Annotated in this window: 44 protein-coding genes and 2 tRNA genes; all 46 read left to right on the top strand. The window is 38.2% G+C overall.

All coding sequences use genetic code 11. The annotated features are described in order from the left end of the window. Positions 1-207 (top strand): hypothetical protein (locus NC818_06230; protein MCM8784348.1); only part of this gene is annotated, 207 nt, incomplete at its 5' end. 632 nt (positions 208-839) lie between these two features. Then, on the top strand, positions 840-1,112 hold the full coding sequence (locus tag NC818_06225) for a hypothetical protein (GenBank protein ID MCM8784347.1): 273 nt from the start codon (positions 840-842) through the stop codon (positions 1,110-1,112). Positions 1,113-1,154: 42 nt separating this feature from the next. Further along, on the top strand, positions 1,155-1,568 hold the full coding sequence (locus NC818_06220; GenBank protein MCM8784346.1) for a hypothetical protein: 414 nt from the start codon (positions 1,155-1,157) through the stop codon (positions 1,566-1,568). A gap of 298 nt (positions 1,569-1,866) precedes the next feature. Next, positions 1,867-2,583 (top strand): YggS family pyridoxal phosphate-dependent enzyme, encoded by a 717-nt coding sequence (locus NC818_06215; GenBank protein ID MCM8784345.1) that lies wholly within the window; start codon positions 1,867-1,869, stop codon positions 2,581-2,583. After that, complete coding sequence (locus NC818_06210; GenBank protein MCM8784344.1) at positions 2,580-3,404, top strand: pyrroline-5-carboxylate reductase; 825 nt, start codon at positions 2,580-2,582, stop codon at positions 3,402-3,404. The genes NC818_06215 and NC818_06210 overlap by 4 nt, the downstream gene beginning before the upstream one ends. Before the next feature lie 46 nt (positions 3,405-3,450). Continuing rightward, entirely contained in the window at positions 3,451-4,317 is an 867-nt protein-coding gene (gene mtnP, locus NC818_06205; protein MCM8784343.1) for an S-methyl-5'-thioadenosine phosphorylase, read from the top strand. After that, positions 4,307-7,135, top strand: a complete 2,829-nt coding sequence (gene ileS, locus NC818_06200; GenBank protein ID MCM8784342.1) for an isoleucine--tRNA ligase — start codon at positions 4,307-4,309, stop codon at positions 7,133-7,135. Before mtnP ends, ileS begins: the two co-directional genes overlap by 11 nt. A gap of 31 nt (positions 7,136-7,166) precedes the next feature. Continuing rightward, positions 7,167-7,559, top strand: coding sequence for a TraR/DksA family transcriptional regulator (locus NC818_06195; GenBank protein ID MCM8784341.1), 393 nt, complete (start codon positions 7,167-7,169; stop codon positions 7,557-7,559). Then, positions 7,529-8,005, top strand: coding sequence for a signal peptidase II (lspA, locus tag NC818_06190; GenBank protein ID MCM8784340.1), 477 nt, complete (start codon positions 7,529-7,531; stop codon positions 8,003-8,005). Before NC818_06195 ends, lspA begins: the two co-directional genes overlap by 31 nt. A gap of 38 nt (positions 8,006-8,043) precedes the next feature. Beyond that, a complete protein-coding gene (gene lgt, locus NC818_06185; GenBank protein MCM8784339.1) occupies positions 8,044-8,802 on the top strand; it encodes a prolipoprotein diacylglyceryl transferase in 759 nt (252 codons plus the stop codon). Continuing rightward, positions 8,783-9,715, top strand: a complete 933-nt coding sequence (locus NC818_06180) for an RluA family pseudouridine synthase (protein ID MCM8784338.1) — start codon at positions 8,783-8,785, stop codon at positions 9,713-9,715. Before lgt ends, NC818_06180 begins: the two co-directional genes overlap by 20 nt. Next, positions 9,693-10,481: a hypothetical protein gene (locus NC818_06175; protein ID MCM8784337.1), complete on the top strand. Its 789-nt coding sequence runs from the start codon at positions 9,693-9,695 to the stop codon at positions 10,479-10,481. Before NC818_06180 ends, NC818_06175 begins: the two co-directional genes overlap by 23 nt. Positions 10,482-10,485: 4 nt before the next feature. Beyond that, entirely contained in the window at positions 10,486-11,772 is a 1,287-nt protein-coding gene (gene aroA / locus NC818_06170) for a 3-phosphoshikimate 1-carboxyvinyltransferase (GenBank protein ID MCM8784336.1), read from the top strand. After that, positions 11,769-13,274, top strand: coding sequence for an anthranilate synthase component I family protein (locus tag NC818_06165; GenBank protein MCM8784335.1), 1,506 nt, complete (start codon positions 11,769-11,771; stop codon positions 13,272-13,274). The genes aroA and NC818_06165 overlap by 4 nt, the downstream gene beginning before the upstream one ends. Continuing rightward, on the top strand, positions 13,243-14,019 hold the full coding sequence (locus tag NC818_06160) for an aminotransferase class IV (GenBank protein MCM8784334.1): 777 nt from the start codon (positions 13,243-13,245) through the stop codon (positions 14,017-14,019). The genes NC818_06165 and NC818_06160 overlap by 32 nt, the downstream gene beginning before the upstream one ends. Next, positions 14,012-15,592: a bifunctional phosphoribosylaminoimidazolecarboxamide formyltransferase/IMP cyclohydrolase gene (purH, locus tag NC818_06155; protein MCM8784333.1), complete on the top strand. Its 1,581-nt coding sequence runs from the start codon at positions 14,012-14,014 to the stop codon at positions 15,590-15,592. The genes NC818_06160 and purH overlap by 8 nt, the downstream gene beginning before the upstream one ends. A 112-nt stretch (positions 15,593-15,704) precedes the next feature. Beyond that, a complete protein-coding gene (locus NC818_06150) occupies positions 15,705-17,045 on the top strand; it encodes a bifunctional folylpolyglutamate synthase/dihydrofolate synthase (protein MCM8784332.1) in 1,341 nt (446 codons plus the stop codon). Further along, positions 17,038-18,477: a tRNA uridine-5-carboxymethylaminomethyl(34) synthesis GTPase MnmE gene (gene mnmE / locus NC818_06145; protein MCM8784331.1), complete on the top strand. Its 1,440-nt coding sequence runs from the start codon at positions 17,038-17,040 to the stop codon at positions 18,475-18,477. Before NC818_06150 ends, mnmE begins: the two co-directional genes overlap by 8 nt. A 47-nt stretch (positions 18,478-18,524) precedes the next feature. Continuing rightward, positions 18,525-19,076 carry a 5-formyltetrahydrofolate cyclo-ligase gene (locus tag NC818_06140; GenBank protein ID MCM8784330.1) on the top strand — a complete coding sequence of 184 codons (552 nt, stop codon included), beginning with the start codon at positions 18,525-18,527 and terminating at the stop codon, positions 19,074-19,076. Between the two features lie 54 nt (positions 19,077-19,130). Further along, on the top strand, positions 19,131-20,705 hold the full coding sequence (gene rny, locus NC818_06135; protein ID MCM8784329.1) for a ribonuclease Y: 1,575 nt from the start codon (positions 19,131-19,133) through the stop codon (positions 20,703-20,705). A gap of 73 nt (positions 20,706-20,778) precedes the next feature. Next, the gene (locus NC818_06130; protein MCM8784328.1) at positions 20,779-21,582 is read left to right on the top strand and encodes a TIGR00282 family metallophosphoesterase; all 804 of its coding nucleotides are present in this window, start codon (positions 20,779-20,781) and stop codon (positions 21,580-21,582) included. 8 nt (positions 21,583-21,590) lie between these two features. After that, the gene (dxs, locus tag NC818_06125; protein ID MCM8784327.1) at positions 21,591-23,510 is read left to right on the top strand and encodes a 1-deoxy-D-xylulose-5-phosphate synthase; all 1,920 of its coding nucleotides are present in this window, start codon (positions 21,591-21,593) and stop codon (positions 23,508-23,510) included. Next, positions 23,479-23,694, top strand: a complete 216-nt coding sequence (locus NC818_06120) for a 4Fe-4S dicluster domain-containing protein (GenBank protein MCM8784326.1) — start codon at positions 23,479-23,481, stop codon at positions 23,692-23,694. The genes dxs and NC818_06120 overlap by 32 nt, the downstream gene beginning before the upstream one ends. A 95-nt stretch (positions 23,695-23,789) precedes the next feature. Further along, positions 23,790-24,854, top strand: coding sequence for a 3-methyl-2-oxobutanoate dehydrogenase subunit VorB (locus tag NC818_06115; GenBank protein ID MCM8784325.1), 1,065 nt, complete (start codon positions 23,790-23,792; stop codon positions 24,852-24,854). Between the two features lie 18 nt (positions 24,855-24,872). Beyond that, positions 24,873-25,658 (top strand): thiamine pyrophosphate-dependent enzyme, encoded by a 786-nt coding sequence (locus tag NC818_06110; protein MCM8784324.1) that lies wholly within the window; start codon positions 24,873-24,875, stop codon positions 25,656-25,658. Positions 25,659-25,667: 9 nt separating this feature from the next. Beyond that, positions 25,668-26,189 (top strand): 2-oxoacid:acceptor oxidoreductase family protein, encoded by a 522-nt coding sequence (locus NC818_06105; protein MCM8784323.1) that lies wholly within the window; start codon positions 25,668-25,670, stop codon positions 26,187-26,189. A gap of 1 nt (position 26,190) precedes the next feature. Beyond that, positions 26,191-27,486, top strand: coding sequence for a glutamate--tRNA ligase (gltX, locus tag NC818_06100; protein MCM8784322.1), 1,296 nt, complete (start codon positions 26,191-26,193; stop codon positions 27,484-27,486). A gap of 98 nt (positions 27,487-27,584) precedes the next feature. Next, positions 27,585-27,761, top strand: coding sequence for a hypothetical protein (locus NC818_06095; protein ID MCM8784321.1), 177 nt, complete (start codon positions 27,585-27,587; stop codon positions 27,759-27,761). A 19-nt stretch (positions 27,762-27,780) separates the two neighbouring features. Next, complete coding sequence (locus NC818_06090) at positions 27,781-29,379, top strand: sodium:solute symporter family protein (protein ID MCM8784320.1); 1,599 nt, start codon at positions 27,781-27,783, stop codon at positions 29,377-29,379. A 52-nt stretch (positions 29,380-29,431) separates the two neighbouring features. Then, positions 29,432-30,811, top strand: coding sequence for an alginate export family protein (locus NC818_06085; protein ID MCM8784319.1), 1,380 nt, complete (start codon positions 29,432-29,434; stop codon positions 30,809-30,811). A gap of 63 nt (positions 30,812-30,874) precedes the next feature. Next, the gene (gene iorA, locus NC818_06080; GenBank protein ID MCM8784318.1) at positions 30,875-32,599 is read left to right on the top strand and encodes an indolepyruvate ferredoxin oxidoreductase subunit alpha; all 1,725 of its coding nucleotides are present in this window, start codon (positions 30,875-30,877) and stop codon (positions 32,597-32,599) included. Beyond that, positions 32,596-33,093, top strand: a complete 498-nt coding sequence (locus NC818_06075; protein ID MCM8784317.1) for an indolepyruvate oxidoreductase subunit beta — start codon at positions 32,596-32,598, stop codon at positions 33,091-33,093. Before iorA ends, NC818_06075 begins: the two co-directional genes overlap by 4 nt. Next, complete coding sequence (locus NC818_06070) at positions 33,090-34,391, top strand: phenylacetate--CoA ligase (GenBank protein ID MCM8784316.1); 1,302 nt, start codon at positions 33,090-33,092, stop codon at positions 34,389-34,391. Before NC818_06075 ends, NC818_06070 begins: the two co-directional genes overlap by 4 nt. A gap of 14 nt (positions 34,392-34,405) precedes the next feature. Next, entirely contained in the window at positions 34,406-34,837 is a 432-nt protein-coding gene (locus NC818_06065; protein ID MCM8784315.1) for an ACT domain-containing protein, read from the top strand. 20 nt (positions 34,838-34,857) lie between these two features. Then, entirely contained in the window at positions 34,858-36,168 is a 1,311-nt protein-coding gene (locus NC818_06060) for a phenylacetate--CoA ligase (GenBank protein MCM8784314.1), read from the top strand. A gap of 9 nt (positions 36,169-36,177) precedes the next feature. Then, positions 36,178-36,606, top strand: a complete 429-nt coding sequence (locus NC818_06055; GenBank protein ID MCM8784313.1) for an ACT domain-containing protein — start codon at positions 36,178-36,180, stop codon at positions 36,604-36,606. Next, on the top strand, positions 36,607-37,392 hold the full coding sequence (locus tag NC818_06050) for an amidohydrolase family protein (protein MCM8784312.1): 786 nt from the start codon (positions 36,607-36,609) through the stop codon (positions 37,390-37,392). A 5-nt stretch (positions 37,393-37,397) separates the two neighbouring features. Continuing rightward, positions 37,398-40,529 carry a UvrD-helicase domain-containing protein gene (locus NC818_06045; protein ID MCM8784311.1) on the top strand — a complete coding sequence of 1,044 codons (3,132 nt, stop codon included), beginning with the start codon at positions 37,398-37,400 and terminating at the stop codon, positions 40,527-40,529. A 5-nt stretch (positions 40,530-40,534) separates the two neighbouring features. Further along, positions 40,535-43,378, top strand: a complete 2,844-nt coding sequence (locus NC818_06040; GenBank protein MCM8784310.1) for a PD-(D/E)XK nuclease family protein — start codon at positions 40,535-40,537, stop codon at positions 43,376-43,378. A 143-nt stretch (positions 43,379-43,521) separates the two neighbouring features. Continuing rightward, positions 43,522-44,628, top strand: a complete 1,107-nt coding sequence (locus tag NC818_06035) for a 50S ribosomal protein L11 methyltransferase (protein MCM8784309.1) — start codon at positions 43,522-43,524, stop codon at positions 44,626-44,628. Positions 44,629-44,724: 96 nt separating this feature from the next. Further along, positions 44,725-45,837 carry a hypothetical protein gene (locus NC818_06030; GenBank protein ID MCM8784308.1) on the top strand — a complete coding sequence of 371 codons (1,113 nt, stop codon included), beginning with the start codon at positions 44,725-44,727 and terminating at the stop codon, positions 45,835-45,837. Positions 45,838-45,901: 64 nt separating this feature from the next. Continuing rightward, positions 45,902-46,666 (top strand): GNAT family N-acetyltransferase, encoded by a 765-nt coding sequence (locus NC818_06025; GenBank protein ID MCM8784307.1) that lies wholly within the window; start codon positions 45,902-45,904, stop codon positions 46,664-46,666. A 104-nt stretch (positions 46,667-46,770) separates the two neighbouring features. Beyond that, positions 46,771-46,842: transfer RNA gene (locus NC818_06020), tRNA-His, on the top strand. Positions 46,843-46,975: 133 nt separating this feature from the next. Then, a complete protein-coding gene (locus tag NC818_06015) occupies positions 46,976-48,076 on the top strand; it encodes a 50S ribosomal protein L11 methyltransferase (protein ID MCM8784306.1) in 1,101 nt (366 codons plus the stop codon). Positions 48,077-48,101: 25 nt separating this feature from the next. After that, positions 48,102-48,296 (top strand): hypothetical protein, encoded by a 195-nt coding sequence (locus tag NC818_06010; GenBank protein MCM8784305.1) that lies wholly within the window; start codon positions 48,102-48,104, stop codon positions 48,294-48,296. Positions 48,297-48,398: 102 nt separating this feature from the next. Then, positions 48,399-48,473, top strand: a tRNA-Gln gene (locus NC818_06005). The last annotated feature ends 318 nt before the right edge of the window (positions 48,474-48,791 follow it).

Below are 48,791 nucleotides of genomic sequence, written 5' to 3'. Positions count from 1 at the left end.
TGGCAGTTGGTAACCCGAGAAGTTGATAAGGAAACTGCTAAGAGAAAATTGTTAGATTTAATTAAAAATGAATCAAAATTAGAACAGATAGACATTGCTCTTGATTTATTTACCCAATATTATGCCTTGCCTAAAGCAGAAATTATTCCTTCAGAACCTTTCTTATATCAAGCCGGAGATAGTGTATTCTTAGATTGGCTCAAATAACCCTCACTACCTCGTAGGTGGCCTTTTCCCATGCGAGAGCGTAAGGATAGCGTACCCAAACAACCAAATACTAGAGCATTAGGTTATCAGCATCCCAAAGTAGTGGTCCCGGAATATGAGAATAAAAGAGTTAGAACAGGAATTGGATAAGAATTTAGGGAGAATGAAATACTGGGCAAATTACCTGAGCGGCTTACAGCAGAAAAAATAATCCACCGTTTTTGATAAAGAATTAGTTTTCTTCTACCAAAAACTACTCTTAAATTTACTTAAAGCAATCTTCCTTTTTATTCTTGACTGTAAACTGTTAAAGGAATATTATATCTCTGGAAGGTCGAAGGATTGGCTCCCAGAGAAATTAGCGAAAAGAAAATAAGAGGAAAAGCAAAATCCTTCATCCTCAGCGAAGGGTAAGAGGTTAAAGAATAAGATACTCTTTTGTTTAAGGAAAAAGAGGAAATTAAGCGATTAATGAGTAAAAATTCCACAATAAATTTCTTATGAAAACAAATATTTTTAGGGAATTTGTGCCTACAATATTTAACGTCTTCCTTACTCTGGGATAGATAGTACCCTTTTTTATCCTCTATAGTTTAAGATACCCTTTTTGTAAATACCGGACATCCTACAGCGTGTTTTTGATAGCCTTTATCATTAGCCCTGTGGTAAGCGCGTTGTTTAGTTTACCGGGCGTGCGTTATGCTTTATGGATTAAACTGGAATATTGGAAGAAATACTTGCTTCTGGGATTAATTTACGCGGTGAATATTATTACCATCCTTACGGTAACATTATTTTTAGACGCAAAGGGCAAGTTAGATTATTTTGGAGCAGATGCGGAGGGAAGTTTTGGAATGTTGTATATTCCTTCAGCAGGGGTATATTTTTTGTTGGTTTTTTGGTAGGGATTGTGAAAAAGTTATGTTCCTTCAAAGAAAGGAGATAATATGCAGAGAGGCGAGAGGATAGGAATTATTGCCGGAGCAATGGGCTCTTCCTTAGGAACGATGTTGTGGTTAGTGATTCTCGGAGTTTTGATAAAGTCGGTTGTTTTGATAATTTTACCTCTCATAGTTGTCTTGGTTTCTGTTACTGGTGTGGCTAAGCTTTATAGTATGAACCCCGAGAGAAAACTTTCAATTATCGGGATTTTGATTACTTGGCTTATTTTCTGGAACGTTATCTTGCTTAACTATTACTATGATAAAATACCCCAGAGTATCGGCAATATAACTACGGCAAAGAGCAATATACCGCTGGCAGAGATTAATTGTATGCTTGCGCTGTTTTTTATTATCGGATGCGTGTTTATGGTGAAGGATATTGTATCCCTCACGGATAGAAGCTCTTCTTTGAAATAATTCCCTTCTTTCCTCTAAATTAAAGAAGGTGTTTTTCAGGAATCTTTTTTATCCCAAAAAAATCTGTAATTAGCTTTTAATTGCTAAACGATTATTAGCTTAGGGCATTGTCCCCCAATCCTTCCGTGACAAAGCGTATTTTTATCTGGTTACAGATATTTTCCTGCCAGTCCATTTTTTGTGTTATTGGTTAGTGTTATTACCCAGATTATTAAGAGATAAAATTTAGGGGCTACTCCCATTTTATTACCTCTAATTTATTTGACATTTGGAGAGTTATTGTGTTAAATTATTCAGAATGCTTGAAGAAAATTTAAGAGAGATTTTTACCAAAATTGAAGCATCTTGCAAAAGAGTAAAACGCGATTCTAAAGAAATAACTCTTGTGTGTGTAACCAAGGGAATAGGATTAGAAAAGATTAGAGAGGTAGTTAAATTAGGAATGTCGGATATTGGAGAGAATCGTGTTCAAGATGCACTTAAGAAATTTAATGAATTATATTCTGCAGATGATAGGTCACAGGTAAACATTCGTTGGCACATGGTAGGGCATCTTCAAAGAAACAAGGCCAAATACGCGGTGCGCATCTTTGATTTGATTCATTCTGTAGATAGCTTTAAACTGGCAGAAGAAATAAATAAAGAGGCGGAGAAAATCAATAAGATTCAGAATATCCTTATTCAGGTAAATACCTCAGGAGAGAAAACTAAATTTGGGGTAAATCCCGAAGATTTATTTTCTTTGGCAAAAGAAATACTTAAGTTCAAGCATTTAAATTTAAAAGGATTAATGACCATCGCTCCTGAGGTGGAAAATCCCGAAGACACACGCCCCTATTTTAGAAAACTAAGGGAACTTTTTGATGAATTTAACCATTTAACTAATTACCAATTAACCATCCTTTCCATGGGAATGTCTCAAGATTTTGGAATTGCTATTGAAGAGGGGGCAAATGTGTTGAGAATTGGAAGAGCAATATTTAAAGGTGAACCCCCGGATTTAGAGTTTATATGAAAAAGGTGGGAATCATTGGTTATGGGAATATGGGAGAGGCGATTGCCGAAGGGTTAAAGAAAAGATTTAACTTAATAATATTTGATAGGGATTTAAATAAAACCCAAAAATTAAAAAGAATTTCTGTGGCGGAGAATGTTCAAGCTTTGGTGAGAGAGTGTGAGGTGATTATTTTAGCGGTAAAGCCACAGGATTTTCCAGAATTACTGGAGAACATAAAGAATTTTTCGCAAGGCAAATTGTTTCTTTCTATCGCCGCTGGAATATCTACAGAATATATAGAGAAAAAATTACCTGGTGTACGAGTAGTTAGAGTAATGCCCAATTTAGGAATAAAAATAAGAAAATCAGTTACCTCTGTTTCTAAGGGTAAAAGTGGTCAAGATAAAGATTTGGATTTTGCGAAGAAGTTGTTCTCTTATTTAGGGGTAGTAAAAGAAATTGATGAAAGTCTAATGAATAAAGTAACTGCAGTTTCTGGAAGTGGGCCAGGGTTTATTTTTTATTTTCTGGAGAACAGAGCAAATTTTCCGCTCAAGTTTAAAAGAAGTGTAAAAGTATTTTTTATAAAGGAATTGAAAAAAGGAGCGGAGAAAGTTGGTTTTAACAGGGAGGAGGCAAAATTTTTAGCAGAAGAAACTGTTGATTCAAGTTTCTTACTTTTGAAAAAGACAAAGATCCTTCCCCGTGACTTGAGAATAAAAGTAGCTTCCAAGGGAGGTACCACAGAAGCAGGTCTTAAAGTAATGTATGATGGCGGAACCTTTGAAGAGGCAATAAAAGCGGCGGTAAAAAGAGCAGAAGAATTGGCAATGAAATGAACTCAAATAGCAAATTCATTTTAGAGTTTAGAATTTTATTTCTGCGATGAGAGTAGGAATAATTGGAGGAAGTGGTTTGTATCGGATTGAAGGGCTAAAGGAGAAGGAACGTGTTTCCTTGGATACTCCTTTTGGTAAGCCTTCGGATAACTTTGTCCTTGGGGAGTTAGAAGGAAAAGAGATTGTTTTCTTGCCTCGTCATGGCATAGGACATCGTATCCCTCCCAGTGAAATAAATTATCGGGCAAATATCTATGGAATGAAGAAGTTGGGAGTGGAAAGGATTATCTCCGTTACTGCTTGCGGAAGTTTGAAAGAAAATATAAAGCCTTTGGATTTTGTGGTTGTGGACCAGTTTGTTGACCGCACACTACATGCAAGAGAGATGACTTTCTTTGACCAATTTGTGGTGCATGTGGGTCTGGCTCAACCGGTATGCAAGGAATTGTTTGCTTTGTTGTTTGCAGTGGGGAAGGAAGTTTTGGATAAAGAAGGCAGAAAGATTCATCAAGGCGGAACTTATATCAATATGGAAGGGCCTGCTTTTTCTACCCTTGCCGAATCAAAACTTTATCGGAGTTGGGGAATGGATGTCATTGGGATGACCAATATGGCAGAAGCACGTTTGGCAAGAGAAGCAGAGATCTGTTATGCTACCTTGGCAGCGGTAACCGACTTTGATTGCTGGCATCCTGAATACGAAACGATTACCATTGAAATGGTCTTAAGTAATCTGCAGAAAAACATCGAAAATGCCAAAAAAATTATCTCTTTATTAATTAAGCACATTCCCGAAGAAAGAAATTGTCCCTGTAAACATGCCTTGAAAGATGCGATTGTAACGGACAAGAGACTTATTCCTGAAAATGTAAAAAAAGATTTGGAAATTATTATCGGAAAATATGTCAAATAAAATTGATTACAAACAGACTCTAAATCTTCCCCAGACCGAGTTCCCCATGAAGGCGAGTCTTCCGCAGAAGGAACCGCAGATTCTGAAATTCTGGGAAGAGATTAACCTTTATGAAAAGTTAAGGGAGTTGAGGAAAGCCAATCCCCGATACATTCTTCACGACGGTCCTCCCTATGCCAACGGCGATATTCACTTAGGGCATGCTTTGAATAAAACTCTGAAGGATATAGTGGTGAGATTTTATACCATGAAGGGTTTTGATGTTCCCTTTATCCCGGGATGGGATTGTCATGGGCTCCCCGTTGAGCATCAGTTATTTAAAGAATTGGGAATTACCAAACACGAAATCTCTCAGGTGGAATTTCGAAAAAAGGCGCACCAGTACGCATTGCGGTATGTAAATATTCAGAAAGAAGAATTTAAACGTTTAGGGATTTTGGCAGACTTTTTCCATCCCTATCTTACTTTAGAACCATGCTACGAGGCAGCGATTATCCGGAGTTTTGCAAAATTGGTGGAAAAGGGGTTTATCTATAAAGGAGTGAAACCGGTTAACTGGTGTATAAATTGTGAAACCGCTTTGGCCGAGGCGGAGGTAGAATACGAAAATCATACCTCTCCCTCAATCTATGTAAAGTTTGAAGTAGGTTCTAAAGAACCAATTACCAATTACGGATTACCGGATACAAAATTCTCTTTTCTTGTTTGGACAACCACTCCCTGGACACTTGTTTCTAATGTTGCGGTAGCCTTAAATCCTGAGTTTGTTTATTGTTTAGTAGATACCGAAAAAGGGATTCTTTTAATGGCAAAAAATAGGATTAATTTTCTTCGCGAAAAGATTGGTTTTGAAAAATTTGAAGTCCTTACTGAACTAAAAGGTTCCTCATTAGAAAGATTGTCTTTGAAACATCCGTTCTTTGAGAGAAACGCGGAGGTTATTTTAGCAGATTTTGTTTCTCATGAGGAGGGGACAGGTTGTGTGCATATTGCACCGGGGCATGGGGAAGAGGATTATCAGGTAGGTAAAATTTATAATTTTCCGGTAATTATGCCTTTAGATGAACACGGCGTTTTTACGAAAGAAGGGGGTAAGTTCTGTGGTTTAGATGTTTACTCTGCTAATCGCAAGATTATTGAAGAATTGAAGGAAAGTGGTAAATTAGTCTGGGAAGAAAAGATTGAACACTCTTATCCTCATTGCTGGCGCTGTAAGAAACCAGTGATTTTCCGTGCCACAAATCAATGGTTTATGAAGGTTGACCATACGTCTTTAAGAAATCGGGCTATTGAAAAGGTAAAGACTGTGCGTTGGGTTCCGGCGATGGGAGAGAATAGAATTGTTGGTATGCTACAGACAAGGCCTGACTGGTGTCTTTCTCGTCAGAGGTATTGGGGAGTTCCGATTACCGTTTTTTATTGTGGAGATTGCGGAGAGGCACTTTTAGAATATGCAGTAATTATGCGCATCGCCGATTTGTTTGAGAAAGAGGGTGCCGATGTCTGGTTTAGAAAGGAAGTAAAAGAGCTTTTGCCTCCTCAAGCAAAATGCCCAAAATGTAAAGGAGAGAGTTTCAGGAAGGAAACGGATATTTTAGATGTGTGGTTTGAATCGGGGGTTAGCCATCAGGCAGTTTTAAAAAGTGAGAGGGGATTGTCTTTTCCTGCAGATTTGTATCTGGAAGGGTCTGACCAGCATCGGGGATGGTTTCAAACTTCGCTTCTTACCTCAATGGGCATTGCTGAAACTTTTCCTTTTAAAGCAGTGCTTACCCATGGGTTTGTGGTTGATGGCGAAGGGAGAAAAATGTCTAAGTCCTTAGGCAATGTTATTTCTCCCCAAGAGGTTATCGATAAGTTTGGAGCAGATATTCTAAGGCTCTGGGCAATTTCTTCTGATTTTACCGAGGATATGAAGATATCAGAAGAGATTGTAGAGCGTGTTTCGGGGGTTTATCGCAAATGGCGCAATACGGCAAAATTCATTTTAGGAAATCTTTTTGACTTTGACCCTGATAGAGATAAATTAGATTACAATCTCCTGCTTCCCATTGATAAGTGGGCTTTGGCGAAGGTGGAGGAGTTACTAAAAGATGTTTTGTCCGCATATCGGGATTTTGATTTTCACAGAGTATATAGATTGATTTATCAATTCTGTGTAATGGAAATGTCAAGCATCTATCTGGATATAGTCAAAGACCGTCTTTATACTTTTTATAAAGATTCTCGAGAACGACGTTCTGCCCAGACGGTTATATACGAAATTCTCAATATCTTACTGAGAATCTGGGCTCCGCTTATGCCTTTTACTGCTGAAGAAATTTGGAAGTATTTTCCGCGTGAAAATAAATTAAAGGATTTTGTTTCTGTACATATGCTATCAATGTCTGAAGTGAATAACCTTTGGCTCGATGATTCTCTGTTGGAAAGTTGGGGTCCAATTTGGAAGATGCGTGATGTAGTTATGCGGGCGATAGAGAAAGAAAGGATGGAGAAAATTATTGGCGATTCTCTGGAGGCAAGTCTTGTATTCTATGTAGCGGAAGAAAAAATGTATCGTTATTTAAAAAATAAAGAACTTGCAGAATTAATGGAGATTTTTTTGGTTTCTGAAGTAAAGATAAACAGGGTAGATAAGATTCCTCCAGAGAGCTTTAGGGATGAAGAATTGTTGCCAAATTTTGGAGTAGAGGTGAGAGAGGCAAGTGGGAGTAAATGTCAGAGATGCTGGAATTATAGAATAGATGTGGGCAATAATCCTGAATATCCTGATATCTGCGTTCGCTGTGTAAGAGCTATGGAAATGAATAAAAGATGAAAACTATATTCTAAAGAAGGAGGTTAACAGCATGGCTAAGAGCAAGGTTTTAACTCAGAAAGAGTTGAAAGATTATACTCGGGTATTACTTAAGTTGAGAGAAAAAATTTTGGGTGACATGCGCACGCTTACGAAAGATACTTTAGATAAATCCCAGAAAGATGCGGCGGGAGATTTATCTGGATATTCCTACCATATGGCGGATGTGGCTTCCGATACCTTTGAACGTGAATTCTCCTTAGGGCTGGCGGCTAATGAACAGAAACTGCTCTATCAGATTGAAGAAGCCTTGAAACGTATCGAATCCCGTGAATATGGATTCTGTTTGATGTGCGGGGAGAAGATTACCAAACAGAGGCTGAAGGCAATACCCTATGCCCAGTATTGCATAAAATGTCAGAGCAAAAAGGAGAAAGAAAGGTAACTCCTCAATTGGTCTTTTATTTTTTGTTATTTCTAGGGGTTTTTTTTGTCGACCAATTGCTTAAAAAAAGTGTTTCTTCATTTTTCTTGCCCGGAGAAGGGTTTCCGGTAATTAAAAACATATTCCATATTACTCTCGTTTTTAATAAAGGCATTGCTTTCGGAATGTTCCAGAACATTCCTTTGTTTTTTCTCATTATTCTTATATTAATATCCATATTTTCCTTTTTAAAATACAGGCCCTATACAAGGGGAAAGAAATTGGCAATTTCTTTGATTAGTGCAGGCACGTTAAGTAATCTTTTAGACCGCATAAGATTTGGTTATGTTGTTGATTATCTTGATTTCCGTATCTGGCCAGTATTTAATCTTGCAGACGCCTCAATCACTTTGGGAATAGTTTTGTTCATTTGGAAAATATTTAATAAGGAACAAGAGATAATATAAAGCAGAATGGCTGTTCTGTTTCGTTGGTTATCTTTATTATGTACCCTATAATTTTCCATATTGGTCCTTTAAGCATATATTCCTATGGCTTAATGCTTGCCCTCGCTTTTATCATCTCCACCTCACTTGCCAAAAAAAAGGCGAGGGAAGAAGGCTTTAGCCCCGATTTAATTATTAGCCTTTCTGGTTATCTCCTCCTTGGGGGGCTTATTGGTGCGCGGATTGCTTATGTATTGCTTAATTTAGAAGAGTATAAAAATTATCCCCTACAGGTTTTTATGCTCCAGAGAGGTGGATTATGTTACTATGGTGCTCTTTTAGGTGGGTTGGTTGGAGGAATAATTTTTCTAAAAAAATATAAGATTTCTTTCTCAAGAATTTCTGATTTTATTAGTCCTTATATCTCACTCGGACAAGCAGTGGGAAGAATAGGTTGTTTTTTACGGGGCTGTTGCTATGGGAAAGAGACCTCTTTTTTTATCCGCATCAGATTTCCTGAAGAATTGATTTATCGACATCCTACCGAACTCTATGCTGCGTTGTTAAACTTTCTAATTTTTCTTGTTTTAAGTAAGCGCTATAAAAAGAGGAAATTCAGAGGAGAGATTTTTTTACTTTATCTTATGCTCTATTCTGCAAAGAGATTCTTTCTTGACTTTTTAAGAGGGGACCTTCCACCTCTATATTTTGGCCTTACCATATTTCAAAGTATAAGTATCTTTGTTTTTGTTCTGACGATTATCCTTTATTTTAAAGGAAGAATGCGATTCCAGAAAGATGATGGGAAAGGATTTTAGACCAGAGCCGGCAGAGGAAGGGATGCGGATAGATATTTATCTCCATAAGAAAATTATTCCACAGGTTTCGCGACAGAAAATTCAAATGATGGTTAGAGAAAAAATGGTTTTAGTAAATAAAATTCCCGTGAAGTGCCATTATAGGATAAAAAAGGGAGATTTAATTCATATAGAACTTCCAGAGTTTAAAGAACCGGACATTGAAGCCGAGGATATTGTTTTAGATATTGTTTTTGAAGACGGACATCTTCTGGTCGTTAATAAACCTGCGGGAATGCTTGTGCACCCTGCGGGAGGAGTATTTTCGGGGACTTTGGTTAATGCTTTACTTTATCATGCGAAAAATCTTTCTCGTTTGGGAGGGAAATTTAAACCCGGCATAGTCCATCGTTTAGATAAGGATACTTCCGGTCTTCTTGTGGTAGCAAAATCTGATTCCATTCATTTGGGGCTTGCTCAACAGTTCAAGGAACACTCCATCTATCGTCGTTATATCGCTATTGTAAGAGGAGTTGTTGAGTTAGACGAAGGAGAAATCGATGTTCCTGTGGGAAGGCATCCACGGAATAGGCAACTCATGGCAGTAGATTTTGGTAATGGCAGAGAAGCAAAAACTATCTATCGTGTGTTAAGACGATATACTGATTATACTTTGCTTGAAGTTTATCCTCTTACCGGCAGAACCCATCAGATAAGGGTGCATCTGAGTTATTTAGGTTATCCTGTATTGGGTGACGCGGTGTATGGCAAGAACTCAAAGTTAATTACCCGACAGGCACTTCATGCCAAGGAAATTGGGTTTAAACACCCCTATACAAAAGAAAATCTTAGATTTTCTTCTTCTTTACCCACAGATATGCAGAAACTTGTTCCCAATTATAATATAAAAAATGGCGAAGATAGGATTATTTAGAAAAGTTAATATTTCGAGTATCTTTATTATTGCAGTACTCCTTACCACGCTTGTATACTTTATTTCTCTAAAGGAAAAAGAAAGAAAATTGAGAATCGGCCTTCAGGAAAAACTCAATAACATTTCCAGCGAAAAGATAGTCAAGGAAGAAGAATTGAACAAATTGAATGCGGAAAAGATGGCCTTAGAAGAGAACGTGAGTAGTTTAAAGGAGAAAATTGAGAATTTGACAAGCGAATTGAGTAAAGAAAAAGATGCCGGGCTTGAGCTTTCAGAGAAACTTAGAGAAAGGGAGAAGGAGGCAGAAAGGCTCAAAGCAGAGCTCAATAGTTTAAGGAAGGAAAAAGAGTTGATGGAGATAAAAATTAAGGATGCAGAAGAGAAGATAAAAGGGTTGGAAGTTTCGCTTGTCCAATTACAGACAATTAAATCTGAACTTGAACGGAAACTGGATAATATTATGAGTAAACGGTTGGAGGTAGAGTTAGAGAAAGTGGTAGTAAAAAAGCCGGCCTCTCTGGGTGTGGGAAGAATTCTGGCAGTAAATAATCCTTATGAATTTGTAGTAATCAGTCTAGGGAAGGAACAAGGGATGGAGGTAGGAATGATTTTGGGGATTTATCGCGGGAAAGAGCTCATTGCCAGAGTAAGAATAGAGAAAGTTTACGAGAATATGTCGGTAGCGGATATTGTTTTTGAAACTGCAAAGGGGATTATTCGGGAAGAGGATGTTGTAAAATTTATTTCTTCCGAGAATAAAGAGTAAAGTCATGTTTGAGATTATGCCTATAGAACATCTTGAAGGAGAACTGATTATGCCGGGAGACAAGTCCATTTCTCATCGCTTAATAATTTTATCTTCCCTTGCCGATGGCGATGCTTTGGCAGACAATTTCCTTATCAGCGATGATTCCCTACGCACGATGGAAGCTTTCAGAAGAATGGGGATAGAGATAAATATAGGAGGAAGGAATATCAAAATTACAGGGAAGGGATTGAGAGGTTTAAAAGCTCCTCAAGAGGCACTCTATATGGGAGGTTCAGGGACATCTTTGCGGCTTATTTTGGGGGTACTGGCAGGGCAAAAATTTAAAACTACTTTATTGGGAAATGATTCTCTTTCCAAAAGACCAATGAAAAGGGTGACTTTTCCTTTGAGAGCGATGGGAGCAAAAATAGAAGGTCCGGAGGATGCCGATTTTCTTCCTTTGACTATCGAAGGAGGAGATTTAAAACCCATTGTTTACAAAATGCCCATTGCCAGCGCACAGGTTAAATCCGCCATTCTTTTAGCGGGACTCTATGCCAAAGGAGAGACAAAAGTGATTGAACCTTTTATTTCTCGTGACCATACCGAACGCATTCTTAAATTGTTTGGTGCAGAGTTTAAAAAAGAGGGCTTAGTGAATACTATTTCTGGTTGGCCAAAACTTAAGGGAATGAAATTTTACATTCCGGGAGACATTTCCAGTGCAGCCAATTTTATTGTTTTAGCTACATTAGTTAAAAAAGCTCATCTCCTCATTACCTCAGTAGGATTGAATCCTACGCGCACCGGAATAATTGATGTGCTGAGAAAAATGGGAGCGAGGATAGAGTTGAGGATAAAAGAAGAAAGTTTAGCTTATGAACCTTTTGGTGATATAGAAGTAAGGAATTCTTCTTTGAAAGGAGTAAGAGTTACTAAAGAAGAGATTCCTCTTCTTATCGATGAAATACCCCTTTTAATGGTGGCAGGATGCTTTGCTGAAGGGATAACCTATATTGAAGGAGCACAGGAGTTAAGGGTAAAAGAAACTGATAGAATAAATTCGATGGTTACAAACTTGAAAAATATGGGAGCCAATATAGAAATGGAGGGAGATACGATTATTATTAAAGGCGGATCTCCCTTAAAAGGCGCCCAAGTGAGTAGTTATGGAGATCACCGTACTGCGATGAGTATGGTAGTGGCAGGTGCGCTTATCCCCGGAAAAACCGTTCTAAATGAAACAAATTGCATTAACAAATCCTTTCCCGAATTCTTTGAACTACTGAAGCAAATAGTTAAAAGATGATGAATATTCCCGGTTTTCTGCATTTTAGAAGACTAATTCAACAATTTCCGATTATTCCTGTGGCAAAAATTATTCCGTTAGAGATTTCTCCTCTACAAATATGTGAGGCAATTGCGGGAGAAGATTTTTCTTTTTTTCTGGATAGTGCGCGTTTTCATCATCGGACGGGAAGATTTTCTTTTCTTGGTTTTAGCCCTTTTATGGTCTTTAAGAGCAAAGGGGAGAGTATCGAGTTTTTTAAAGGAAGCGATAAGGAAATCATTACCCATGACCCTTTGCATAGACTACGTGAGATTTTTTCTTCATTCAATTCGCCTAAATTTGATGATTTCCCCCCATTTACAGGTGGAGCCGTAGGTTATATTGCTTATGATGCGGGAAGGCTTTTTGAGCGCTTGCCCAATTTGGCAATTGATGATTTAGAATTACCGGAAGTGTATTTAGGTTTTTACGATACGATAATTGCTTTAGACCATTTAGAAAGTAAAATTTTTCTCATTGCTAACGCTTTTGCACAGAAAGATATTGGTAAGGCATACGAAGATGCACAGGAGAGGATTGAGAAATTGCACCAGAAAATACAGAGTATGCATTCGAAATCATCAGAGATTATACTGGATATTGTTTATGGAGGAGAAAATGCTTTAAAGATAGAATCAAATTTTAGCAAAGAGGGATTTGTAGAAATAGTTAAAAGGGCTAAAGAATATATAAAAAAAGGAGATATTTACCAAGCGAACTTATCCCAGCGATTTTCCGTAGAGACAAATGTTGAACCATTTTTTCTCTATAGGATATTGAGAGAAATAAATCCCTCTCCTTTTGCTTCTTATCTAAATTTTCCTGAAGTAAAGATTATTTCTTCCTCTCCCGAAAGGTTATTGAAGGTCGAAGATTGTTTTGTGGAAACACGACCTATTGCTGGAACCCGTCCGCGCGGAAAAGATTATTGGAATAACCTTGAGTTAAGAGCAGAGCTTATTTTGAATGAAAAAGAACGGGCAGAACATCTTATGCTTGTGGATTTGGAGAGGAACGACTTGGGGAGGGTTTGTAAATATGGTTCGGTAAAAGTGGATGAATTTATGGCTTTGGAAGAGTATTCCCATGTGATGCACATCGTCTCTAATGTCTGTGGGAGGCTTAATGAGGGTAGAGATAGATTTGACCTTATTCGCTCTGCTTTTCCCGGCGGGACGATTACCGGGTGCCCTAAAATACGCTGTATGGAGATTATTGAAGAGCTTGAGCCCGTAAGAAGAGGTATCTATTGTGGTTCTCTGGGTTATATTGGTTTCAATGGAAACATGGACCTTAATATTGTTATTCGCACCCTTGTGCTTACGAAAGGCAAGGCGTATATTCAGGCTGGGGCAGGAATAGTTGCTGATTCTGACCCTTTGCGGGAATATTATGAGACCCTTTACAAAGCAGAAGCATTGCTGAAGGCAATTAAGATTGCTGAAAAAAATGCAAGTTACAGATTACAATTTACAAAATAATATACTCCTTGATTTTGGATACAATGTTTTTGAGAGTATGCGAGTTTATGAGGGAAAGATTTTTTGTTTAAAAGAACATTTCAAGCGTCTTGAGGAATCGGCTAAAACATTAAAAATTGATTTACCTTATTCAAAAAAAGAATTAAAAACAATAGTTTTAAGAGAATTTAAGAAAAGCGGAATAGAAAACGCATATGTTCGTATAAGTATTGATTCTAAGCATAAGCTTAATGTCATTGTAAAACCTGCTAAGAGTTATTCACCGAAGCTATATCAAAAAGGAGTTGAGATAGTTACAATAACGATGAAAAAAGATTTGGTTTCTGCTCTCTTTTCTGAAGCAAAAACGGGGAATTTTTTAAATGGAATTTTAGCAAGAATGGAAGCAGGAAATTTCTTTGAGGCAATACTTATAAATCGCGAAGGTTTTATCACTGAAGGAACGGTAAGTAATATTTTTATGATAAAGAATAATGTTTTATTTACTCCACCTATATTTTTAGGAATTTTACCTGGAATTACGCGTAAAGTTGTTATGGAGTTAGCTAAAGATGTAGGTTTAGGATTAAAGGAAGCTATCTTTACAAGGCACGAGCTTTATAATGCGGATGAAGTTTTTTTAACCAATACTTCGATAGAAATTATGCCGGTGAGATATGTGGATAAAAGGAAAATCGGTAGTGGGCTTTTTAGAAATACAAATAATTTAAGAAAAAGATTTATAGAGAGGAGGCGAAATGATTAATATGAGAAGGGCGTTGATAAGTGTTTCGGATAAGAGAGGTATTGTGGAGTTTGCCAGAGGATTGGAAGAATTGGGAATTGAGATTCTCTCTACCGGAGGAACTGCAAAACTTTTGAAAGAAAAGGGGATAAAAGTCAAGGAAGTTTCAGAGTATACAGGCTTTCCTGAAATGTTAGATGGGAGAGTCAAGACTTTGCATCCCAAAATTCACGGCGGGATTTTGGCAATTAGGGACAATAAGAAGCATATGGAAGAGATAAAGAAGCAAGGATTTGAAACGATTGATTTGGTGGTGATAAATCTTTATCCTTTTGAAAAAGTCATTGCTCAGGAAGAAGTTGTTTTAGAGGAGGCCATTGAGAATATCGATATTGGCGGACCATCGATGTTGCGTTCTGCAGCGAAGAATCATAAATATGTGGGGGTAATATGCAATCCTGAAAGATATACTGAGATTTTGGCAGAGTTAAGAAAAAATGGAGGGAATCTTTGTGAAGAAACAAAATTTAAACTTGCGGTAGAGGTTTTTCAAAGGACTGCTGAGTATGATAAAACGATTGCCATGTTTTTAAACTCGCGTTTACCGAAAACCGTTGAGCAAGAAGCGGGCGTTTTTCCGCAAATCTTGGAGATGCAGTTTGAAAAAACGCAAGATTTGCGTTATGGGGAGAACCCCCATCAAAAAGCAGCGTTATATAAAATCCGAAATCCAGAATCTGCGATCCGAAACATTGCAGAAGCAAAGCAGTTGCATGGGAAAGAATTGTCTTTTAATAATATAATGGATTTGGAATCTGCATGGAATTTGGTAACGGAGTTTTCTCCCCCTGCGGTTTGCATCATAAAACATAATAATCCGTGCGGAGTTGCTGAGAGCGGGACCCTATTTCAGGCTTATTTAGATGCTTTAGCATCTGACCCCGTGTCTGCTTTTGGAGGGATTGTTGGGTTAAATAAAACTGTAGATAGAAAGACTGCGGAAGAAATCTATAATTTTGGATTTACAGAATGTATTATTGCTCCAGGTTACGAAGAAGAAGCATTGGAGATACTTAAGAGAAAGAAGAACTTAAGGATTATCGAATTACCAGCTAACATTCGCCAGTTGCCAGTTGGCGATTTTGATTTTAAAAAAATTTCCGGAGGAATTTTAGTACAGGAAAGGGATATTTTAAACGTTACTGAAAAAGAACTCAAGGTAGTGACTAAAAATAAACCCACGCCCCAAGAGATTGAATCTCTCCTCTTTGCAGATAGAGTGGCTAAACATGTAAAATCTAATGCCATTGTGTTAGCCCAGGGAACAAAGACTGTAGGAATAGGGATGGGGCAGACGAGCAGAGTAGATGCAGTAGTAATTGCTTTGAGAAAGGCAGGGGAAAGAGCCAAAGGAGCTTGTCTTGCTTCAGATGCTTTTTTTCCAAAACCTGATGGGGTAGAAGAGGCGGTTAAAGGAGGGATAGTGGCCATAATTCAACCCGGAGGTTCAATTTCTGATGCAGAAGTAATTGAAGTAGCAGATAGAAAAGGCCTGAGCATGGTTTTCACCGGCATAAGGCACTTCAAACATTAAAGATTTTTTTGCTTTACTGGTTACATTGGTTTGTTATAACGAAGTTAACGAACCGAACGAGTTTAACAAGTCAAACAATTATAATATGACTTATCAAGAGGCAATTAATTATTTGGAATCGTTTATTAACTATGAGCGAATTTCTACGTATTCATACCGCTCTGTTTTTAGACTTGAGAGGATGATTAGTATACTTTCCCTCTTTGGCTCTCCCCAAGAAAAGTTCAATTCCATCCATATTACAGGAACTAAAGGCAAAGGTTCAACTTCAGCCATGGTTTTTTCTATTTTGAATGAAGCGGGGTTTTCCGTAGGGCTTTATACTTCGCCACATCTTGTTGATTTTCGGGAAAGAATAAGAATCGCTCGGGATAAATCCTGGAGATTTATCTCTGAAGCAGAGGTTGTAGATTTAGTAGAGGAATTAAGGCCAAAAGTTGATGCCCTAAAAGATAAACCTTCATTTTTTGAGTTGTATACGATTTTAGCTTTCTTATTTTTTGCAAAGAATAATTTAGATTTTGCGGTTGTAGAGGTAGGCTTGGGAGGGAGGTTAGACGCAACTAATGTTTTAACTCCCCTTGTATGCGGAATTACATCGATAAGTTTTGAGCATACAGATAAATTGGGGTATACCCTTAAGTCAATTGCGCAAGAAAAGTGTGGAATTATCAAAGAGGGTAAAACAGTGGTTACCGCTCCTCAAGAAAAAGAGGTTAAAGAGGTGATTTATCAAACCTGTCGGAGAAAGAATGCGCCTTTATACGAAGTGGGTAAAAATATACTCTTTGAAGAGATTGCGTTTGATAGTAAAAGGGAGATTTTTCGGATAAGAGGAATTTTTGAAGAATATTCGCATTTAGAGATGCCTCTTTTAGGACAGCACCAATTAATCAACGCCAGTGTTGCTTTGGGGATTATTGAGTCTTTGCGAAGATACGAAATTTATACTCCTCTGGAGGCAGTCCGCGATGGCTTTAAACATGTTTTTTGGCCGGGGAGGATGGAGATGGTAGGAGATAAACCGTTAATAGTTCTGGATGGAGCGCAGAATAGAGCAAGCGCTTATGCTTTGAAAAAGGCAATTAGGAAATATTTTTTCTATAAAAGGCTAATTTTGGTTATAGGGGTGTCAAAGGATAAGGATATAAAAGGAATCTTTGAAGAGTTAACCGAAATTGCCGATGAAATTGTGCTTACTAAAGCAAATAATCCGCGGGCAGAAGAGCCGGAGAACATAAAATCAAAAATTCCGCTACAAGAATTATCGACCTTGCAAAATAGCACGGCAAGCCGAGATTTAAGGCCTGAAGTTTATTTGACAAACAATGTAATAGAGGCAGTTGATTTAGCAAAAGAAAAAGCAAGTAGCGAAGATTTGGTTTTAGTTACAGGTTCATTGTTTGTAGTAGGAGAAGCAAGAAAGATTATTTGTTCTTATCAATATGTATAGATATAATCTTGAAGATACGATTGCCGCCATTTCCACGCCTCTGGGAGAAAGTGGAATTGGCATTGTGCGTATCAGCGGTAAGAGGGCTTTAGAGATTGCGGATAGCATTTTTCTTTCTAAAAACGGAAGCAAGCCATCCAAATATCGTTCGTTCACGCTTCATTATGGACATATCGTAAAAAATACGCAATACGCAATACGCCATACAAAGCCCAAAATTCAAGACTCAAAATTCAAGAAGAATATAATTGATGAGGTATTATTGACAGTAATGCGGGCGCCCCGTACCTATACGCGCGAGGACATTGTAGAAATCAATTGCCACGGAGGGATTGTTCCGCTGAGAAAAGTTTTAGAGTTAGTTTTAAGACAAGGAGCACGGCTTGCTCAACCCGGTGAATTTACGCTGAGGGCATTCTTAAAAGGGAGAATTGACCTTGCGCAAGCTGAAGCAGTTTTGGATATAATTAAAGCAAAAACAGAAAAATCCTTAGAGATTGCTTGCCAACAACTGGAAGGTAAATTTTCTGATAAAATCAGGGCATTAAAGGATAAAATCTTAAATATCTATGCAGAGATAGAAGCAAGTATTGACTTTCCCGAAGAAGACTTGGATTTACATAGTAGGATTTTTTTGTTAACAAAGCTTAAGAAGGTTAAAGGAGATATTGTAGATTTATTAAAAGATGCTGATAAAGGTATAATTTTCAGAGAAGGGATTTCTGTGGTTATCTGCGGAAAACCGAATGTGGGGAAATCAAGTTTAATGAATCTCTTACTTAAAAGAAAACGTTGTCTGGTGAGTCCTTTCCCGGGGACGACTCGCGATATTATTGAAGAATGGGTAAACATAGAAGGGATTCCTTTAAGATTGATAGATACTGCAGGAATAACTGAAACAAATAATGTAGTTGATGAAGAGGCGATAAAAATAAGCCAGGATTGTTTTAGAATTGCGGAATTAGTTTTATTTATGCTTGATGGGAGTAGAAAAATTACCAAAGAAGACAAAGCCGTTTTTCAGATGATAAGAGATAATCCCAAAATAATTTTAATCAATAAGATCGACTTGCCTCAAAAATTTAATTTGGCGGATGTAAGGAAAGTATTTCCCGGTAAGATTATAAAGATTTCCTGTGTTAGCGGAGAAGGTTTGGATAAGTTGTACGAGGAAATTAAAGATTCTGTTTTAGAAGGCGAGGTTGTCAAACCAGAAGGTTATTTAGTAACCAACCTTCGCCACAAAGAAGCAATTTTAAAGGCAAAAGATTTTCTGGAAAGAGCTTGTAGGGGTTTAGAACAGGGAATTTCTCCCGAATTGGTTGCTTTGGATTTAAAAGATGTTTTAGTTAATTTTCAAATAGTTCTGGGCGAGGTTTTCTCTTCCGATGTTCTGGAAAAGATATTCTCTCAATTCTGTATTGGAAAATAAAAACTTGACGCAAGGATAAAGTTATAATATAATCTTAAAAAGATTTGATGGAAAAGACAGGAATACGCAAGATAATGTTAGAAAAGTTAAGAAATCAAACTAAAGAAGAAAGAAGGAGGAAAAGCCTGATTATAAAAGAAAAGCTCTTTAGTCTGGAAGAATTCAAAAGATCAAAAAATTTAATGTCGTATATTAACCTTGATTACGAAGTAGATACAGAAAACATAATCAAAGAAGCACTGAGGATGGGTAAAGTGGTGGCAGTGCCAGTTACTGTTAAGAAAGATAAGACAATTCTACCTTCAAAGATTCTAAATTTTGAAGAAGAATTAGTTCCTGCAAATTTTGGGATACGCGAGCCGAAGAAAGAATTTGTGCGTATAATCCCTAAGGAATCTCTGGAATTAGTTTTGGTTCCGGGGATAGCTTTTGATAAGAAGGGAAAAAGGATTGGTCACGGTGCCGGTTATTATGACCGTTTTTTAAGCACACTTCCCGAGCATACCGTAACCATCGGACTGGCATTCGATTTTCAGATTGTTGATAACCTTCCACTTCTGCCCCATGATGTTCCCGTCTCAAAGGTGCTCTCTGCATAGAAAAAAAGCATAAAATCTATTCAATCTTTTTAGTTAAAGGGGGTGACTTCTTATATGAATATCTTCTCACTTAAGTTAGAGGCGATACTTGTGGTTATTTTGGCTATGGGATTGTCATTTTATTTGGGTTATTTAATCCGTAAATTTATGGCGGAGAGAAAGGTTAAGAAAGCGGAGGAGATAGCGCATAATATTGTTGAAGAGGCCAAAAAACAGATAGAAGCAAAACGGAAAGAATCAGAAGTTGAAGCCAAAGAATTGCTTCATAAAATGCGTCAGGAGTTTGAGCGTGAGACCCGTGAGCGCCGACAAGAATTGCAGAATTTAGAAAAGAGAATGCTTCAGAGAGAAGAGAATCTTGATAAAAAAGTAGACCTTCTTGACCGGAAAGAGAAAGAACTTAGTCAGAAAGAACAGGCAGTTGCTCAGAAAGAGGCGCGTCTGAAAGAAAAAGATGAAGAGTTGGAACGTTTGATTGCTCAAGAGAAAGAGCAGTTACAGAGAATTTCCAACCTTACACCTGAACAGGCCAAAGAACTCCTTTTACAGCGCATAGAACAGGAAGTGAGAAAAGAAGCTTCACTTATGATTAAAAAGATTGAGGATGAAGCGCGTGAAGAAGCGGAGAAGAAAGCAAAAGAAATTATCACTATGGCTATCCAACGTTGCGCTGCGGAACATACCGTGGAGACTACGATTTCTGTCGTGAGTCTTCCTTCCGACGAGATGAAGGGAAGGATTATTGGAAGGGAAGGAAGGAATATTCATGCTTTTGAAACTGCCACGGGAGTGGATGTAATTATTGACGACACTCCGGAAGCGGTTACCCTTTCCGGATTTGACCCCGTTAGGAGAGAGATAGCCCGTGTAACGTTGGAGAGACTTATTGAAGATGGACGAATTCATCCGGCAAGAATTGAGGAGGTAGTAGCGAAAGTTAGGAAGGAGATGGAGGAATCTATTCAAGAAGAAGGTAAAAATGTTGCCATGGATTTAGGAATTCATAACCTTCATCCCGAATTGGTTAAACTGCTGGGTAGGTTGAAGTATCGCTCCAGTTATGGGCAAAATGTTTTACAACATTCCAAAGAAGTAGCTTATCTAATGGGAGTAATGGCATCGCAACTCGGCCTTGATTTTCATCTTGCAAGGCGTATTGGGCTTCTGCACGACATTGGGAAAGCAGTAGACCATGAAGTGGAAGGAACTCATCCCCAAATTGGAATGGATTTGGCAAAGAAATACGGGGAACAGGATGTGGTAGTGCAGGCTATTGGTGCGCATCATGAAGATATAGAACAGAGGAGTATTTATGCCGTTCTTGCTCAGGCGGCGGATGCAGTGAGCAGTTCTCGGCCGGGAGCAAGAAGAGAAACTTTGGAGGCTTATATAAAGCGTTTAGATAAATTAGAAGCAATTGCCGATTCTTTCCCAGGAGTAGAGAAAGCTTTTGCTATTCAGGCGGGTAGAGAGATACGGGTGATGGTTTATCCAGACAAGATATCGGATTCGGAGACGATTGCTCTTGCACGGGAGATTAAAAAGAAGATAGAGGAAAGCTTAGATTATCCCGGGCAGATAAAAATAGTGATTATTCGTGAAACACGAGCAGTTGAATATGCAAAATAATTTAGTAGCTAAGTAGGTAGAGAAAAATTTTCTAAAAAAGTTAATACCTAACTACTACTTGCTACATGCGGAGATGAAGATATTATTTCTTGGTGACATTGTGGGAAGACCGGGTAGAGAGGCAATTAGGCAGTTGCTACCTCGGATAAAAGAAGAAGAGGATATTGATTTTAGCATTGCTAATGCCGAGAATTCTGCAGGTGGTTCGGGAGTAACCGAAGAGATTATAAATCAGCTTCTTGGTACGGGTTTAGACTGTCTTACCTCAGGCGACCATATCTGGAGGAAGAAGGAGGTCTATAAAGTAATCAATAACCAACCGCGTTTACTTAAACCTGCTAATTACCCCGAGATAACCCCTGGTAAAGGAAGCGGTATTTTTCTCAGTGAGAGCGGTATTAAAATTGGTGTGCTTAATCTCCAAGGAAGGGTTTTTATGGAAGCTTTGGATTGTCCTTTTCGTTCGGCTATGCGAGAGATAGAAAAACTGCTTAAAGAAACACCACTTATTGTTGTAGATTTTCATGCCGAGGCAACTTCGGAAAAGGAAGCAATGGGATGGTACCTTGATGGAACAGTTTCAGCAGTGATTGGTACCCACACCCATGTTCCTACAGCGGACGATAAAATCTTACCAAAAGGAACTGCCTATATTTCCGATGTGGGGATGGTTGGTCCAAGGTATTCTATTTTAGGAAGGAACCCTGCACAGATTATAGAGAGGTTCATTACCCAGATGCCTACACGTTTTGATATTGCAGATGGGGAGGTAGAATTGCAGGGGGTTGTGGTTGATATAGATGAACATAACGGTAAAGCCAATTCCATAAAAAGGATAAGCCGAAGTATAAATTTTTTAGATTTAGAAAAGAGGTAGAGCAAGAAGTGGGTTTTCTTCAGAACATTAAAAATCCTCAAGACCTTAAGAAACTTTCCTTCAAAGAATTGGTAATTCTTGCTCAAGAAATAAGAGAGAAAATTATAGAGGTTGTTTCGCTCAGAGGGGGGCATCTTTCTTCAAGTTTAGGAACAGTGGAATTGATTATTACCCTCCATTATATTCTGAATACTCCGGAAGATAAAATTGTTTGGGATGTAGGACACCAAGCCTATGCGCACAAACTTATTACTGGACGCCTCTTTTCTTTTGACACCCTAAGGAAATTTGGAGGATTGAGTGGTTTTCCTAACGTTGAGGAAAGTTCCTACGATATGTTTACGGTAGGACACGGTTCTACCGCCATTTCTCAAGCGCTCGGCATGGTTTGTGCCAGAGATTTGCGCGGAACCAATGAGAAAATTGTTGCGGTAATAGGTGATGGCTCGCTCCAGGGAGGGATGGCTTTTGAAGCATTAAATCAAGCAGGACATCTTCAAAAAGACATTCTGGTAATTCTTAACGATAATGAATGGTTTATTTCCCCGGGTATTGGAGCGATGAGCAAGTATCTCAATCGTATTTTAACCAACCCTATTTACAATCGTATTCATAAAGATGTAGAGAATTTAATGAGAAAGGTTCCCCGTTTTGGTTTCCGTGCTTATTTATCGGCAAGAAAATTAGAGAAGAGTTTAAAAAATCTTCTTGTCCCAGGAATCATCTTTGAAGAATTAGGATTTCGTTATTTTGGGCCTCTGGATGGGCATAACTTTCAGGCACTCATTCCTACCTTAAAGAGTATTCTGGAAATGAAAGGTCCGCGTATTGTCCATGTGGTAACAAAAAAAGGTAAGGGATTTAGGTACGCTGAAGAAAATCCTGCTTATTTTCATAGTGCTCCTCCTTTTGATGTCAAGACAGGAGTGGCCCTCATTGAGAAAGAAAAAAACTTTACCACGACTTTTGGAGAGAAAATATTAGAATTGGCAGAAAAGAATCCCAGAGTGGTAGCAATTACTGCTGCCATGACTGATGGAACCGGTTTAAGCGGTTTTGCGCAAAGATTTCCTTCAAGATTTTTTGATGTAGGAATGGCAGAGCAACATGCGGTAACTTTTGCGGGAGGGTTAGCAAAAGGAGGATTTATTCCGGTAGTTGCGATTTATTCAACCTTTCTTCAGCGTGCTTATGACCAGATAATTCACGACGTTTGTCTACAGAAACTTCCCGTGGTTTTTTGTCTTGACCGCGCAGGTATAGTAGGAGAAGATGGACCTACTCACCACGGTGTATTTGATCTTTCCTATTTGCTGCACATACCCAATATGGTGGTCATGGCGCCCAAGGATTTTAAAGAACTTTCTGAGATGCTAGAACTTGCTGTGGGGAGTAAGAGAACGATGGCAATTAGATATCCCAAAGGAGGAATAATTTTTTCTCGGGAGCACTTAGCGGGTAACCAGGAAATAACGCTGGGCAAGGCAGAAATTTTGAAAGAAGGAAGAGATTTGGCGATTCTTGCTGTTGGCAGCATGGTTTATCCTGCTTGGGAAGCAGCAAGGATGCTTTTAGAAGAAGGGGTGGAGGCAGAAGTGGTTAATATGCGTTTTATCAAGCCGTTGGATAAAGATTTGTTAAGGAGTTTAACCAAAAAAATCAATCATTTTGTGACGGTGGAGGAAAATTCTTTGGTAGGAGGTTTTGGGGCGCAAGTTTTATCCTTTTTTGAAGAGATAGGTATTTCGGGCAATAAGACTCTTACCCTTGGTTTGCCCGACAGATTTATTACCCACGGGAGGCGAGAAGAAATTTTAGAAATTTATGGGCTTTCTCCAAAGAGGATTAAGGAAACAGTTCTTTCCTGGCTAAGAGGAATTAATCGTTTATATATAAATGAGAAAAATGGCATATATCAGGATAAATAAAGAAAGATGTAAAGGTTGTTTGCTTTGTTCATTTAATTGTCCTAAAAAGTTGATTGTTCAGGATAAGGATTTGAATTTACGTGGGGTGCGGGTAGTGAGTTTTAGAGATAAGAATAAAGAATGCAGGGGATGCGCTTTTTGTGCCCTTGTTTGTCCGGATGTCTGTATTGAAGTATACAAATAAAATCTGAATTAAAAGCACGAGATTCAAAAAATCTGATAACAAAATAGCCAACCCAATGCGAATTTGGTTAAGGTTGTGATATTGAGAGTCTTTCTATGGACAATAAAGATAAAATTCTGATGTGCGGGAATGAGGCAATTGGAGAAGGTGCAGTCCAGGCGGGTTGTCAGTTTTATGCTGGGTATCCCATTACGCCTCAAAATGAGTTGACTGCTTATATGGCTAAGCGAATGTATGAAGAGAAAAGAATATTTATTCAGTCTGAAAGTGAACTCTCAGCCATAAATATGGTTTTTGGAGCATCTCTTGTAGGAGCAAGAGCTATGACTACTTCTTCAAGCCCCGGAATTAGTTTAAAACAGGAGGGCATTTCCTATCTGGTAGGATGCGAACTACCCGCAGTAATTGTAAACATTATGCGTGGAGGTCCAGGACTGGGGAATATTGCTCCTAGCCAAGCAGATTATTTTCAAGCGACCAGAGGAGGTGGACACGGCGATTATAAAACCATAGTGCTTGCTCCTTCGTCGGTGCAAGAGGCTTTTGATTTAACAATGTTAGCTTTTGACTTAGCGGATTCATATCGCAATCCCGTTATAGTCTTGGGAGATGGATTCTTGGGGCAGATGATGGAGCCAATAACAAAAGTACAAAGTGTAAAGTGCAAGGTGCGAAATTATTCTAAGGATTGGATATTGACGGGGTGTAAGGGAAGAAAGCCGCGTATGATTCGTTCTCTATTTTTAGGCGAAGGAGAATTGGAAGAGCATAACCTAAAACTCCAGGAGAAATTTAATAGAATAAAAAATCGAGAAGGGCGCTTTGAAACATTTTATTTAGAAGATGCAGAATTTATTTTAGTTGCCTTTGGTACGGTGAGTCGGATATGTAAAGCAGCGGTGAGTAAGCTTCGTGATTCGGGCAAGAAAGTGGGGCTTATTCGTCCGATTACCCTCTGGCCGTTTCCCGAAGAGATTATTAAAGAAACAGCAAAAAGATTAAAGGGAATCCTTGTAGTAGAAATGAATGCGGGTCAGATGTTTGAAGATGTAAGATTAGTAGTGGAAGGGAATTGTCCTGTTTTCTTTTATGGGAGAATGGGAGGAGGAGTTCCTACAGAAGAGGAAATCGAGCATAAGTTGATTAGTTTAGCGGTTTAATCGGGTTAGTTTAGTTAAATGAAGATAAAGAGTAAAACAAATTCTCCAGCCCAAACGGATGGAACCTTAAAAAAGGTTTTTAGTCGTCCTGAGAGTATGCGGGATGTGGCGATGCACTATTGCTCTGGTTGCGGTCACGGTATTGTGCACCGTTTGATTTGTGAGGTGATAGATGAATTGGGAATTAGAGAAAGAACCATTGGGGTTGCTCCTGTAGGTTGCGCGGTGCTTGCCTACGACTACTGGGATTTTGACACTACTGAAGCTGCGCACGGACGGGCTCCGGCGGTAGCTACGGGAATAAAACGCCTGCTTCCCGATAGAATTGTATTTACCTATCAAGGGGATGGAGATTTGGCTGCAATTGGAACCGCGGAAATCATTCATGCGGCTAACCGGGGAGAAAATATCACCGTCATTTTTGTAAACAACGGTGTCTATGGAATGACCGGTGGGCAGATGGCTCCCACCACTCTATTGGGACAGAAGACTGCTACCACTCCTTGGGGCAGAGAGGTAAGTAGAGATGGATTTCCTTTAAAAATTTCCGAACTACTTTCTTTGTTACCAGCGGTGGTTTACATCGAGAGAACAACTGTAAATAAGGCAAAAAATATTTTAATAACTAAAGGAGCAATTAAGAGGGCATTTCAAAATCAGATAGAGAATAAAGGGTTTTCCTTAATTGAGATTCTTTCTCCCTGTCCGACTTACTGGCATATGTCTCCCCTGGAAGCAGGGCAATGGATAGATGCGGAGATGGTAAAGCACTATCCTCTGGGAATAATTAAAAGTAATTGCTAAATTGTTAAAATGAAAGAAGAGCTTATCTGTGCGGGATTTGGTGGCCAGGGTATAATGGTTTTGGGCAAATTTCTCGCTCAGGCAATAATGAAAGAAGGAAAATTTTTTGTAACCTGGATGCCTTCTTATGGTGCAGAAGTGCGTGGAGGGACTGCCCATTCCATGGTAGTCATTTCCGATAAGGAAATTGCCTCACCGTTGGTAACTCATCCCACCACTGCGATTGTGATGAATCAGCCGTCTCTGGATAAATTTTTACCCAAGACAAAAGATTTGATAATTTCCAACTCGACTTTGGCAGTTTGCCGTGAAATTCCCGGCAATTTAGAAATCTTAGAAATTCCTGCTACAGAAATGGCTACTGATTTAGGTGATGTACGTGTAGCAAATACTATCGTTTTAGGTGCATATTTGAAGAAAAAAAAGGTTGCTCTTTTAAGCACAATCGCCGAAGTTTTTAGGGAATTATTCTCGGGAGAAGTGCTTAAGTTAAACGAAAGAGCTTTGAACTTAGGTTTTTCTTTTAGATAAGATGATAAAAGTACGTTTTGCTCCCAGTCCTACAGGAAATTTACATATTGGCGGGGCAAGAACCTGTCTTTTTAACTGGCTTTTTGCTCGGCATCATCAGGGTAAATTCATTCTGCGTATTGAGGATACCGATAAAGCACGTTCTAAAGAAGAATATCTAAAGGAAATATTAGATAGTTTAAAATGGTTGGGCCTTGAATGGGACGAAGGTCCTTATTTTCAATCGGAGCGCATAGAGTTATATCATAGATATGCTCAAGATATTCTTAAGCGTAATTTAGCTTATGAGGAGGAGGGAGCGATTATTTTTAGAGTTTTGCCGGAAACCGTTGCTATCGAAGATTTGATTCATGGGAAGATTGTTTTTGACACCCAGCAGATAAAAGACCAGGTTTTAATTAAAAGAGACGGACTGCCTACCTATAATTTTGCTTGTGTAGTTGACGATGCTCTTATGGGTATAACCCATGTTATACGGGGAGATGACCATATTTCCAACACTCCCAAACAGATTCTTTTATACAATGCTTTAGGTTTTAAGGCTCCTCAGTTTGCGCATATTCCTTTGATTCTTGATGAAGACCGCTCGCGCATGTCAAAACGTAAAGGCGCAGTGGCGATTTCTGATTATCGTAAAGCGGGTTATCTTCCCGAAGCCTTAGTTAATTATCTTGCGCTCTTAGGTTGGTCTCCGGGAGAGAACCAAGAGATAATTTCTCTTAAGAAAATGATTGAGAAGTTTTCTCTGGATAAGGTTAATAAAACTGCCGCTGCCTTTAGCGATGAGAAACTTGATTGGATAAATAGCCAATATATTCGGATGTTGGATATAGATAAACTTTCTGTTTTGCTTAAGAAGCGCCTGGAAGAGGAGGGCTGGATTAAGGAAGGATTTAATGACCAGTGGTTTAAGGGGTTAGTCTCTTTATTGCATAAAAGAATAAAGACGCTTGGTGATTTTATTGAACAGACCCGTTTTATTTTTGAGGACGAGATTGAATACGATTCTGTGGCAGTTGCGCAGTTTCTCACTAATAAACCCTACCTCTCCCAGGGGATAAACGAGCTCATTCGGAGGATAGAAGAAATGCCTGTTTTTGATGTTAAGAATATTGAGACGCTTTTGCGTTCGATTGCTGAAGAATTGAAAATATCTGCAAAAGATTTTATTCTGCCGGTGCGTGTCGCTATTACAGGTAAAAGTGTTTCCCCGCCTTTATTTGAATCTATCTACTTTCTGGGGAAGGAGAAGGTTATTAAAAAGTTGGAATATGCCTTGCGTAAGTTTTTGCATTAGAGAGATTTACTTAACAATTAATATTTTCCTTGCTTAAATGTAAGAGAAGATGATAAAATTTTTCAAATTAGCTTTTTCTAAGAAAGGAGGTGAAGACTATGAGAGTGTTAGGGATAGATGATCCCCAGATATGGTCTGCTTACTTACTGTGTATTGCGAGTTCTTTGTTTGCAGTGATTTATGGTTTGTGTAACTGGAATAAAGGAGACGAGGCAATATATCCCGAAGATAAGCAATGGGTAGATGATGAGTATAAAATTGAAGAAGAATTGTAATGTCCATTAAGGAGGTAAGATGAATAATCTACTTGTCCTTACCATTATCGTTGTGGTTTATCTTTTTATGATTGGTTATTTGGGTTACCACGGTTATCGTCGGACAAAAAATGCCTTGGATTATCTGGTGGCAGGAAGAAGTATTCATCCCTTTGTCATGGCACTTTCTTATGGTGCTACCTTTATCAGTACTTCCGCAATTGTAGGATTTGGAGGGGCAGCAGCAATGTTTGGTATGGGACTTCTCTGGTTAACCTTCTTAAATATTTTCGTGGGAATAGTTATCGCTTTTATAATTTTTGGAAAACGCACCAGAAGAATGGGGCACAATTTGGATGCCCATACCTTCCCCGAACTTTTAGGCAAAAGATATCAATCAACTTTTATCCAGGGTTTTAGCGGATTAATCATTTTTTTGTTTATGCCTATCTACTCTGCGGCGGTTTTAATCGGAGCAGCGCGTTTCATCGAATCGACTTTTCCCCAGATAAACTATCATACCGCCGTCTTGATTTATACGCTGATTATTTGCGCCTATGTTATGGCTGGTGGGCTTAAGGGAGTGATGTATACCGATGCCCTTCAAGGGGCAATTATGTTTTTGGGGATGGTTACACTTCTAATATTTACCTACACTCACTTGGGGGGAGTGGTTAATGCTCATCAGGCATTGAGTAATTTAGCAACAAAGGTGCCTGAGAAACTGGTAGCCAGTGGGCATTTGGGATGGACACACATGCCAAAGTTTGGCTCGGCTTTGTGGTGGTCACTGGTTTCTACCATTGTTATGGGAGTGGGAATTGGGGTATTGACTCAGCCACAGTTGGCAGTGCGGTTTATGACCGTCAAAAGTAATAAAGAACTTAATCGTGCGGTAGGTGTAGGAGGATTGTTTATTCTTGCCATGACCGGGGTAGCCTTTGTAGTGGGAGCACTCTCCAATGTCTATTTTGTAAATAATCCACAGTTTGGTAAAATATCGCTTGCGGTAGCAGAGGGTAATATTGATAAAATCATTCCTACCTATATTAATGCAGCTATGCCTGTCTGGTTTGTATATCTGTTTATGCTTACGCTTTTATCGGCGGCGATGTCTACGACCAGTTCTCAGTTTCATGCTTTGGGCACAGCCTTCGGAAGAGATGTTTTTGAACGGGTTCTTTTCCACAAAAAGAAATTTAAATATACGGTTTTAGCAACCCGTATCGGGATATTAATAGGAGTGGTGGCGACTGTAGCTTTGGGTTATCGCTTGCCAGGGAGTATCATTGCTATTGCCACCGCGATATTTTTTGGTCTCTGTGCAAGCACTTTCTTACCTGCCTATTTTGGAGCGCTTTTCTGGAAGGGAATGACGAAGGCAGGAGCGATTTCCAGTATGCTGATAGGGTTTTCGGTAACTGCTTTCTGGTTGTTGTTTATCCATCAGAAAGAATCAGAACCATTGGGTTTGTGTAAATTGTTATTTAACAAACCCACACTCGCAAAATTCCCTTGGACAGTAGTTGACCCGATAGTGGTTGCTTTACCTATCTCTTTTATAGTGGCTATTCTGGTGAGTTTATTTACGAAAAAAGTCCCCAAAGCTCATCTTGATAGCTGCTTTAAACATATATAAGCGATGGTAGAGAGTTTTATTTTATACTAACCTTTCTACGGGGAGGGAGAAGATGAGGATAAGGATTTTTGGGGCGATTATTTTGCTAGTGCTGTCAGTGGCAATGGTTATAAACATTTCTTACGCTGAGACAAAATTTAAATATGGTCTTACCGAACGCATCAGACACGAATACTGGAAGAACTGGAAAGATATGAGTAACTCTCAGTTAGATACCCGTAATTTTTTCCGTATTAAGAGTTCTCTCTGGGGACAGATGGATATTGAAGAAGACCTTACTTTCTATGTCAAACTTACTAATGAATTCAGGGCGCATACTTTTTTTGAAGGAACCTCACCAACCTATCCGGATAAGACTGCTAGCAAAAAGGGGTATCGCTTCAACATTGATGAAGTGGTTTTTGATAACCTGTATATGGATATGAAAAATTTCCTTGACCTGCCTTTGGATTTGAGGATCGGAAGACAGGACTTTCTAGGAACCTATGGTGAAGGATTTCTGATTATGGATGGAACTCCTCAAGATGGTTCGCGGACCTTTTATTTCAATGCGGCTAAGGCTTCGTGGAAGATAAATGAGAAGAATATCCTCGATTTTATTTATATAAATAATCCGCGCGATGAAGAATTCTTGCCGATTATAAATGAAAATAAATTACCTAGTGCTCTTTATCCCTACAAAGACAAGATGCCTGTAAACTTGAATACCACTGATGAGGAAGGTTTTGTTTTATATTGGAAAAATAAAGACATCGAAAATTTAGCATTAGAAAACTACTATATTTTTAAAAAAGAAGACGATGAAGGTGGTGTAGGGGCCCAAGCAAAAGAATCAGAGATTAATACTTTGGGAACCTTTGCCAAATACAACCTTTCTCCGTTTACTTTACGTGGACAATTTGCCTACCAATTTGGAGAAGACGGAGATGATGACCGTCGGGGATTTGGTGGTTATGGCTACATTGACCATGAATTTAAAGACCTTACTTGGAATCCCAAGGCAAGCATCGGTTTTGCTTATCTTTCAGGAGATAAACGAGGTGATAACAAAAACCAAGGTTGGGATCCGCTGTTTTCTCGCTGGCCATGGTTATCCGAGTTATATGTGTTGAGCATGGCTGCGGAAACGCGCATTCCGGGTTATTGGACAAACTTGCAAGCCTATAGTGCTTCGTTATTTTTAACCCCCACCCAAAAAACTAAATTAAGTTTATGGTATCACTTCTTGAGAGCCAATGCCCAGGTTGCTGCCAGTTCAATTTTCTCCGGCGAGGGTAAAAACAGAGGCCATTTACCCCAGCTTAGATTAGATTATACTATCAATAAAAATATCTCTACCTATTTATTAGCCGAATACCTTATTCCCGGTAATTTCTATGCCGATGACGACCCGGCTCTTTTTACACGGTTAGAGGTTTCCATTAAATTTTAAAGAGGATTTTTGTTCCTTAGGTTTTTTGAAATATATCTTTAGGCATATTTATTTTTGTCTGTTGTGGGCGATAATAAAAATTCAAAGATATCTTTCCTTTCTGGAAATGAGGCGGTAGCGCAGGGAGCATATGAAGAAGGACTCTGCTTTGCCGCCTCCTATCCTGGCACACCCGCCTCAGAGATTTTAGAATACCTTTCCCGATTTCCCGAAGTGAATAGTCAATGGTCGGTGAATGAAAAGGTTGCGTTTGAGGTAGCCCTTGCTTCAGCCATTGCCGGTAGGCGGTCACTTTATGCTTCAAAACATGTGGGGTTAAATGTGGCGATGGATCCTTTGATGACTTCTGCATATATGGGGATAAATGCGGGTTTTCTGGTAGTTTCCTGTGATGATCCGGGAATTCACTCTTCGCAGAACGAGCAGGATAATCGCTTATTAGCAAAATTTGCCCAAATTCCCTTGATTGAGCCTGCTAGTCCAAAAGAGGCACGAGACTTTGTAGGAGAAGCTTTTAAGGTGAGTGAATCTTTTGATACACCCGTAATGTTACGGATGACTACAAGAGTTGCCCATACCAAAGAAAATATGTCTATCGGAAAAAGAAAGGAGCCAGTCATAAAAGAGTTTTCTAATGTTATAGAAAAATATGTAATGGTTCCGCGTAATGCCTATCGCAGGCATATAAATCTCTTGGAGCGAATGGAACGTCTTAAGAGTTTTTCAGAAAAGACTTCTTTAAATAGAGTAGAGTATCAAGATAAAAGGATAGGTTTTATTACCAGTGGAGTTTCTTATCTCTATGCCAAAGAGGCCTATCCTGAAGCATCTTTTTTAAAATTAGGATTTAGCTTTCCTTTCCCTCAGCAGAAAGCGCGGATGTTTGCTAGCCAGGTAAAAGAAGTCTATGTTATTGAGGAATTAGAGCCTTTTTTAGAGGAAGAGTTGAGGATTGCAGGAATAAAATGTAAAGCAAAACATTCTTCTTACCGCATCGGAGAATTAAGGCCAGAGGACATTCCCCAGATTGTTAAAGGAAAGAAGAAGAAAGAAGTTGTTGCTCCTACGCGCAGACCAGTGATGTGTGCGGGTTGCGGACATCGGGCAGTATTTTCGGTGCTTAAAAAATTACGGCTTATCGTTACGGGTGATATTGGTTGTTATACTTTAGGGGCATTACCTCCGCTTACAAGTCTACATAGTTGTTTATGTATGGGTAGTGGTATCACTTTCTTTGAAGGTTTTCGTAAAGTCCTGGGGAAAAATGTTGTGGGAGTTATAGGAGATTCTACTTTTGTTCATTCCGGTATACCGGCGTTAATAAATTTAAGTTACAATAAAACAAATGGTGTGGTGATTATTTTAGACAACAATACTACTGCTATGACTGGTGGTCAACCTCATCCTGCCACCGGCGTTAACATTAAAGGAGAGCTTGCCTGGAAGCTTATCTTGGAAGAAATCTGTAAGGCTTGCGGCGCAGATAATGTTGACGTTGTTAACCCTCACGAGGTAAAATTATTTAGAGAAATCCTAGAGAGGCGTTTGGATGCCGAGGCGCTTTCGGTGATTATTGCCCGTGCACCCTGTCGGGCAATAAAACGAGAAAAAAATAACCCGCCCATTTACCTTAAAGACAAGTGTAAGAAATGTTTTGTTTGTCTGGAGCTTGGTTGTCCGGCATTGAATAAGAATGAAGATGGCTTTATTATATTGGATACCAATTTATGTGTCGGTTGTAATCTCTGTGTAGAATTTTGTAAATTTGGGGCATTGGTTAAATCATGAAAACTACTCAGCAAAAAAATGATACTCTGAATATAGTTTTTGGCGGGATAGGTGGCCAAGGGGTGCTTTTAGCTTCCGAGGTTTGTGCTTGGGCAGCGATATATGAAGGATATCATGTGAAAAAATCAGAAGTCCATGGCATGGCGCAGCGCGGTGGCTCAGTGGAATCGCATTTAAGATTTGGTAAGTTAGTCTGGTCTCCTCTTGTTCCTACTGGTAAAGCAGATTATCTTGTATGTTTTCATTCTGAGGAACACGACCGCCTCAAACCTTTCCTAAAAAAGGGAGGGACTGATTTGCTTCCCGCCCTTGATGAAGCAAGACGCTTACTCATTAACCCTAGGTACTTGAATGTTTTTGTCTTAGGTGTTCTTTCCCGCTCTTTACCCTTTAGAGAAAATAATTGGGTTAAGGCAATAAAAATGGTATTATCTAAGAGATTGTTTGCAGAGAATTTAGAAATTTTTTTAAAGGCAAGGAGGGTAGAAAGATGATTTGGAATGAACAAATGGAATGTATGTCCCCGGAGGATTTAAAGAACATCCAGTCTGAGCGTCTGAAAGAAGTGGTGCAATATATCTATGAGCATTGTCCATTATATAAGGATAAGCTCCAGCAACATGGCGTTAATCCTCTAAGCATAAAGCGGATAGAGGATATTAAGAAAATTCCCTTTACTACCAAAGACGACATGCGTTTGGGCTATCCTTTTAAAATGTTTTCTGCGCCTCTTAAAGATATTCGCGAGATTCATGTTTCCAGTGGTACCACTGGAAATCCTACGGTAGTGGGTTATACCCAGGAAGATTTAGAACTCTGGTCAGAGGTAATGGCACGTGTTCTTTGTTGTGCGGGTGCCGAACCCGAGGATAAGATTCAAATTGCATATGGTTATGGGCTTTTTACTGGCGGCCTGGGTTTCCACTACGGGGCTTTAAAAATGGGATTGACAATTATCCCTACGTCGTCGGGACAGACTAAGCGCCAGTTGAAAATTATGAATGATTTTAGACCTCGTATACTTGCCTGCACCCCCAGTTATTGTTTGTATATGGCTGAAGAAGCAAAGGAGATGGGTCTTGACCCCCGAGAAAGCAGCTGGAAGATAGGTATTTTTGGTGCAGAACCTTGGAGTGAGTCGATGCGGGAAGAAATAGAGTCTGTTTGGAATATGCTTGCCACAGATGTTTATGGGTTATCTGAGATTATCGGTCCAGGTGTAGCCCAGGAATGTAGTTATAAAGACGGTTTGCATTTATTCTGGGATGTTTTTTATCCGGAAGTAATTGACCCTAAAAGCGGTGAACCTCTTCCAGAGGGCGAGGAGGGAGAATTGGTAATTACTACACTTACCAAAAGAGGAATTCCTCTTTTACGTTACCGCACTCGCGATATAGTAAGTATCCGTTATGAAAAATGTCGTTGCGGAAGAACCTCCCCACGTATTAGCAAGATTACCGGGAGAACGGACGATATGATTATTGTACGGGGAATAAACGTATTCCCTTCCCAGATAGAGCATGTTCTTTTGGGGATAGAAGGCACCAAACCGCACTATCAGCTTATTGTAGATAGAAAAACAAGGGAACTTGATGAGTTGGAGGTTTTGGTTGAGGTAGAAGATAAAATATTTTCTGACGAAATTAAGAAACTTCAGGCATTAGAAGAAAAAATAAAGAAGGAGATAGAATCAGTTTTAGGTATCTTTGTTAAAGTGAAATTGGTAGAACCTAAGACCATCGAGCGAAGCGAAGGTAAAGCTAAACGGGTTATAGACAAGAGGGTTATTTAAAAAGGGGGTGGTGTATGAAACTTGTTCAAATTTCGGTATTTTTAGAGAATCGAAAAGGCAGACTATATGAAGCATGTGCTTTGTTAGGAAAACACAAGATAAACATTCGTGCTCTGTCTATTGCTGAAAGTGAGGAATTTGGAGTTTTGCGCCTTGTAGTTGATAATCCAGAGATGGCGTTACGCATTTTTAAAGAAAATGGTTTTGTAGCCAAGTTTACCGATATCGTAGCGGTGGAAGTTGCCGATAAGCCCGGAGGATTAGCAGAGGTGTTGAAAGTTTTATACGAACATGATATTAATGTGGAATATATGTATGGCTTCACGGAAAAATTTTCTGACAACGCCCTTTTGGTTTTTCGCTTTGATGACCCGGACAAGGCGATAGAGATACTGAAGAAGAATAAAATAAAGGTTATCGGTAAAGCAGACATTATTAATTTTTAATAGAGGTTAAAGATTAGCATATGGACATTCTATACTGGAACAAAGATTTGGAAACGCTTGACCGCGATTCTTTAAAGGCATTGCAGCTTAAATTACTCAAGGAAACCGTTGCTTCTGCACTAAAGACCAAATTTTATAAAAACCGTTTGAGAAAAGCAGGTATTAACTCGGAAGAGGATATAAATGACCTCAATGATTTAAAAAGAATTCCCTTTACTACCAAGGATGATTTAAGAGAGTGCTATCCCGATAGTATTCTGGCTGTAGGATTGTCAGAGATAGTAAGACTACATACCTCCAGTGGAACAACAGGCATACCGACTGTAATATACCATACCAGAGAAGACCTGGAAAGTTGGACAGATTTGGTAGCGCGTTGCATAACTGCTACTGGAGCTACCAAAAATGATGTTTTTCAGAATATGATGAGTTATGGTTTGTTTACCGGAGGTTTGGGTTTACATTATGGTGCAGAACGCGTGGGAATGACAGTTATTCCCTCGGGTGCAGGAAATACAAAACGCCAGTTACAACTTATGAAAGATTTTAAAACCACAGTGGTTCATGTTACTCCCAGTTATATGCTTCATATTGGCACTAAGATAGAAGAATACGGTTTTTCTCTGAAAGACCTCTTTCTCAAAAAAGCATATCTTGGAGCAGAACCTTATTCAGAGAATACGCGCAAGAAAATAGAAGAATTTTTTAACATCGATGTATACAATTCTTACGGTTTGAGTGAAATGAACGGTCCGGGAGTCAGTTTTGAATGCGTTTACAAATGCGGAATGCATACCTGGGAAGATGCTTATATTTTGGAAGTTATTGACCCTAAGGGAATGGAACCTTTAGGAGAGGAAAAAGAAGGAGAGCTGGTTTTTACTACCTTAAAGAGAAAGGGCACTCCGCTTTTGCGTTATCGGTCACGGGATCTTGCCTTTATCTACAAAGGGGAATGCCCTTGCAAACGCACCCACCGTCGCATATCGCGTATTACCGGTCGAACCGATGATATGCTCATTGTCAATGGAGTAAATTTATACCCTTCTCAGATAGAAGAGGTAATTATGCGTATTCCTGAAGTAGGGGCTAACTACCAGATTTTTCTCGATAAAGAAGGAACCTTGGACAGACTTACGGTTAAGGTAGAGATTTATTCCAAATTATTCCAAGGCGATGTGCGTCAACTGGATTATTTAAAGGAGAAGATTAAGGACAATCTACGGTCAGCAATTATTGTAAATCCTATAGTTGAATTACACGAGCCTGGTAGTTTACCTGTTTCCGAAGGCAAAGCAAAACGCGTAGTGGATTCTCGCGTAAAATTATAGGGGGTGGCAATGTTTAAACAAATAAATATTTTTGTAGAAAATCGGCCGGGGAGGGTTAATTCTATTGCCAAAGTATTGTCGGAGAACAACATTAATATTATTATTTTTACCATTCAGGACAGAGGGGATTTTGGCATGGTTAAACTTTTGGTAGATAAACCCGAACAGGCACAATTGATTCTCGCGGAGGCAGGTTTTGCTGTTGCGCTAAAAGATATCTGCGTTGTATCTATTGAAGATAAGGTAGGGAATCTCTATAAACTGACTAAGATTTTACTTGAGCATAAAGTAAACATTATTGACGCCCACGGATTTATTGGGCCTAACAAGAAGGGAATCTGCTGTCTAGAAATAGAGGATTTAGGGTTAGGTTTGGAAAAGATTCTTTCCCAAAGTGGTTTCAGTATTGTGAGCGAAGAAGAGCTCTATGAGTTGTAGATGATTATAGATATCCATACTCATGCTTGGCCCAACAAAGTATCGCGTAAAGCCCAAGAGCATTTAGAATCTTCTTTCAGAGTTAAATTAGTGGCTGAACCCACCTTAGATACCCTGCTTAGATTTATGGATAGGAACAATATCGAAGTAAGTGTTGTGTGTGCTGTGGCTACGCGTGTTGAGCAGGTTCCTTCCATAAACGACTGGCTCTTCGGAATAAGGAGTGAAAGAATTAAGGTTTTTTGCTCCCTTCATCCCCAATATCCTCAGCTTAAGGAAGAGATAAAGAGGGTAAAGGAGCATGGAGACGGGATAAAGTTGCAGCCAGAATTTCAGGATTTCTATATTGATGATGAGATTGCTTTTCCGATGTACAGTTTCGCGGAGTCATTAGACATTCCGGTTTTATTCCATTGTGGTGAGGAGCTTTCGGGAACAAAGATGGTGCGGTCATCGCCTCGGCGTTTACTGAATGTCAAAGAAAAATTTCCCAAATTGCGTATCATAGCAGCCCATTTTGGCGGGTTTAGATTGTGGGAGGAAGTAAAGAAACATCTTTTAGGAAAAGACATCTACCTTGATACTTCTTTCTTTTTCAGTTACTTGCCTCGGGAGGAAGTTAAGGCGATGATACTCTCACATCTTCCTGAGAGAATAGTTTTTGGTACAGATTTTCCTTTAATCGACCAAAAACAAGACCTCGATTTCTTGAAAAGCCTAGAAATACCTAAAGAGTTGAAGGAGCGTATACTGTCTCTGAACGCCCGCCAGATTCTTGTGCTATAGACCAAATGCATTCTATTGGTAAGCGAGATATGTCCGGTAAAAATATTGTGGCTTCGGGGTTACCACAGATTCTAAATGTAGAAGCATCTGCAGGTTCAGGCAAAACTTATTACCTCGCTAAAAAATATCTTTATCTTCTCTTTAATCCTTCGCTTAGCGAAGGAGAAATTCCTTTAAACTCCATACTTGCAATAACCTTTACTAATAAGGCTTCTTTGGAGATGAAGGAAAGAATCTTGGATTTCTTAAAGAAAATTGCACTGGACAGCTTTAAGAGTAAGGAAGAAAAAAATGATTTGCTTTTTTCTCTGGGCGTAGATGAAAATTATGCGCGTCGACGGGCATTTCAGATTATGGAATATTTGATAAGAAATTATAATTTTTTCCAAGTCCAGACCATTGATAGTTTTATTAATTCCATTCTTTATGGTTGTGCATTCAGATTAGGGTTGTCTGCAAGTTTTAAAACCGAAAGATACTATTTACCGTATCTTACCTATAGTTTGGATAGGCTCATTGATAAAGCCAGTTCCGAAAAAGAAATTTTAGAACTTTTCCGTGAATTTATCATTCAGTATCTTACCATTGAACACAAAACAGGCTGGTTCCCTAAGAAAAATATTCTAGAAATTATTGTTTCTTTTTTTTCTCTTTACAATAAATATGCAGGTAAATTTATTCCTAATGAACCGAAGAGCAAAGAATTATTTATGAGAAAAAAAATACTCCTTAAAGATATAAAAATTCTTTATGAAAAGCTTCCTTCCTCAACCTACCAGCGATTTGTTAAAAACCTTGAATCCTTCTTAGAGACCTCCCGCGATAATTTTGATGTTTCAGAAATCTCCGAATATTTTAAACAAGAGGTTGTTCCGATTAAAAAAGGGAGTGATACCCCTTCCCCAGTTATCCAGCTTTGGCAGAAGATAAGGAAAGGTTTAAAAGAAATTTGCGAATTGGAATCGGTAATATTGTTTAATTCCTATATTAAGATATTTAATAAAGTTATTAACCATACAGATAAATACAGTCGCAAAGAGAACATCTTGTTTCTGGAGTCGTTGAATAAAGAGGCAAACTCGCTGTTTAAGGAGACAGGTTTGGGGCTTCCTGAGTTATATTATCGTCTTTCTCTGCGTCTAAGATATTTTCTTATCGATGAGTTTCAAGATACCAGTATACTCCAATGGAATAATCTCGTGGATATGATTAGGGATGCTTTAGCGAGAGGAGGCTCTCTTTTCTACGTGGGTGATAAAAAACAGGCAATTTTTCGTTTTCGTGGAGGCGAGGTTTCTCTTTTTGAAGAAGCAAAATACTTTTTTCGAGGGTTCAAGGCGGAGAAAGAATTACTTAAGATAAATTATCGCAGTAGAAAGGAAATAGTTGAATTTAATAACCTTGTTTTTTCTGAAGAAAACTTAAGGCGTTTTCTTAAGGAGAAAGAAGATATTGATAAAGAAAAGATAAGCTTTAGCGAACCTGAGATAAAAATGATAAGCGAGGTATTTAAAGATGCAAAACAGAATTATCTTAAAAATGGGGGATATGTAAAATTAGGATTGTTTTCTTACGGAGATAAAGAAGAACACGATGAATGGTTACAAGAAAGATTAATTTCGCTTATAAAAGAATTAAATAAAATTTATCTCCTTAAAGATATTGCTTTATTGACGAGGAAAAATAGCGAAGTAGAGATTCTTACTGCCTGGTTATTAAAGGAGTCAATTCCTGTAGAGTCAGAAAAGACCCTTAATGTAAGAGATAATTCCTACATAAAGGAAATTGTTTCTTTTCTTAAATTCTTGTCCCATCCCGTTGACAATCTATCTTTTGCTGCATTTATCTTGGGGGATATTTTCTGTAAAAGGGCAGAGGTAAATAAAGAGACAATGCATGATTTTATCTTCAAAAGAGCACTTAGTGGCAAGACCTCTTACCTCTATCGTGATTTCCGTGAAGAATTTCCTTCTTTTTGGGAAAATTTTATAGAGGAGTTCTTTAAGAGCGTAGGTTTTGTTCCTTTATACGAGCTATTAATCACGCTTTTTGAAAAATTCTCCCTCTTCGTAAATTTTCCTCAACATCAGGGTTTTTTTATGAAGCTTTTGGAGTTAGTTAAAGAGAGAGAAGAGAATTGCCCTGATATTCTTTCTTTTCTGGAATTCTTTGAAAATGCCCCTCCCGAAGAGCTCTATGTAGATGTTGCCAGCACCGATGCTGTTAAGATATTGACTATCCATAAGGCAAAAGGATTGGGATTTCCGGTAGTGATAATTCCATTTCTGGAGATGGTATTAGAGCCATTCTCACAATTTATTGTAGGCGATGGAGACAATCTACGCCTGTTGTATTTTAAAAAGGTCTATAACGATTATTCCCCCCGCTTATCAGAATTATATAAGAGAGAATATCTATATTCTTTTATTGACGAATTGAATGCTCTCTATGTTGCTTTTACACGGGCAGAAGAGGAGCTTTATATATTTTCCTCTCCCACTGTCGGCGGAAAGAAAAATTTTGCTCATTTACTTCTTCCTAAGGAGCGATTTGAATATGGCGAACCGAGGGTTTCTAAAAGGGAAGAAGAAGCCATTTCTCAATCTATTGAGATTTCTGGGTCACGCTATAGAGACTGGATAGTCATCTTAAAGGATGAGTTTGTAGAAAAATCAGCAATAATAGATAGGAAAGGGATAGTTTATGGAGAAGTTATGCATTGGGTTCTTTCCCTTATTGGTAATCTATACCATAAGAAAAAAGAAATATTGGTGCAGGAGGCAATAGAGAAGACAAGGCTTGCTTTTCCTTATTTTGAAAGATATGACAAAATCAAGGAAACCGTCTTAAATCTTTTAGAGCATAAAGAGTTTTATAAATTATTTATGATAGAAGAGGGTTCTGTATTCCAGGAGTTAGAACTGGTAAATTCTTTAGGCAAAACCTATCGGCTCGACCGTCTTATTGTGAAAGATAAAGAAGTTTTCCTTCTTGATTTTAAGACGAGTCACGACCGAGAGGATGAAGATTTTAAACAGGTTAAGGAATACATCTCTTTATTGCATGAGGTCTATCCCCATAAAGAGATTAACGGTTTCTTAATCTATTTAGATGATTTTTCTTTAAAAAAGGTCTAAGGCAGATGGAAGAAATAATTACTTTTGGTCTTGAAGATGATTTTATTTTATGTCTTAGTGACTTTATTGAAGAGAATTATCTAAAAAATGGCAAGGACTTAAGTAAACTTGCCTTTGTTTTTGGAGGTAAAAGACCGGGGCTCTTTTTGAAGAGAGAATTAGCAAGGAGGATTAAAAAAGGATTTATCTCGCCAAAGTTTTTTTCTATGGATGATTTTGTAGAATATGTTTTTTCTAAGAAGATAAATTTTAGAAAATTATCTCTTATGGATAGCGCCTTTATTATCTACGAACTGGCAAAAAAGGAATTTCCAGAAATCTTAAAAAGACGAGAGGATTTTTCCCAATTCTTACCTTGGGCTAAGGAGATAATCTTTTTCTTTGAACAGTTGGATTTAGAAAAGATGACAGACATTCCTTTGAGAAATATAGAACTGAAAGCAAGTTTAGGTTTTGATGTGCCTGGGGAGGTAAATGAACTTCTTGAAAATATTCTCAGCCTAAAAAAGATTTATATAGAACATCTGGAGAGAGATAATCTCTATACACGGGGAAGAATCTATTTTCTTACTGCAGAGTATATTAAGATGATAGAAATTTCTGAGTTTGAGAAGATATTTTTCTGTAGTTTGTTCCATTTGCAGCGGACAGAAATGGAAATTATAAAAAACCTCTACCAACGTAATAAAGCAATGCTTTTCTTCCAGGGGGCTATGGAAGATTGGATAAGTTTAAAAAAGATTGCCGAAGAACTTTCTATTACCATAAAGCCAGAAAGAAAGGGAAATCCCTCTTTCAACCTTTCGGTTCAAGCGGGATTTGATACCCATTCCGAAGTATGTTTAGTAAGGGAGATTTTGAAAAGTTTAGATAATTTAGATAAGACCGCTATTATTTTACCTGAACCGCGCAGTCTTATACCGTTAATTTCTGAGATAACCGCTTTTGTTAACGCTTACAACGTTTCCTTGGGGTATCCACTTAAACGCAGTGCTCTCTATGTTTTATTTCAGAAAATATTTAAGACTCAGGAGACGCGGAAAGGAAATTTATATTATACTCCTGATTATCTTTCGCTTATTAGCCATCCTTTAGTCAAGAGCCTTTCTTTAGAAAGAAGCCCCGCTTTTACGCGTATCCTTATTCATAAAGTGGAAGAGGTATTGCGTGGAGAGCAATTTAGCCCTTTGGGTGGAAGTTTATTTATAGAACTGTCAGCTTTAGAAAATTGTTCCCAAATCTTTAAAAATGCACTTGAAACATTAAAGGAAATGGATTTGTTAATAGACTGGTATGAGTTGAGAAAAATTCTTAAGAAAATTCACGAGGTTTTTTTTGCTTTATGGGAAGAGCTTGGTAATTTTGAAGATTTTTCTCTAAATCTTGAAGTATTTATGGATTTTATTCTAAAGAATAGTTTGGTAGAGCATTATCCCCTTAATTTAAAAATGGCAGAGCGAATTTTTGAAATCATCGAGGAGTTTAAGAATGCAAGATTTAAAAAAATCAGTTTTCCTCGGGAAGAAATTTTTAGAATTTTTCAGCAGAGGTTAGAAAGCGAATTCATTTCCTTTTCTGGTTCGCCTCTTAAAGGATTGCAAATTTTGGGACTACTGGAAACTCGCGCACTCAGTTTCGAAAACGTCATTGTGATGGATATGAATGAGGCAGTTTTACCAGATTTAAAGATTTACGAACCTCTAATTCCCCGCGAGATAATGATTGGTTTGGGGATAAATCGTTTAGAGAGAGAAGAAGAAATTCAGCGTTATTATTTTGAAAGAATCATTTCTTCCGCAAAAAATGTATTTCTTGTTTATCAGAAACGGGAGGACAAAGAAAAGAGTAGATTTATAGAAAAGCTTATCTGGGAAAAACAGCGGATGTTTAAGGATAAGGAGATATTACCTATACCGCAGGCAAGATTTAACTTGTCTATCATTCCCGAGAAGGTAGAGGTTAAAAAGAATGATGAGGTTATAGAGTTTCTGAAAAATATTGAATACTCTTCTTCGAGTCTAAATACCTACCTTAACTGTCCGCTCAGATTCTATTACCAGTATGTTCTTAGACTTGAAGAGAAAGAGGATATATTTGATGAGCCAGAGGGTAAAGACATTGGAAGATTTATCCATGAATTGCTAAAAGAGACTTTTTCCTTTTTTTTGGGGAAAAGCTTCTTTATAGACAAAAGATTTAAGGAATATTTCTTTTCTGTATTAGAAAAAAAGTTTTCGGAAATTTTTGCTAATCGTATGCAATCTGAGGCCTTTCTTATAGAAGAAGTTCTTAAATTCCGGATGGCTAATTTCTTGGAGAATGAAATGAAACGCCAGGTGAAGGAGGTAATCTGTTTAGAAGAAAAGTTTAGAGGTAGAATAGAATTTAATGGAATTAAATTTAAATTCCAGGCGATTGTTGACCGTATCGATAGGCTCTCTGATAATAGTCTTTTGATTTTGGATTATAAAACTGGTGCGGATAAGAAAATTATGCCTCAAGGTATAGAAAGGATAGAAACGGAGGGATTTGAAAGGAAGTTTTTGAAGGAGACGTTGAGGTCTTTTCAGCTTCCCCTCTATCTCTATCTGGTGAGCAATAAGAAAAATTATAGACGAGAAGAAATCAATGCTGGCTTATATTTTATTAAGGAATTATCCAAGAATCAGGGGATTTCTCTTTTAATTAAAGAGAAGGAGTTAGTAAATAGAGAAAAGATTATCAAAGTCTATCATCGGGCATTGGAGAGCATTTTGAAAGATATCTTAGACCCCAATACTCCCTTTCAAGCGGATGCCGAAGACCCATATCAGTGTAAGAATTGTTCCTTCACCTACCTCTGTCGATGAGTTACGGAGTTATTTTGTGGTTAATTAATTTTATCATCTCTTGACAATTTTCTCTTTATCAGTCATATTTATTATATAAAGTTCTATATTTTTTAATTTAATTTTATGATAAAGATGAATAAAAATAGTTTAATATCTGTAAGTTGTTATGTTTCTTTTTAATAGTAGAAACCCTTATTTCTACAGACTCTGCATTTGCCCGCAGGTTAAGGTCTTACACCAGGGAAGCGAAACAGGCGATTATGCTTTCGCATGCAGAGAGCAGAAGATTAGGAGAAGAGGTAATCAGAAGATTGGGTATAGAAAAGAGTGATATTAAAAGAACAATGTTTATGCGTAAAGAATGGCAAGAAGCTACAGATGAAGCGGGTGAAAAATTTCAGGAAACGGTAATGGTTGAATATGATGCTCCTTATGCAGAAATCGAATTTGATTGCTATGATGGCTCGGATGATGAAATTCCTTATAAAAATTTTAGATATCTGCGGTTCGGTCCGCTTGTATTTATAAACTATGAAGCAAAAGGGACGTCTTTAGAGAAGATTCGCGAAAAATTGGGAGAAGATTTTTTAAAACAGTATGGGCAAAATATTATTTTCTACACAAAACCTGCTCCTTGGCAGCCAAGAGAGTTAAGTGAATTCTATCCCCTACCCCTTCCTTTTATTGACCGCACTACGCTGGTAGTGGTTGCGCATCTGCTTAAAAATGGGGTAGAAGGTAAAGTAGTAGCAGATATTGGTGCAGGAAATGGTATTTTGTCTATTGTTGCCCTGCGCTTAGGCGCAAAGAAGATAGTGGCTTTGGAAAGCGATCCAGAGTGCATTGAAAAGGCGGAGGAAGTAGCTTACATTAATGGTTATGTTGCGGGCAAGGATATTATTTTCATCAGCCATTATATCGATTCAAAAGACGACAGGAATTTAGGTTTACCTAAAAGTATCACTGAGAGCATAGAAGTAGTTGTTTCTAACACCGGTCCAATGTATCGCCATCTTCCTCTGCAGATTATCAAAGCTGCAGGGAGTTGGCCAGCATGTCGTGAGATAGCCTTGACTTCTTACAGATATATACCTGTGATTGAGCGCGAAGTTGTTTCAGAACAGACCTACATACAATTAATGAAAGAAGTTGGATTTATTAATGCGGACATTGCTCAGCTGGGATTTAAACTTGAGTTTGTTGTGAATGGTCATGATGAAAGAGAATATTTTGTAGATGCTTATTTGTTGTGCGGTAGAGCGCCTTAGTGGAGAACTTATTTATTAAAACGAAGATTTTTTGTGTTTCAGGGGAGATATTTATAGGTTATATATAAAAGAAATAAAACCAATCCAGGCACTTAAATGATTAACTACAGATTGATAAAAAAACTGAGCAGTATATTTTTGCTCGTTGTATCCTGCTTGATTTATTTAGGTGTGGAGAGGAGCTTTTATTTCCAAAGACACAACCCAAAATTAGTTTATGAAAAAACTAAAAATTATTTTCTTTACCCTAATGATACAGTTCGGCGTATAAGAGAAAAGCAGGGACCTTTTATACCTTTTCAAGGAAAAGATTGGCAGGGTTTTATCATCGATGCAAGAACCGATACCTCAATCTATTCCGGGAAAGAAGCCAAGGCATTTCTTTCAGGAAGAGAATTCTTTGAATACGATACATTGGTAATAAATATTGAGGATAAAAAGATGGTGATCAGCGCAGAAGGAGAAGTTTGCACTTTAAATAAGAAGGGTATCGTTTATATTAGTGGAGGCAGAGAAGCGCGTTTTGAGGAGACAGAGGGTGAGATTTTGGTTTATGTGATGAAGAAGAAAGAAGGATTGAATGAACGTTTTATGGCCTATAGTAGAAATTTCCCCAGTTTTCCGCAACTTGGCTGGAATGAGAGCGGGATTATTTCTCCAAGAGCGTGGGTAAATGATAAGGAAGATGAGGGAATAGTGGTTATTGAGCGTGAAAACCGTAGAAATCTCTTTACCGGTAAACTTGAGCCGGAGTGGCTCATTGACAATATGGTGCTTTCTGCACCCATGAGTTCTGTTTCGATGTTTATTTTTGAAGGAAAAACAGATGGTTTTGAAGATTTTAGTTTACTACGTACGCAAGAGAATTTTCATCGCCACAACGAAGTAGTTACCGAGGTATATTATATTGTAAGTGGTAAGGCGGCTATTCTTTATCAAGATGCCGAATCCATAAAGTTAGCTGTTCTTGGCCCGCGAGATCTGTTCATCGCTAAAGAAGGTTTAGCTCATGCGATAATTAGGATAAGCAGTGAAGACGAATATAAACACATTGCTATTCAGATTCCTGGTTCGTTCCATTTAGGATTTCAATTTAAACAAACTATTATGGGCATCCCTGAGTTTTTAGAAAGAAATGCTCTTTCTGAGAAAATCGCTGAGATTCTTAAGTCTTCTACCTCTATTGGTGGAGTTTTTACCATGCGTTAAATTCCTTTTGTAGGGACAGTTTCTATCTTTCTGTTTATTAGAAGTTTATGGGGTTATTAAGTTTATGAGATACTTAAAAATTAAGATTATTATACTAGTGGTTTTAAGTATAAGATTCTTAGTAGAACAACCTTATTATTTTTCTCACCAACTACATTCATCGCGAAGGGTAAGAGGGGAGAATTTTAGACAAGTAATAGTTGTTGGGGAGGGTATAGAGCTTTTACTAAATATTTATCTGGAGTATCCTCATAAATCAGAATGGCGCATTAAATATCAAGGAGTGGATGTTGGTTGGATAACTGTAACTTTAGATGAAGAACGTAATGAGGTTTTTATTAATAATATACATATAAATCGCGATTTCAGAAGTCAAGGAATTGGAAGTAGAGTTATAAGTTCATTATTTAGATATTTTAAGGAACATTGTTATCCTAATTTACAATTAATAGGGGCTGATACCTTTAATCCCGCTTTACTTGAGTTGTTTTTTAATTTTGCGGAGAACAGAGAGATAGAAGTAGAGGGGAAAGTTTATGCATACGAGGAACTGGATGCTTTATTTAGAAATATTGCAAAAGGTGGTTCTTTTGCTTTAACTTTGCGAAATAATGGCTGTGAATTTAATATAGAAGGTAGTTACGGTATTTTTTTTCCTTATAGCATAGAAAACATAACCACATTAGAGGGAGTAAGACATTTTTCCGAAGATTTTCACATTATCAGAAATAGTGAACCCAAAACTTGGTTACTGTATTATAAAGATAGGTTCATCGGAGAAATAGTTTCTTTTAGTCTTGTGAATGTAAGGGCAAGAGTTGATTTCTAAGTTCATAATTGTTAAAGGCTTAAGTTATTAAGTTTTATTATTACCTTACAAAATCTCACCCGAAGTTATAAAATCTACATAAAATAACAACTAAGAGCTAATTTTGCCCTGTAGTGCAACTGGTAGCACGCCAGACCATGGATCTCGTAGTCCTGGTTCATGTCCAAGCGGGGCAGGAAACGGCAGATATACAAGTGGCTGTCTCTTTTGGATATGAACCTGCTTACCCCTTGACAAATGTATGTTTATTAGCCATACTTTTATTATGGGAGGTTATTATAATTGGTTAACTTATTTAAATTAACAAAGATGAAGGAAACAAAACTTTTAAATATCTTAAAATTATTCTGTTTATTACTCATGGTAGATATACTTATTTCTGCAAATTTGGTTTATGCCCGACGCATAAGACCTTATGGAGAATTAAAGCAGGCAATTATGCTTTTGCCTAAGGAAAGTAGAAGATTAGGAGAGGAGGTGATTAAAAGATTAGGCATAGAAGAGAAGGATATCGTAAGAACAAGACTCCTATGTGCGGAGGGGGATAGTTCAAAAGGTTTTGTCTATTTTGATTACGATTTCGCAGACGCCGAACTTGAGTATGATTCCTATAGAGGATCTGATCCCCTATTTCAGAAAAGGAATTTTAGGTATCTCCGTTTAGGTCCATTGATATTTATAAATTATGAAGCAGAAGGGACCTCTTTAGAGAAGATTCGTAAGCAATTAGGGGAAGATTTTTTAAGAGAGTATGGACAGAATATTATCTTCTACACGAATCCTACCCAATGGCAACCGGATGTTCTTGATGAGACTTATTACCCTGATATTCCGCTTCCTTTTATAGACCGCACCACCTTGGTAGTTATTGCGCACATGCTTAAAAATGGTGTAGAAGGTAAAGTGGTAGCGGATATTGGTGCAGGAAATGGTATTTTGTCTATTGTTGCCTTGCGCTTAGGCGCAAAGAAGATAGTGGCTTTGGAAAGCGATCCAGAGTGCATTGAAAAGGCGGAGGAAGTAGCTTACATTAATGGTTATGTGCCAGGTAAAGACATTATTTTCTTCAATCATTATATTAGACCAGAAGATGGGGAAAGTTTAGGCTTACCCAAGGATATTACTGATAGAATAGAGGTAGTTATTTCCAATACTGGTCCAATGTACAGAGAACTTCCTTTGCAGATTATCAGTTCTGCTGGTTCTTGGCCATCTTGTCAGGAAGTAGTGATAACCTCTTACACTTATGGGTCATATGGTCATACATGGTTAGAAATGTATAAATATAAGGATTTAATGGGAAAAAACGGATTTATAACAACAGAGCATAATCTTGGATTTAATTTAATTATAAGAACAAGCAATCAAGTATTCGTTCATGCCTATGTTATATATGGTAAGAAGCCTTGAATTTTAATCCAACTCCGAAGCTAAATTGGGATTCTTTTCAAATTTTGAGTTTCTTAAAAAGCCAGATGAGAAAGTGCGTCTACCCGACTGGGAAGATGAAGGATGCAATTTCTTTGGCGGAGGTGGATTGCTTGTTTCCGAAGTTTATCTTTTTATATCCCGCGATAGAGAGTGCTTAGAAAAAATAATAGCGAAGAAAAAAGAATTTGATGCCCTCTGATTATTTCCTTGAAAAGAATCTCTCCAAGTTATAAAATTTATTTAACTCAATAAACTCTACAACTCAATAGCTCTATAGATATAAATACAACAGTGCCAATTTTGCCCTGTAGTGCAACTGGTAGCACGCCAGACTCTGGATCTGGTAGTCCTGGTTCGAGTCCAGGCGGGGCAGCCAAATTAATCTCTCAAAATGGATCTTGAAAGATGAGAGAGTACAAATTTTAAAAAAGGGTCTGGCCCCTTTTGATGGCCCCTTTTGATTAATTAATAGTCGGCTATCCACTTGTTAAGCGCGATTTCAAAATCAAACGGTTTATCCCACTCATACGGCCAGACAATGTCCTCTTTGATGGTTCTTAAAACTCGTTTTTATTCCCAAGACAGCGCAGTTTCATCATGAATCTCTGGGAAGTCGGTTGGCATCCGTTATCAGAGATTAAAAAGAGCTGCTCTTTGTCAGTGTCTTTGATACCTTGAGGGAACTGGGAGTTTA

The sequence above is a fragment of the Candidatus Omnitrophota bacterium genome, from assembly GCA_023819145.1.
Lineage (GTDB): Bacteria > Omnitrophota > Gorgyraeia > DTHP01 > DTHP01 > JBFWKV01.
The sequence above is the reverse complement of the archived record's forward strand: the minus strand, read 5'-3'. Positions and strand labels throughout refer to the sequence as shown.

Excerpts from the sequence above, each read along its gene's own strand:
- lspA (MCM8784340.1), top strand. The coding sequence starts at position 7,529 with ATGTCAGAGCAAAAAGGAGAAAGAAAGGTAACTCCTCAATTGGTCTTT.
- NC818_06095 (MCM8784321.1), top strand. The coding sequence starts at position 27,585 with ATGAGAGTGTTAGGGATAGATGATCCCCAGATATGGTCTGCTTACTTA.
- NC818_06175 (MCM8784337.1), top strand. The coding sequence starts at position 9,693 with ATGGCGAAGATAGGATTATTTAGAAAAGTTAATATTTCGAGTATCTTT.
- NC818_06165 (MCM8784335.1), top strand. The coding sequence starts at position 11,769 with ATGATGAATATTCCCGGTTTTCTGCATTTTAGAAGACTAATTCAACAA.
- NC818_06025 (MCM8784307.1), top strand. The coding sequence starts at position 45,902 with ATGAGATACTTAAAAATTAAGATTATTATACTAGTGGTTTTAAGTATA.
- NC818_06110 (MCM8784324.1), top strand. The coding sequence starts at position 24,873 with ATGAAGATAAAGAGTAAAACAAATTCTCCAGCCCAAACGGATGGAACC.
- NC818_06085 (MCM8784319.1), top strand. The coding sequence starts at position 29,432 with ATGAGGATAAGGATTTTTGGGGCGATTATTTTGCTAGTGCTGTCAGTG.
- ileS (MCM8784342.1), top strand. The coding sequence starts at position 4,307 with ATGTCAAATAAAATTGATTACAAACAGACTCTAAATCTTCCCCAGACC.
- NC818_06070 (MCM8784316.1), top strand. The coding sequence starts at position 33,090 with ATGATTTGGAATGAACAAATGGAATGTATGTCCCCGGAGGATTTAAAG.
- NC818_06030 (MCM8784308.1), top strand. The coding sequence starts at position 44,725 with ATGATTAACTACAGATTGATAAAAAAACTGAGCAGTATATTTTTGCTC.
- mnmE (MCM8784331.1), top strand. The coding sequence starts at position 17,038 with ATGTATAGATATAATCTTGAAGATACGATTGCCGCCATTTCCACGCCT.
- NC818_06060 (MCM8784314.1), top strand. The coding sequence starts at position 34,858 with ATGGACATTCTATACTGGAACAAAGATTTGGAAACGCTTGACCGCGAT.
- NC818_06140 (MCM8784330.1), top strand. The coding sequence starts at position 18,525 with ATGGAAAAGACAGGAATACGCAAGATAATGTTAGAAAAGTTAAGAAAT.
- NC818_06075 (MCM8784317.1), top strand. The coding sequence starts at position 32,596 with ATGAAAACTACTCAGCAAAAAAATGATACTCTGAATATAGTTTTTGGC.
- lgt (MCM8784339.1), top strand. The coding sequence starts at position 8,044 with ATGTACCCTATAATTTTCCATATTGGTCCTTTAAGCATATATTCCTAT.
- NC818_06065 (MCM8784315.1), top strand. The coding sequence starts at position 34,406 with ATGAAACTTGTTCAAATTTCGGTATTTTTAGAGAATCGAAAAGGCAGA.
- NC818_06130 (MCM8784328.1), top strand. The coding sequence starts at position 20,779 with ATGAAGATATTATTTCTTGGTGACATTGTGGGAAGACCGGGTAGAGAG.
- NC818_06220 (MCM8784346.1), top strand. The coding sequence starts at position 1,155 with ATGCAGAGAGGCGAGAGGATAGGAATTATTGCCGGAGCAATGGGCTCT.
- NC818_06215 (MCM8784345.1), top strand. The coding sequence starts at position 1,867 with ATGCTTGAAGAAAATTTAAGAGAGATTTTTACCAAAATTGAAGCATCT.
- NC818_06090 (MCM8784320.1), top strand. The coding sequence starts at position 27,781 with ATGAATAATCTACTTGTCCTTACCATTATCGTTGTGGTTTATCTTTTT.
- NC818_06195 (MCM8784341.1), top strand. The coding sequence starts at position 7,167 with ATGGCTAAGAGCAAGGTTTTAACTCAGAAAGAGTTGAAAGATTATACT.
- NC818_06055 (MCM8784313.1), top strand. The coding sequence starts at position 36,178 with ATGTTTAAACAAATAAATATTTTTGTAGAAAATCGGCCGGGGAGGGTT.
- NC818_06210 (MCM8784344.1), top strand. The coding sequence starts at position 2,580 with ATGAAAAAGGTGGGAATCATTGGTTATGGGAATATGGGAGAGGCGATT.
- NC818_06045 (MCM8784311.1), top strand. The coding sequence starts at position 37,398 with ATGCATTCTATTGGTAAGCGAGATATGTCCGGTAAAAATATTGTGGCT.
- NC818_06160 (MCM8784334.1), top strand. The coding sequence starts at position 13,243 with ATGCAAGTTACAGATTACAATTTACAAAATAATATACTCCTTGATTTT.
- NC818_06120 (MCM8784326.1), top strand. The coding sequence starts at position 23,479 with ATGAGAAAAATGGCATATATCAGGATAAATAAAGAAAGATGTAAAGGT.
- NC818_06180 (MCM8784338.1), top strand. The coding sequence starts at position 8,783 with ATGATGGGAAAGGATTTTAGACCAGAGCCGGCAGAGGAAGGGATGCGG.
- NC818_06050 (MCM8784312.1), top strand. The coding sequence starts at position 36,607 with ATGATTATAGATATCCATACTCATGCTTGGCCCAACAAAGTATCGCGT.
- NC818_06115 (MCM8784325.1), top strand. The coding sequence starts at position 23,790 with ATGGACAATAAAGATAAAATTCTGATGTGCGGGAATGAGGCAATTGGA.
- NC818_06040 (MCM8784310.1), top strand. The coding sequence starts at position 40,535 with ATGGAAGAAATAATTACTTTTGGTCTTGAAGATGATTTTATTTTATGT.
- rny (MCM8784329.1), top strand. The coding sequence starts at position 19,131 with ATGAATATCTTCTCACTTAAGTTAGAGGCGATACTTGTGGTTATTTTG.
- purH (MCM8784333.1), top strand. The coding sequence starts at position 14,012 with ATGATTAATATGAGAAGGGCGTTGATAAGTGTTTCGGATAAGAGAGGT.
- NC818_06105 (MCM8784323.1), top strand. The coding sequence starts at position 25,668 with ATGAAAGAAGAGCTTATCTGTGCGGGATTTGGTGGCCAGGGTATAATG.
- aroA (MCM8784336.1), top strand. The coding sequence starts at position 10,486 with ATGTTTGAGATTATGCCTATAGAACATCTTGAAGGAGAACTGATTATG.
- gltX (MCM8784322.1), top strand. The coding sequence starts at position 26,191 with ATGATAAAAGTACGTTTTGCTCCCAGTCCTACAGGAAATTTACATATT.
- NC818_06015 (MCM8784306.1), top strand. The coding sequence starts at position 46,976 with ATGAAGGAAACAAAACTTTTAAATATCTTAAAATTATTCTGTTTATTA.
- mtnP (MCM8784343.1), top strand. The coding sequence starts at position 3,451 with ATGAGAGTAGGAATAATTGGAGGAAGTGGTTTGTATCGGATTGAAGGG.